40 protein-coding genes, 1 pseudogene and 1 riboswitch (1 of these 42 running past the window's edge) are annotated in these 57,671 nt (G+C 63.1%); of the genes and pseudogenes, 30 read left to right on the top strand and 11 right to left on the bottom strand.

Features of this window, described 5'->3' with window-relative positions; genetic code table 11:
* Positions 1-1,516: the 5' portion of a 1-deoxy-D-xylulose-5-phosphate synthase gene (gene dxs / locus EWM57_RS12510; RefSeq protein WP_129921489.1), read on the bottom strand. The gene continues 419 nt to the left of window position 1, outside the view; the window shows 1,516 of its 1,935 coding nt (coding positions 1-1,516); its start codon is at positions 1,514-1,516; the stop codon falls past the left edge of the window.
* 270 nt (positions 1,517-1,786) lie between these two features.
* Between dxs and EWM57_RS12505 the strand changes: the two genes are divergently transcribed.
* On the top strand, positions 1,787-2,896 hold the full coding sequence (locus EWM57_RS12505) for a lysylphosphatidylglycerol synthase transmembrane domain-containing protein (RefSeq protein ID WP_242510055.1): 1,110 nt from the start codon (positions 1,787-1,789) through the stop codon (positions 2,894-2,896).
* Between the two features lie 89 nt (positions 2,897-2,985).
* Here EWM57_RS12505 and EWM57_RS12500 read toward each other — a convergent pair whose 3' ends face one another.
* Complete coding sequence (locus EWM57_RS12500; RefSeq protein WP_129921488.1) at positions 2,986-3,399, bottom strand: hypothetical protein; 414 nt, start codon at positions 3,397-3,399, stop codon at positions 2,986-2,988.
* Positions 3,400-3,622: 223 nt separating this feature from the next.
* Between EWM57_RS12500 and EWM57_RS12495 the strand changes: the two genes are divergently transcribed.
* From EWM57_RS12495 to EWM57_RS12475, 5 genes are all read left to right on the top strand, one after another.
* A complete protein-coding gene (locus EWM57_RS12495) occupies positions 3,623-3,913 on the top strand; it encodes a LysM peptidoglycan-binding domain-containing protein (protein ID WP_129921487.1) in 291 nt (96 codons plus the stop codon).
* A 177-nt stretch (positions 3,914-4,090) separates the two neighbouring features.
* Positions 4,091-4,204: riboswitch (SAM riboswitch) on the top strand.
* A gap of 373 nt (positions 4,205-4,577) precedes the next feature.
* A complete protein-coding gene (locus EWM57_RS12490) occupies positions 4,578-5,957 on the top strand; it encodes an O-acetylhomoserine aminocarboxypropyltransferase/cysteine synthase family protein (protein WP_129921486.1) in 1,380 nt (459 codons plus the stop codon).
* A 261-nt stretch (positions 5,958-6,218) separates the two neighbouring features.
* Positions 6,219-7,247, top strand: a complete 1,029-nt coding sequence (locus EWM57_RS12485; protein ID WP_129921485.1) for a homoserine O-acetyltransferase family protein — start codon at positions 6,219-6,221, stop codon at positions 7,245-7,247.
* Positions 7,228-8,517, top strand: a complete 1,290-nt coding sequence (locus tag EWM57_RS12480) for a homoserine dehydrogenase (RefSeq protein ID WP_129921484.1) — start codon at positions 7,228-7,230, stop codon at positions 8,515-8,517. The genes EWM57_RS12485 and EWM57_RS12480 overlap by 20 nt, the downstream gene beginning before the upstream one ends.
* Positions 8,518-8,653: 136 nt before the next feature.
* Complete coding sequence (locus tag EWM57_RS12475) at positions 8,654-10,075, top strand: MATE family efflux transporter (protein ID WP_129921483.1); 1,422 nt, start codon at positions 8,654-8,656, stop codon at positions 10,073-10,075.
* A gap of 46 nt (positions 10,076-10,121) precedes the next feature.
* On the opposite strand, the gene EWM57_RS12470 is transcribed toward EWM57_RS12475, so the two are convergent.
* Positions 10,122-11,360, bottom strand: a complete 1,239-nt coding sequence (locus tag EWM57_RS12470; RefSeq protein WP_129921482.1) for an alpha/beta hydrolase — start codon at positions 11,358-11,360, stop codon at positions 10,122-10,124.
* 103 nt (positions 11,361-11,463) lie between these two features.
* Here EWM57_RS12470 and EWM57_RS12465 point away from each other — a divergent pair, with 103 nt between their 5' ends.
* Positions 11,464-12,369 carry a S66 peptidase family protein gene (locus tag EWM57_RS12465; RefSeq protein ID WP_129921481.1) on the top strand — a complete coding sequence of 302 codons (906 nt, stop codon included), beginning with the start codon at positions 11,464-11,466 and terminating at the stop codon, positions 12,367-12,369.
* Here the strand turns inward: EWM57_RS12465 and msrB are convergent.
* The 4 genes from msrB to EWM57_RS12445 form a co-directional block, all read right to left on the bottom strand.
* Positions 12,366-12,830, bottom strand: a complete 465-nt coding sequence (gene msrB / locus EWM57_RS12460; RefSeq protein ID WP_129921480.1) for a peptide-methionine (R)-S-oxide reductase MsrB — start codon at positions 12,828-12,830, stop codon at positions 12,366-12,368. The genes EWM57_RS12465 and msrB overlap by 4 nt on opposite strands.
* A gap of 29 nt (positions 12,831-12,859) precedes the next feature.
* A complete protein-coding gene (locus EWM57_RS12455) occupies positions 12,860-13,891 on the bottom strand; it encodes a M28 family peptidase (RefSeq protein WP_129921479.1) in 1,032 nt (343 codons plus the stop codon).
* Positions 13,881-15,383, bottom strand: a complete 1,503-nt coding sequence (cysS, locus tag EWM57_RS12450; protein WP_129921478.1) for a cysteine--tRNA ligase — start codon at positions 15,381-15,383, stop codon at positions 13,881-13,883. The genes EWM57_RS12455 and cysS overlap by 11 nt, the downstream gene beginning before the upstream one ends.
* A gap of 280 nt (positions 15,384-15,663) precedes the next feature.
* The gene (locus EWM57_RS12445; RefSeq protein WP_129921477.1) at positions 15,664-16,776 is read right to left on the bottom strand and encodes an endonuclease/exonuclease/phosphatase family protein; all 1,113 of its coding nucleotides are present in this window, start codon (positions 16,774-16,776) and stop codon (positions 15,664-15,666) included.
* 137 nt (positions 16,777-16,913) lie between these two features.
* Between EWM57_RS12445 and EWM57_RS12440 the strand changes: the two genes are divergently transcribed.
* The 5 genes from EWM57_RS12440 to EWM57_RS12420 all read left to right on the top strand — a co-directional run bounded on the left by EWM57_RS12440 (position 16,914) and on the right by EWM57_RS12420 (position 26,448).
* Complete coding sequence (locus EWM57_RS12440) at positions 16,914-20,381, top strand: DUF7948 domain-containing protein (protein WP_129921476.1); 3,468 nt, start codon at positions 16,914-16,916, stop codon at positions 20,379-20,381.
* Between the two features lie 119 nt (positions 20,382-20,500).
* A complete protein-coding gene (locus tag EWM57_RS12435; RefSeq protein WP_207218310.1) occupies positions 20,501-20,974 on the top strand; it encodes a ribosome maturation factor RimP in 474 nt (157 codons plus the stop codon).
* 129 nt (positions 20,975-21,103) lie between these two features.
* Positions 21,104-22,399 carry a transcription termination factor NusA gene (gene nusA, locus EWM57_RS12430; protein ID WP_129921475.1) on the top strand — a complete coding sequence of 432 codons (1,296 nt, stop codon included), beginning with the start codon at positions 21,104-21,106 and terminating at the stop codon, positions 22,397-22,399.
* 122 nt (positions 22,400-22,521) lie between these two features.
* On the top strand, positions 22,522-25,632 hold the full coding sequence (infB, locus tag EWM57_RS12425) for a translation initiation factor IF-2 (protein WP_129921474.1): 3,111 nt from the start codon (positions 22,522-22,524) through the stop codon (positions 25,630-25,632).
* Between the two features lie 204 nt (positions 25,633-25,836).
* Positions 25,837-26,448: a hypothetical protein gene (locus EWM57_RS12420; protein WP_129921473.1), complete on the top strand. Its 612-nt coding sequence runs from the start codon at positions 25,837-25,839 to the stop codon at positions 26,446-26,448.
* Positions 26,449-26,599: 151 nt separating this feature from the next.
* Here EWM57_RS12420 and EWM57_RS12415 read toward each other — a convergent pair whose 3' ends face one another.
* From EWM57_RS12415 to mscL, 3 genes are all read right to left on the bottom strand, one after another.
* Positions 26,600-27,034, bottom strand: a complete 435-nt coding sequence (locus EWM57_RS12415) for a hypothetical protein (protein WP_129921472.1) — start codon at positions 27,032-27,034, stop codon at positions 26,600-26,602.
* A gap of 109 nt (positions 27,035-27,143) precedes the next feature.
* A complete protein-coding gene (locus EWM57_RS12410) occupies positions 27,144-28,103 on the bottom strand; it encodes a DUF3078 domain-containing protein (protein WP_129921471.1) in 960 nt (319 codons plus the stop codon).
* A gap of 84 nt (positions 28,104-28,187) precedes the next feature.
* Positions 28,188-28,607 (bottom strand): large conductance mechanosensitive channel protein MscL, encoded by a 420-nt coding sequence (gene mscL / locus EWM57_RS12405; protein ID WP_129921470.1) that lies wholly within the window; start codon positions 28,605-28,607, stop codon positions 28,188-28,190.
* A 183-nt stretch (positions 28,608-28,790) separates the two neighbouring features.
* On the opposite strand from mscL, the gene EWM57_RS12400 reads away from it, so the two are divergent.
* From EWM57_RS12400 to EWM57_RS12370, 7 genes are all read left to right on the top strand, one after another.
* Positions 28,791-29,579 (top strand): enoyl-CoA hydratase/isomerase family protein, encoded by a 789-nt coding sequence (locus EWM57_RS12400; RefSeq protein WP_129921469.1) that lies wholly within the window; start codon positions 28,791-28,793, stop codon positions 29,577-29,579.
* Positions 29,580-29,689: 110 nt separating this feature from the next.
* Complete coding sequence (locus EWM57_RS12395; RefSeq protein ID WP_129921468.1) at positions 29,690-31,195, top strand: oligosaccharide flippase family protein; 1,506 nt, start codon at positions 29,690-29,692, stop codon at positions 31,193-31,195.
* A gap of 90 nt (positions 31,196-31,285) precedes the next feature.
* Positions 31,286-31,717 (top strand): dUTP diphosphatase, encoded by a 432-nt coding sequence (gene dut / locus EWM57_RS12390; RefSeq protein ID WP_129921467.1) that lies wholly within the window; start codon positions 31,286-31,288, stop codon positions 31,715-31,717.
* Between the two features lie 156 nt (positions 31,718-31,873).
* Positions 31,874-32,884 carry a sugar phosphate nucleotidyltransferase gene (locus tag EWM57_RS12385; RefSeq protein ID WP_129921466.1) on the top strand — a complete coding sequence of 337 codons (1,011 nt, stop codon included), beginning with the start codon at positions 31,874-31,876 and terminating at the stop codon, positions 32,882-32,884.
* Between the two features lie 111 nt (positions 32,885-32,995).
* Positions 32,996-34,804 (top strand): tetratricopeptide repeat protein, encoded by a 1,809-nt coding sequence (locus tag EWM57_RS12380; RefSeq protein WP_129921465.1) that lies wholly within the window; start codon positions 32,996-32,998, stop codon positions 34,802-34,804.
* Positions 34,797-35,564 carry a DUF4292 domain-containing protein gene (locus tag EWM57_RS12375; RefSeq protein ID WP_129921464.1) on the top strand — a complete coding sequence of 256 codons (768 nt, stop codon included), beginning with the start codon at positions 34,797-34,799 and terminating at the stop codon, positions 35,562-35,564. The genes EWM57_RS12380 and EWM57_RS12375 overlap by 8 nt, the downstream gene beginning before the upstream one ends.
* Positions 35,548-36,972 (top strand): murein hydrolase activator EnvC family protein, encoded by a 1,425-nt coding sequence (locus tag EWM57_RS12370; RefSeq protein WP_129921463.1) that lies wholly within the window; start codon positions 35,548-35,550, stop codon positions 36,970-36,972. Before EWM57_RS12375 ends, EWM57_RS12370 begins: the two co-directional genes overlap by 17 nt.
* A gap of 274 nt (positions 36,973-37,246) precedes the next feature.
* Here the strand turns inward: EWM57_RS12370 and EWM57_RS12365 are convergent, their stop codons facing one another.
* Positions 37,247-38,200, bottom strand: coding sequence for a GAF domain-containing DNA-binding protein (locus EWM57_RS12365; RefSeq protein ID WP_129921462.1), 954 nt, complete (start codon positions 38,198-38,200; stop codon positions 37,247-37,249).
* 480 nt (positions 38,201-38,680) lie between these two features.
* On the opposite strand from EWM57_RS12365, the gene EWM57_RS12360 reads away from it, so the two are divergent.
* The 11 genes and pseudogenes from EWM57_RS12360 to EWM57_RS12310 all read left to right on the top strand — a co-directional run.
* A complete protein-coding gene (locus EWM57_RS12360) occupies positions 38,681-40,801 on the top strand; it encodes a glycoside hydrolase family 97 protein (RefSeq protein ID WP_129921461.1) in 2,121 nt (706 codons plus the stop codon).
* Positions 40,802-41,014: 213 nt separating this feature from the next.
* Positions 41,015-41,236, top strand: a complete 222-nt coding sequence (locus EWM57_RS12355; RefSeq protein ID WP_129921460.1) for a Sec-independent protein translocase subunit TatA/TatB — start codon at positions 41,015-41,017, stop codon at positions 41,234-41,236.
* Positions 41,237-41,247: 11 nt separating this feature from the next.
* On the top strand, positions 41,248-41,643 hold the full coding sequence (tatA, locus tag EWM57_RS21840) for a Sec-independent protein translocase subunit TatA/TatB (protein WP_129921459.1): 396 nt from the start codon (positions 41,248-41,250) through the stop codon (positions 41,641-41,643).
* Between the two features lie 6 nt (positions 41,644-41,649).
* Positions 41,650-43,086: an Asp-tRNA(Asn)/Glu-tRNA(Gln) amidotransferase subunit GatA gene (gene gatA, locus EWM57_RS12345; RefSeq protein ID WP_129921458.1), complete on the top strand. Its 1,437-nt coding sequence runs from the start codon at positions 41,650-41,652 to the stop codon at positions 43,084-43,086.
* Positions 43,087-43,097: 11 nt separating this feature from the next.
* Positions 43,098-45,059, top strand: coding sequence for a LysM peptidoglycan-binding domain-containing protein (locus EWM57_RS12340; RefSeq protein WP_165370503.1), 1,962 nt, complete (start codon positions 43,098-43,100; stop codon positions 45,057-45,059).
* Between the two features lie 166 nt (positions 45,060-45,225).
* Positions 45,226-47,490, top strand: a complete 2,265-nt coding sequence (locus tag EWM57_RS12335; protein ID WP_207218309.1) for an NADP-dependent malic enzyme — start codon at positions 45,226-45,228, stop codon at positions 47,488-47,490.
* Between the two features lie 281 nt (positions 47,491-47,771).
* Complete coding sequence (ruvA, locus tag EWM57_RS12330; protein ID WP_129921456.1) at positions 47,772-48,377, top strand: Holliday junction branch migration protein RuvA; 606 nt, start codon at positions 47,772-47,774, stop codon at positions 48,375-48,377.
* An 86-nt stretch (positions 48,378-48,463) separates the two neighbouring features.
* The gene (sov, locus tag EWM57_RS12325) at positions 48,464-55,888 is read left to right on the top strand and encodes a T9SS outer membrane translocon Sov/SprA (protein ID WP_242510054.1); all 7,425 of its coding nucleotides are present in this window, start codon (positions 48,464-48,466) and stop codon (positions 55,886-55,888) included.
* A 165-nt stretch (positions 55,889-56,053) separates the two neighbouring features.
* Entirely contained in the window at positions 56,054-56,434 is a 381-nt protein-coding gene (gene gcvH, locus EWM57_RS12320) for a glycine cleavage system protein GcvH (protein WP_129921455.1), read from the top strand.
* A gap of 10 nt (positions 56,435-56,444) precedes the next feature.
* On the top strand, positions 56,445-56,849 hold the full coding sequence (locus tag EWM57_RS12315; RefSeq protein ID WP_129921454.1) for a VanZ family protein: 405 nt from the start codon (positions 56,445-56,447) through the stop codon (positions 56,847-56,849).
* 29 nt (positions 56,850-56,878) lie between these two features.
* Positions 56,879-57,671 (top strand): annotated as a pseudogene (locus EWM57_RS12310) (hypothetical protein); the annotation flags it as partial.

Genomic DNA, 57,671 nt, shown 5'->3' with positions numbered 1-57,671 from the left:
GGCCGGTGCCCACAGCAATCTTCTTGAACGGCAGGCGCCACTCCGGCATCACGCCTTCCCCGCGGGGGTAGCGGATGGTGAACGGCCCCATGTCGGGCAGCTGGGCCGTGTACATCAGGTTGCGCAGCTCTTCCTCGTTCATCGGCGCCGACACCACCATATTGGGAATGCAGCGCATGTAGGCCAGGTCGTAGCAGCCGTGGTGGGTGGGGCCGTCGGCGCCGGCAAAACCGGCTCGGTCGAGGCAGAATACCACGTTCAGATTTTGCAGCGCCACGTCGTGCAGGACCTGGTCGTAGGCCCGCTGCATGAAGGACGAGTAGATATTGCAAAACGGTACCAGCCCTTGCGTAGCCATGCCGGCGGAAAACACAACGGCGTGCTGCTCGGCAATGCCCACGTCGAAGGCGCGGTCGGGCATGGCGTCCATCATGATGTTGAGCGAGGAGCCCGACGGCATGGCCGGCGTGACGCCCATCACCTTGCTGTTCTGCTCGGCCAACTCCACCATCGTGTGCCCGAATACGTCCTGGTACTTGGGCGCCTGCGGGGTGTCGTGGTGCTTTTTGTAAATCTCGCCGGTGATTTTGTCGAACAAGCCCGGGGCGTGCCACAGGGTCTGGTCTTTCTCAGCCAGGGCGTAGCCTTTGCCCTTCACCGTCACGCAATGCAGGATCTTGGGGCCCGGAATGCTTTTCAGGTCGTTCAGGATGGTCACCAGGTGCTGCACGTCGTGCCCATCCACGGGGCCGAAATAGCGGAACTTGAGGGCCTCAAACAGATTGCTCTGCTTCATCAGCGTGGCCTTCATGGCCGCTTCCACCTTGCGGGCCACCTGCTGGGGGTTGGGACCAAACTTGCTGAGCTTGCCCAGCACGTTCCAGAGCTCGTCGCGCACCTTGTTGTAGGTGCGGGAGGTGGTGATGTCGGTGAGGTATTCCTTGAGCGCGCCCACGTTGGGGTCGATGCTCATGCAGTTGTCGTTGAGAATGACCAGCAGGTTGGAGTTGGTCACGCCGGCGTGGTTCAGGGCCTCGAAGGCCATGCCGGCCGTCATGGCTCCGTCGCCGATAACGGCAATGTGCTGGCGGTCGAATTCGCCTTTATAGTCGGAAGCCACGGCCATGCCCAGGGCCGCGCCGATGCTGGTGGAGCTGTGGCCCACGCCGAAGGCATCGTACTCGCTTTCCTTGCGCTTGGGGAAGCCCGACATGCCCCCGTAACGGCGGTTGGTCGGAAACCGGTCCCGGCGGCCGGTCAGGATTTTGTGGCCGTACGCTTGGTGGCCCACATCCCACACGAGCTGGTCGTAGGGCGTGTTGAACACGTAGTGCAGCGCCACCGACAGCTCGACCACGCCCAGCGAAGCCCCGAAGTGTCCCCCGTAGATGGACACGGAGTCGATGATGAACTGGCGCAGCTCCTGGCTTAGCTGCACCAACTGCTCCGGGCTGAGCTTCTTGAGGTCGTCGGGCGAGTCAATGGCCGCCAGCAGTTCACCGGGTTCAACAATCATCTTCGAATGGGACAAGGAGGGGATTTTAGCAGGCAACAAGCGGGTAGCTCAAAAGGTTAGTCCGATTCAGGCTGGCGCGCGAGGCTGGCAAAGTTACGATTTTTCCGCGCCGTCGGTTGTGGCCCCCGGCCCCACTGGGCAGCGGCACTGGCGGTCCTGGTTTTGCCCCGCTGCACCGCGCTGCCTCCCCGGCCTCCCGGGTACCGAACCGGCCTGCTATTCTTGTGCTTAACTCGGTTTTAACGCGGCCGGGGGGAATATTGCCTACTTTTGCGTCCTTCCACTTTTCGCCTGCCCATGCCGCTCACCCAGCAGAACAACCAGGAAAAGCAGCTGCTGCACAAGCTGCGGCCCTCGCGCATCGTGCTGCCGGTGCTGCTGGGCCTGAGTGTGGTGGGCTTCATGTTCTGGCGTAGCTATCAGCCCGGCGACCTGGCCCCGCTGGCCCACGCCAAGCTGCACTGGCTGCTGCTGATGCTGGCCGTGCTGGTGGCCCGCGACGCGGGCTACGTGTACCGCATCCGCCACATTGCCGAGCGGGAGCTGACCTGGCGGGCCAGCCTCGACGTGATTATGCTCTGGGAATTTGCTTCCTGCGTGCTGCCCTCGGCCGCCGGCGGTACGTCGGTGGCGCCGTTTATTCTTAACAAGGAAGGCATCAGCCTGGGCAAGTCGTTGGCCTACGTGATGGTCACGGCCCTGCTCGACAACCTCTACTACGTCATCACGGTGCCGCTGGTGGTGTTGCTGGCCGGCAACGCGCTGTACCCCCACGAGGTATTGCAGGGCGGCCTGATTACGACCCTGCGCGTGGCCTTCGTGTTCAGCTACATTTCCGTGACCGTCTATGCCGGCCTGATGCTGTACGCGCTGTTTATCAACCCGCTGGCGGTGAAGCGGCTGCTGGTGCGGCTGTTTTCGCTGCGCGGCCTGCGCCGGTGGCGGGCCAAGGCCTACCAGCACGGCAACGAGATGGTGTGGGCCTCGGCCCAGCTGCGCGGCAACGGCGCCCGGTACTGGCTGCGCGCTGCCCTGTCCACGGCCTTCGTCTGGACGGCCCGCTACGCGGTTATCGGCTGCATCATTGCGGCCTTTATCGACGTCAGTGCTGGCGAGTTTGCCCTCATTTTCGGCCGCAACCTCACCTACAAGGTCATTCTGCTCATTGCCATTACCCCGGGCGGGGCCGGCATTGCCGAGGGCGCCTTCCCCACTTTTTTCGGCAAGTTTATCGGTACGCCCACCATGACCAACTTCATCGTGTTGCTCTACCGCATCGTCACGTACTACCTCTACCTGGTGCTGGGCGCCATCTTTCTGCCCCGCTGGATTACCCGGATTTTCGGGCACCCCGAGCCGGCGGCATCCCAGCCTGCTTAGTCAGGCTGAGCCAGTGCACAACGCAAAAAAAGCCCCGCTGAAGTCATTCAGCGGGGCTTTTTTATGGAGTTAGTCGAATCAGCGGCTGCTTAGTCGGCCTCCAGCATCATGCTCGAGCCGTCGGTGCCTTTGAGGGTCATTTTCTTCTCGGTCAGGTTCGTCACGTCGAAGGCCATGCTGGTGGTACCGCCGTCGGGAGTCAGGGTGATTTTCTTGCCGGGCTGGTCGAAGCTGTACTTGCCCTGCATGGTCTGGTTGGGCGAGGTCATGTTGAAGGTACCGTTGGCGAAGAAGCGCAGCTCGGTGTCCTTGTCGGCGCTGGTCTGGGCCACTTTGTCGCCGCTGGCGGTGGTTTCCTTATCGGTCTTCCACACCTTGCTGTCGGTGCCGTAGAGCATGTTGGTTTCGCCGACTTTGTCGGGCTGGCTGCAGCTGGAGACAAACAGGGCAACGAACATCAGCAGGCTGGCCAGGTAATGCAGGGGAGTGCTTACGCGTTTCATGGAAGTGGTGTAAGGGTTGAAAAGAGAGAGAACACAACTAAATCGACCCAGAGCACAACCCTGGGTCGGCGTTTCTTACGGCAAGGGATTAAAAGAGTTAAGCTCCTATATTCTCTTTCGCCAATGGGCAACCTAATCAGTAAGGCGGCGTAAGAACGCCTGAAACCGTGAGGCTTAGGCCACTACGAAACTTCTCTCCTTTCACCCTAACCGACACACAACCATGGGACTGTTCGATTTCCTCAATAATAAAGGCGAAGAAAAACCAGTTGAGGCCCCTAAGCCCGGCACCACCGGCAACACCGACTTTTTTGGCAACAAAGACGCCGCTGCTCCCGCGGGCACTGGCACTTCTTACACCGTAGTGAGCGGGGATTCCCTGTCGAAAATTGCCAAGCACCACTACGGCGACGCCGCCAAGTGGCACCAGATTTACGACGCCAACAAGGGCATTATCGGCTCCAACCCCGACCACATCGAAGTTGGTCAGGTGCTGAACCTGCCCACGCTGTAAGGCTATTTTGCCTTTGCGCTTTGTTTGAAAAACGCTGCTCCCACCCGGAGCAGCGTTTTTTTGTGGCGCCAAAATATTCGCAGAAACTTTTCCGCGGATTTGCGCTTCTCAATTCCGGGTGTACATTTGCACCTACCAATCCGGTACTCCCCCGCTAGCGGTGGGGCAGTTTTCAAGAATTTATACAGAAGTGGCGAGAGAACAGGCTCCGTGACCCACTGGCAACCATCGGTAGTACGAAAGGTGCCAATTCCTGCCCGTTTCGGCATCTGCCGGCGGGACAGATAAGTTGAGTACCATGAAAAACTCCCTTTTCTCCGCCTTCCTATCCCCATCCGCCCTGGCTGCCTCCCTGCACGCCGGCTTGCTGATGGGTTTTCGCGTTGTGGCTTCCCTGCGGCCGGCTTCGGCCCGTGAGGCCGAGCGAATGTGCTGTTGTTGCGTGTGCTGTTGCTAGCCTGATTCCGGCTTAGCCCCTCCCCATCTTCCTTTTTGGCTCTCTGCGTCCGGCAGCCACTTCGTGTGCGCTTCCGACCGGATTCAGCCGGGCTTTGCGCAGCCTTTGTCGGCTTCGTGGCCCCCGCCGACCGGCCCCTTCAGGCGCCGCGGCTTCCCTCCCGCATCCCGTCATTTCTTCCCGAAAATCTTCTTTTTCTGCCGCCTTATGTCGACGCCAGCCTTGCACTTCGAAACCCTTCAGCTCCACGCCGGCCAGCAGCCCGACCCGACCACGGGTTCCCGCGCCGTGCCCATTCACCAGACGACTTCCTACGTCTTTAAAAGCGCCGAACACGGGGCCAACCTGTTTGCCCTCAAGGAATTCGGCAATATCTACACCCGCCTGATGAATCCCACCACCGACGTGTTTGAGCAGCGCGTGGCAGCCCTCGAAGGCGGCGTGGCGGCCCTGGCTACGGGCTCGGGGCAGGCGGCGCAGTTTATTGCCCTGAACAACATTCTGCAGGCCGGCGACAACTTCGTGAGTACGGCTTTTCTCTACGGGGGCACCTACAACCAGTTCAAGGTGGCCTTCAAGCGCCTGGGCATCGAGGTGCGCTTCGCCGACGGCGACAACCCGGCCTCGTTTGAGCCCCTGATTGACGAGCGCACCAAGGCCATCTACCTCGAAACCATCGGCAACCCGAGCTTCAGCATCCCCGACTTCGAGCGGATTGCGGCTCTCGCCAATAAGCACGATTTGCCCCTGATTGTGGACAACACCTTCGGGGCGGGCGGCTACCTGTTTCGGCCCCTGGAGCACGGTGCCCACATCGTGGTGGAGTCGGCCACGAAGTGGATCGGCGGGCACGGCACCAGCGTGGGCGGCGTCATTGTCGACGGCGGCACCTACGACTTCGGCAACGGCAAGTTTCCGCAGTTCACCGAGCCTTCCGAGGGCTACCACGGCCTTGTGTTCAACGACGTGTTCGGCAAGGGCGGGCCGTTCGGCAACATTGCCTTCATCATCCGGGCCCGGGTCGAGGGCCTGCGCGACTTCGGCCCCGCCATCAGCCCGTTCAACTCCTTCCAGCTGCTTATCGGGCTTGAAACGCTGAGCTTGCGGGTGGAGCGCACGGTGGAAAACGCCCTGCGCCTGGCTACCTGGCTCGAGCAGCACCCGCAGGTGGAAAGCGTCAACTACCCCGGCCTGAAAAGCAGCCCCTACCACACCTTGGCTCAGAAATACCTCAAGCGCGGATTCGGCGGCGTGCTGAGCTTCCAGATCAAGGGCAGCAAGGAAACCGCCATCCGCTTTATCGACAACCTGAAGCTGGTCAGCCACCTGGCCAACGTGGGCGACGCCAAGACCCTTATCATTCAGCCCTCGGCCACCACCCACCAGCAGCTCAGCGACGCCGAGCAACTGGCGGCCGGCGTCACGCCGACCTCGCTGCGGCTGTCGGTGGGCATCGAGCATTTCGACGACATCCGGGCCGATTTGGCCCAGGCATTTGAGGCCGTGCGCACTGCCGCCGCGCCTACCGACTCGGGCAGCACCCTGCTGCAGCCTGAGCCTGAGCATGCTGCTCCGCTGGAAGTATAGAGAGAGGAACCGGCGGCGGTTCGTTTGAGGGAATGAGAACCGTCGCTTATCCAGCCGGAGCAGTTTGGGGCCGGGCGGGTCGTTTCGTTGTGAGAGAGGAAACGACCTTCCCCCGGCCCCGCAATAGCCCGGGCTGAGTCGGCCGCGGCGAGAAAACTATTCCATGGGTGGGAGAACAACTCGCTGCGCGCCCGGCTCGGCCCGCGCGCTATTGCTCGAATTTGCTGCCGCCGCGCGCGGCAGCCAGAATGGATTGCACTTATGACCCACGACGAGGTATTTACGCTGCCCGCGCCGCTGTCCCTGGAAAGCGGCGCCGTGCTGCCCCAGGTGCGGGTGGCCTACCGCACGGTGGGCACGCTCCGGCCCGACGGCGCCAACGTCGTCTGGGTGTGCCACGCCCTGACGGCCAATGCCGACGTGCTGAGCTGGTGGCCCGGCCTGTTCGGGCCCGGCTGCCACTTCGACCCGGCCGACTGGTTTATCGTCTGCGCCAACGTGCTGGGTTCCTGCTACGGCAGCACTGGTCCGCTGACGCCGGTTGCCGCCGGCGCGGCGCCCCTGTACCAGGAGTTTCCGCTCGTGACGGTGCGCGACATGGTGGTGGCCCACGAGCAGTTGCGCCACCACCTGGGCCTGCATCGGATTCACACCCTGATTGGCGGCTCCTTGGGCGGGCAGCAGGCTCTGGAATGGGCCGTGCAGCGGCCGGCCGTGTTTGAGCACCTAGTGGTATTGGCTACCAACGCCCAGCACTCACCTTGGGGGGTGGCTTTCAACGAGGCCCAGCGCCTGGCCATTTTCGCCGACCCCACCTACCACGCCGCTACGCCCCAGGGCGGGCAGGCCGGTTTGCAGGCGGCCCGGGCCGTGGCTTTGCTCAGCTACCGCAGCTACGCAGCCTACGGGCTCAGCCAGGCCGAAACCGACGACGCCAAGCTCACCGACTACCGGGCCAGCTCCTACCAGCGCTATCAGGGCGCCAAGCTCGGGGCCCGCTTCGACGCCTACAGCTACGTGGTGCTGAGCCGGGCCATGGACTCCCACCACCTGGGCCGGGGCCGGGGTGGCGTGCCGGCCGCTCTATCCCAGATCCGGGCCCGCGTCCTGGTTATCGGCATCAGCTCCGACGTGCTGTTTCCGCCCGAAGAGCAGCTGCTGCTGGTCCGCCACATCCCCGGGGCCCACTACGCCGAAATGGCTTCCGACTACGGTCACGACGGTTTTTTGATTGAAACCGCCCCCATCACTCACCTTCTCGAACGATTCTATGTCCAGTCTTTCGCCTAATAGCTCCCGTTTTGCCCAACCCAGCCCGGCCCCTTCGCCGGCGGCCCCGCTGCGCGTGGGGTTGATCGGGTTTGGCTGCGTGGGGCAGGGAGTGTACGACATTCTGCGGCGGCAGCCCAACGCCGGGGCCGAGGTGCGGCGCATTGCCGTTAAGAACCCCGACAAGGTCCGTTCCCTGCCCGCTGAAAGCTTCACTTATCACGCCGATGAACTGCTCGCCGACCCTGACCTGGACGTACTGGTGGAGGTTATCGACGACGCAGCAGAGGCCTTTCGGCTGGTGAGCACGGCCCTGCGCCACGGGCGGCGCGTCGTGACGGCCAACAAGGCCATGGTGGCCGAGCACTTGGCCGAACTAGTGGCGTTGCAGCAAACCCACGGCGGCACGCTGCTCTACGAGGCGGCAGTTTGCGGCAGCATCCCGGTTATCCGCACCCTGGACGCCTACTTCGGACAGGAGCCTTTGCGCAGCGTGAGCGGCATTGTCAACGGCTCCTCGAACTACGTGCTGACCCGCATGGGCCTCGACGGGGCCGACTACGCCCCGGCCCTGGCCGAAGCCCAGGCCAAAGGCTTTGCCGAAACCGACCCCACCCTCGACATGGCCGCCTTCGATCCGCGGGCCAAGGCCGTAATTCTGGCGGCCCACGCCTACGGAGTGCTGCTGAGTCCGGCGCAGGTGCTCAACCTGGGCATCGAAAACATCAGCGCCACCGACATTGCCTACGCCGGGCTGGCAGACCAGAAAGTGAAAGTTGTGGCCGGCCTCTACCTACTGCCCGACGGCCAGCTCACGGTGCTCGTGACGCCCCAATTCGTGAGTTCTGACTCCCCACTGTACGCCGTGGATGAAGAATTCAACGGGGTGGTTATCGAAGCTGAGTTTGCCGGTTCGCAGTTTCTGCGCGGGCGGGGCGCGGGCGGGCACCCCACCGGCTCGGCCGTGCTGGCCGACTTGGCCGCCCTGCGCGGCGACTTCCGCTACGCCTACGCCAAGCTCGGCGCGCCCTTGTCTTACACCACCGACCTGGAGCTGAAAATCTACCTCCGCACCGACCACGAGGTGCTGCTCGACCAGCTGGGTTTCACCGACATCAGCGAGGAAGCCGACGAGGACGGCTACGTGGTGGGTTACGTGCCGCTCGATGCCCTGCTCCAGCACCGCGACGCGCTGCGCAAAGCCGGCGCCTTCGTGGCCCGCACCGGCAACGTACGCCCCGGCACAGTGCACTCCGAGGAAAATCCGGCGCTGGAAGAAGTAAGCTGCTAGCCGCTGGCAGGAAGCCCCGTTGAACGCCTTTCTCCGGCTCGGAGAAAGGCGTTTGGCGTATTACCCCCGCAGACTAAGTGGTGGCTTCCTCAGTGCCCATTCCGACTTTCCGGGCCTGGGCGCGTATGCGAAGTCTATGCCCGCTCCTACCACGCTCCGCCCCAGCCTCACCCAGGGCTCCATACTCAAAGCCCTGCTGACCCTGGCCGGCCCCATTGTGCTGGGCAACCTGCTGCAAACCGGCTACCAGCTCGTCGACGCCTTCTGGGTGGGCCGCCTGGGTGCCGACGCCGTGGCGGCCGTGGCCGTGAGCTTCCCGGTCAATTTTCTGCTCATTGCCCTGGGTTCGGGCTTTTCGGTGGCCGGCTCGGTGCTGGTAGCCCAAAATTTCGGGGCCCGCAACTTGGCGCTGGTCAACCACATTGCGGCCCAGTCCCTGGTCCTGATTCTGAGTCTGGCGCTACTGCTGACCGTGGGCGCTTACTTCGGCTCCCCGGCCATTCTGCACCTGATTGGCGTGGGACCCGACATCTTCGCCGAGGCCAACGCCTTCCAGCGGGTGCTGTTTCTGGGGCTGGTCTTCAACTTCGGCTTTCTGATGTTTCAGGCCCTGATGCGGGGCGTGGGCGAGGTGCGGATTCCGCTCTACATCAACATCGTGACGCTGGGGCTGAATTTCCTGCTCGACCCGCTCTTTATCTACGGCTGGGGGCCGGTGCCGGCAATGGGCGTGGCGGGGGCGGCTCTGGCCACCGTGAGCACCCAGATTCTGTCGGTGCTGGTGGGGATGGTGGTGCTGCTGCGGGGCAAGTCGGGCATTGCGCTCAGCTTCCGCGGCTTCCGCCCCGACTTTGCCCTGATGAAGCGCGCCTTCACCCTGGGCGTGCCGTCGTCCATCGACCTGTCGGCCCGGGCCTTGGGCATGTCCATGATGACGGTGCTGGCTACGGGTTTCGGCACCACGGTACTGGCAACCTACGGCATTGGCTCCCGCATTTTGGCCCTGGGCATTATTCCGGCCCTGGGCGTGAGTCTGGCCTGCTCCACATTGGTAGCCCAGAACCTCGGGGCCCGCAACCCCGACCGGGCCCTGCGCACGGCTTATTACGCCATCGGGCTGAGCTTTACCTTGCTCTTAGTGGTGGGCGCGGCCGTGTACGCGGCAGCGGACCCGCTGGTGCGCTTTTTTCTATCCGGCGACGAGGCCGTAACCCGCGACGCGGTGGAGTTTGTGCGCATCACTTCCTTTAGCCTGTGCTTCACGGGGGTACAGCAGTCGGTGTCGGGGGCGCTGCGCGGGGCCGGCAACACGCTGGCGGCCATGCTGCTGACCATCATCGGGGCCTGGGTGCTGCAATTTCCGGTGGCCTGGTACCTATCGAGCCACACCAGCTTGGGCTTCCGGGGGCTGTGGTGGTCGTTTGTGGTGGCCAACGTGGTAATGGCCATACTAGCGGGCCTGTGGTTTTGGCGCGGCGGCTGGCACCGCCCCGAGTTGGCCGACCCGCTTCAAAGCGAGGCCGACGCCACCGGCCCGCTGGCCGACAAAGCCGGGTAGCAAGCTGGTGGCGTCGGTCAAGCAGGCCGCGCGCTTATCGGCCGGTTTATTCAAATACAATTCGCTGCTCAACGCCGGTTTCCCCGCGCAGCAGGTACAGCCCGGCCCGTAGCGCCCCGCGGGACACCACCTGCTCGGGCTGCTCCCAGCGGAAGCGCCGCACCACCCGGCCCGTAGCATCCAACAACTCCAGCGGCTGGGGCCGGAAAACCATGCCCGCGGCGGCAACGAGGCGCACGGCCTCAGTAGCCGGCACCGGATACACCTGCATCAGGCTCAGGCTGACCGGGGCCCGGCGGGCCGTAACGGTGCCCGGCTCCCGCAGGATGGGCCGCAGAAAGTCGCGCAAGACGCGGAACGTGGTGTCCATGTAGGCCACGCCGGTGGCGCTGGTACCATTATAGGGCACGTGGCCGGCTCCTTTGAAAGGCTTAAGCGTGTTAGACACGCCCACCGCGTCGGCCCGGGGCTTGATGGCACCGCTGCCGTAGAGACGCTGGGGCGGCAGACCCAGGCCGGGCGTACCCACGCCATAGGGCACGGTGGCGTCGGCAGTGCCGTGCAGGCTTACCAGCGGCACGCTGCCTGCCTCCAGCCACTCCCGCCGGCCCAGGGCCCCGCACAGGTTGATGCAGCCGCGCACGGCACTCACGTAGCCCGGGTTGCCGCTGTTGCCTTCCAGCCCGCCGAGCTGGGAAATGTTGTAGTAGGCGGGCACTTCGCTGTCCTTATCAAGGTAGGCGGTTTGTAAGGCCACGAAGGCCCCGGCCGAGGAACCACCGGCGAAAATGTAGCCCGAGTGCACCCGGTACTGCCGGGCGGTAGCCGCATCCTGGCGGAAAAAGCGCACCGCAGCCCGCATGTCCTGGGTGGCCACAATGGCCTCGCGGCCCAGGGTGATGGTGTCAGCGGGGGTGAGCAGCTGCAGCGGGCTGATGAGGCGATAGTCGATGCTGGCCGTCACGTAGCCGAGCCGGGCAAAGCGGGTGCAGATTTCGGTCATGGGCTGGTCGCTCTTGGAGCCCGTGACAAACGCACCCTCGTGGGCAAAAATCAGCACCGGCCGCTGCGGATTCGTGTCGCCGGTGGGCTGGTAAATATCCATGCGCAGCGTCTGGGTGGCGCCCTGCAAGGTCACGGCCGAGCCGAAAACCACGTTCTGGGTGACGGTCACGTTGGCAAAGAGCGGCTTGTAATAGCGGCCGCCGGTGGTGTCAATCTGGGCCGAGGCCCGGGTGGCCAGCAGCAGGGCCAGCAGGGTCAGAAAAGCGGAAAGGTGTTTCATAGCGGGCAACGGAAAAGGTCTACCTGTCAGGACGAGTAGCGGGCGGGTTAGGTTCGGCCGATTTGCAGCCGGTGCGTAAGTTCGGAGCTTCTACCTTTGTCGCATGCCCATCACCCCTCCCGCTCTCCGCCCCGGCGACCAGGTCGCCATCGTCGGCACCGCCCGCAAAGTTTCGTTTGAGGAAATGGCCGCGGCCGTGGAAATCCTGACCGGCTGGGGCCTGCGCGTGGTGCTGGGCGAGTCCATCACAGCCGAGCACCACCAGTTTGCCGGCCCCGACGAGCTCCGGGCCCGCGACTTGCAGCAACAGCTCGACAACCCCGACATCCGGGCCGTTATCTGCGCCCGCGGGGGCTACGGCACCACCCGCATCATCGACCAGCTCGACTTTTCGGGCTTTGCCCGCCACCCGAAATGGATTGCCGGCTTCAGCGACATCACGGCCCTAAACTGCCACCTGCTACGGTTGGGCTACGAAAGCATCCACGGGGTCATGGCCTTTATCTTCAACCAGACCGGCGGGGACGAATCATTGGAAAGCCTGCGCCGGGCCCTGTTTGGGGAGTCGGTGTCCTATTCCGCCCCGGCCCACCCGCTGAACCGCTTTGGCACGGCCGTCGGTGAGCTGGTGGGCGGCAACCTGAGCTTGCTCCAGAACCTGACCGGCACCGCCTCCGACTGCCCCACGGCCGGCCGCATTCTGTTCTTGGAAGACATTGCCGAGTACCTGATGAACGTGGACCGCATGCTGGTGCACCTCGACCGCACCGGCAAGCTCCGCGACCTGGCCGGCCTGCTGGTGGGCCACTTCACCGACCCGCAGGACAACGCCATTCCCTTCGGCCAGACCGCCTACGAAATCATCGACACCTACGCCCGCAAGTACAACTTCCCGGTGGCCTATAGCTTTCCCGTCGGCCACGAGCCCCAGAACATGGCCCTGATCTGCGGGCGCCGGGCCCGGCTGGTGGTGGGGGCGCAAGGCACGCGGCTGGAGTACGCCGACTAGCCCGGCGGCGCCGGCTGAGCCGGCCGGTGCTCCAGGCTCACCGAATTCAGGCAGTAGCGCAGGCCAGCCGGCGCTGGCCCGTCGGGAAAAACGTGACCCAGGTGCCCGTCGCAGACGTTGCAGAGCACTTCGATTCGCTCCATGTTCAGGCTGTCGTCGAAGGCGTAGCGCACCGCGTTTTTGGTGGCCGGCTGGGTGAAGCTGGGCCAGCCCGAAATGGCGTGGTACTTCTCCGTGGCCGCAAACAGCAAGCTGCCGCACCCCACGCAGTGATAGTGCCCCGGCGCGTAGGTGCGGCAGTATGCGTTGCGGTACGGCGACTCCGTGCCCTTGTGTCGCAGCACCGCCAGCTGGGCCGGGGTAAGCTGGGCGGCCCACGCCGCGGCCGGGCGCTCCACCCGCCGGGAGGGTTCGGGGTTGCCGTATTTGGCAAACCGGAGCACGTCGATCCAGCGCAGCACGACCTGGTTTTCTGCCAACTGCCGCCGCTCTACTCGCCGTACAGGGTTTGAATCACCGTCTGGCCCACCGCCTTGAGCGTGCGCTTGTCGATGATGCTCATGTTGTCCTGGGTGGTATGGTGGTAGGCGGGAAACTCGCCGGCCGGCGAAAAGTCGATGATGTCGATGGTGCGCACGCCGGCCCGGTTGGTGTACACGTGGTCGTCGTCGATGCCGGGGCTGTCCTGAAACAGGAAGTAGTCGGAGTAGCCGATCTGGGAAGCCGTGTTCCAGACTTTGTCCACGATGTCGCGGGCACTTTCGCGCGACTGGCCTTCGCGGCTAAACCGGCCGCCCTTGGCGCCGACCATGTCGAGCAAAATGCCGTAGCTGGGCTTGTAATTGGCGGGCAGCATGTGCTGGCCCCAGTATTGGGAGCCCAGGCACCAGCTTTCTTTGCCCTGGGCCTCAAGCTGGTTTTTCAGCTCGCCCTGGGTGGAGGAATCGTAGCCGTAGTCCTCGGAATCAAACAAGATGAAGTCGACGCCGACGCTGGGCTGGAGGCTGTCGGGCTGGGCAGCCAGCAGGCGGGCCATTTCCAGGGCAATACCCACGCCGCTGGCCCCGTCGCAGGCCCCGTCGATGGGCGCGTTCTTTTTCACGGGGTCTTTGTCGCCAAACGGCCGGGTATCCCAGTGGGTGAAGATGGCAATGCGGCGGGCCGCGGTGGGCGCAAACTGGGCCACGATGTTGCGGGAGCGCAGCATCTTACCGTCGAAAGCCATGGCCTCGAAAGGCTGTTCCCGTACGCTCAGCCCGAAGCTCTTGAATTTCTGCACCACCCAGTCGCCGGTGGCCACGTGGGCTTTGGTGTTGGGCACGCGGGGACCAAACGCCACCTGCTTGGCGGTGTAGGCGTAGGCCGAGTCGGCGTTGAAGGCCGGGGCTGCGGGCAGCTTGGGCTCATCCGCGGCAGTGGTATCGGCGGGCGTATCGGCGTTTTTGGGTTTGTCGTCGCCGCAGCCGGTGGCCAGCAGCAGGGCTGCCAGCGCGGGGGCCAGCCAGATCCGGTTATTCTTCATATGCCCAGTCGATGCCGGTTTTGAGGTCTTTGATAATAATGCCCTGGCCTTTCAGGGCGGCCCGAATCTGGTCGACCTTGCCGTAGTCCTTGCTGGTTTTGGCTTCCTGGTAAAACCCGAGCGTGAGAGCCAGCAGATCCTCGGCGTTGGCCCGGGGCTCATCCACGAGGCCTAGCACGTCGACAACCAGCGTGCGGTAAGCCGTAGTAGCCTCGTCCAAGGCAGCCTTGCTCACCGCGGCCAGCGTGGCGAGGTTGGCGAAGAAGCCGTTGAACTTGCGCACCAAGTTAAACAAGTTGGCCAAGGCCTTGGCCGTGTTCAGGTCGTCGTTGAGGCCTACGAACACATCGGCCACGAGCTTGCGCAGCTCGGCGTCGCCTTTTTCAGTATCGGCGTCGGGCGCAACGCCCTCGGGTAGTTGGAGCTTGTCGAGCAGGCGCAGGCCGTTCATGAGCTTGCGGTAGCCCTTACGCGAGGCCTGCAGTGCGTCGTCGGAAATGTCAACGGGGCTGCGGTAGTGAGCCTGGAGCAGGAAGAAGCGCGCCACCATCGGCGAGTACGCCTGCGACAGGGTGTTGTTGGTGCCCTCAAACAGCTCGGAGATGGTCACGAAGTTGCCCGCCGACTTGCTCATCTTGGTTCCGTTCACCGTAATCATGTTGTGGTGCATCCAGATCCGGGCCTCGTCGGAGTGGGAGTGGCTGCCCTGGCTCTGGGCTATTTCGCACTCGTGGTGGGGGAACATCAGATCCAGCCCGCCGCCGTGGATGTCGGAGAGCTGGCCCAGGTACTTGCGGCTCATGGCCGAGCACTCCAGGTGCCAGCCCGGGAATCCCTCGCCCCAGGGCGAAGGCCAGTGCATCAGGTGTTCGGGCGCGGCCTTTTTCCAGAGCGCAAAGTCTGCGGCGGAGCGTTTCTCGTCCTGCCCGGCGAGGTTGTCGCGGGAGCCGGCCAGCAGCTCCTCCACCACGCGGTTGGAGAGCTTGCCGTAGGCGCGGCCGGCGGCGTTGTAGGCGGGCACATCGAAGTACACCGAGCCATTGACTTCGTAAGCGAAGCCGTTGGCCAGGATTTCCTCAATCAGCTGAATCTGCTCGGTGATGTGGCCGGTGGCCCGGGGCTGAATGTCGGGCGGTAAGCAGCCCAGCACCTCAATGTGGCGCTGGTAGAGGTTGGCGTACTGCTCGGCAATCTGCATGGGCTCGATGTGGCGGGCCCGGGCGGCCTTGGCCATCTTGTCCTCGCCCTCGTCGGCGTCGCTTTCTAAGTGGCCCACGTCGGTGATGTTGCGCACGTAGCGCACGGTGTAGCCGAGGTGGCGCAGGTAGCGCGTCAGCACGTCGAACACTACCGGCCCGCGGGCGTTGCCGATGTGAGCCTCACTGTAGACGGTCGGGCCGCACAGGTACACGCCGGCAAACGGCGCGTGGACGGGCGTGAAAAGCTCTTTTTTGCGGGTAAGGGTATTGTAAAGCGAAAGCGGGTGCTGCATGGAGCAAAAGTAGCAAGATTTGGCGGGCGGCGGCATGCAAAAACCAGGCAGTAGCCTGATCGTTTTCGGCACTATATACTCCCGCTGAGCGCTGACCGCCGCTCCTATATAGCGCCAGCCGGCCCGAATTCAGTCAAAGACGGCATTCTGAGAGTACAAAAACTCTTTTGGCCAGTATAAAAAGTTCATTTGCCAGTACACCCCGCCGCGGCTTTACTCGATAACGCCTCGCGCAACTGGCTGACGCAGCCGAATATTTTCTCCACTCTGAGCACAACTGCTATTTCAGCCGGTACTCGGCCGTGGTCGGGAAGTGGTCGGAGTAGGGAACTTCGTAGTGCACCCGAAAGTCGTCGACCACCCACTGTGGGCCCACAAACTGGTTGTCGATGCGCACGAAGGGCAGGGCCCCGTTGTAGGTGCTGCCCACGCCGGTGCCCACGGTGGCCCAGGCGTTCTGAAAGTGGTCGGCCAGCTGGTCGTAGCTGTAGCTGTAGGGCAGGTCGTTGAGGTCGGCGCAGAGCAGCAGCGGGTAGGGCGACTTTTCGAAGCGGCGCATCAGCGTGTCCATCTGCACGCTGCGGGCCACCATGCCGCGCTTGAAGCGCCGCAGCAGCCCGAGCCCCTTGGCCTTGAGCCCGGCCTTGCTGGAGTAGCTGTCCACGATATCCTTCTCGTCCATGCTCATGCTCTGCAAGTGGAAGTTGAAGACCCGAATTGTGTCGCCGGAGGGCAGGCGCAGGTCGGCGAACATGGCGTGGTTCTGGGTGAGCTTGTCGAAGGTGATGGTGCCCCGCCGCACGATGGGAAAGCGCGAGAAAATAGCCATGCCGAACTCAGCGCCAATGGAGTTGGTCAGCGTCCGGGACAAGAACACCTGCCGGCCGGTCTGCTCCCCGATGCGGTCCACGCTCTGAAACAGGCGGCCGTCGTGGCGGGAAGGGCGGGGCTCGTTATAGAACTCCTGCAGGCAAATCACGTCGGCCGGGTTCGAGGCCACCCACCGGATCATCTTGTCGGGCGAGGCCGGGTCTTTTTCGCGCAGCTGCGGATACACGTTGAAGATGCGCACGTTGGCGCTCAGCACCCGCACCCGCTGCCCGGCCGTCGCCTTGGGGGCGGCCCCGGCCAGGTGCAGCGGGTGCACGGCCAGGCCGCGCTGAAAGTGGGGCCAGGTGAGCACGGCCACCAGCGCGGGCAACGCAGCCACCCGCCAGTTGCGCAGCAGCCAGTACAGGGCGGCGGCCAGGTTCAGCCCCAGGGCCACGGGCAGCGTCAGGGCCACAAAGGCCGCGGGCCAGAACGTGCGCGCCGGAATCTGCACGGCGGCAATGGCCACCAGCAGCCACCCGATGACGAGCAGGGTACACTTAAAGGCAAAGGAGCGACGCACAGCGAAAAAGCCGGTTGGGAAGGGCGCAAAGGTAGCCTTTACGGCCGGAATGGCCCGCGCACGAGTCCGGAAAGACGACGAAACGCCCGGCTTTTCCTCGTATCTTTCCTGCCCTCCCGCTACCTTATTTTATCCGAATGATTTTCGCTGCAATTCGCCCTTACTTACTGCTCCTCCTGACGCTCGCGGCCCAAGCCGCGGCCGCCCAGACCGGCTACGGCCATTCCGCCGAGCGCAGCCTGGAGTTTGTCGAAAACAAGGGCCAGTGGGACGCCCGGGCCCGCTACGCGGCGGCGCTGCCCGCCGGCCGGCTGTTTGTGGCACCCGGCGGCTTCACCTATTCCTTCGTGAACCCTGCGGCACTGCGGGCCACCCACGACCACCAAGCCGGGGCCGCCAAGCTCACCGGCCACGCCTACTCCGTGACTTTTGAGGGCGCCAATGCCCGCCCCGGCCTGAGCGCCGTCGAGCCCACGGCCGAAAAGCGCAACTACTTTCTGGGCAACGACCCCGAGCATTGGGCCAGCAATGTGCGCGGCTTCCGCCAGCTCCGCTACGCCGATATTTACCCCGGCATCGGGGCTCAGCTCTACGAAAACGCCAGCCAGGAGCTGGAATACGACTTTTTGGTGGCGCCCGGCGCCCAACCCGGCCGGATCCGGCTGCGCTACTCCGGCGCCGACCGGCTGGAGCTGCAAAACGGCAACCTGCTCGTGCATACCTCGGTGGGGTTCGTGACCGAGCAGGCGCCCCGGGCCTGGCAGCAGCGCGGCACCGAGCGGGTACCGGTGGCCTGCGCCTTCGAGCTTCAGGGCAATACCGTCTCGTTTCGGCTGGGCCGCTACAACCACCGTCAGCCGTTGGTGATTGATCCGACGGTAATTTTCTCGTCCTTCACCGGCTCCACGGCCGACAACTGGGGCTTCACGGCCACTTACGACCAGCAGGGCAACCTGTACTCGGGCGGCATTGCCTTCGCGCCCGGCTACCCGGCCACCACGGGTGCCTTCGACGCGAGCTACAACGGCATGTGCGACATGGCCATCATCAAGTATAACACCAGCGTCAGCGGCCCCGCGGCCCGGCTGTACGCCACCTACCTCGGCGGCCCCGACGCCGACGCCCCCCACAGCATGGTCGTCAACACCCAGGGGGAGCTGGTAGTGCTGGGCTCCACCAGCTCCCCGCTCTACCCCGTGACGGCCGCCGCCTACGACCGGAGCTTCAACGGCGGCACCCGGTTTTTGCCCACCGGCGTTTCTGGTGGCACCAACTACGATAATGGCAGCGACCTGGTGATTTCCAAGCTCAGCGCCGACGGCAGCCGGCTGGTGGCCTCCACCTTTCTGGGCGGCAGCGGCAACGACGGCCTGCTCCAAGGCAACGAAGCCACCCCGCGCGGACTGGTGCAGAACTACGGCGACCAGTTTCGGGGCGACATCACCACCGACGGCAGCGGCGACATCTACCTGGCTTCCTCCTCGGGCAGCGCCAACTTTCCGGTGCCCAACGGCTTTCAGAGCACGTTTCGGGGTGGCGGCACCGACGGGGTAGTATGTAAGCTTTCGGCCAACCTGAGCAGCTTGCTCTGGAGCACGTTTTTGGGCAGCAGCAGCGCCGACGCAGCCTACTCGATTCAGGTGGATGCGGCCCGGACGGTGTACGTGAGCGGGGGCACGGAGGGCAACAACTTCCCGGCTACGGCGGGCAGCTACCAGCCCACGGCCAGCGGCGGCCTCGATGGCTTCGTGGCCCACCTGAGCGCCGATGGTACCAAACTGCTGCAGGCCTCCTACGTGGGCACCGGCGCCAACGACCAGGCCTACTTCGTTCAGCTCGACGCGGGCAGCAACGTGTATCTGCTCGGGCAAACTACCAGCGCCAATTACCCCGTCACGACCGGGCTCTACAACGTGCGCGGGGCCCAGCAGTTTATTCATAAGCTCAACGGTACGCTGTCGAGCAGCCTGTATTCCACCACGTTTGGGGCCCCGCCCACCGGCACCGGCACCCCGCACATTTCGCCCACAGCTTTTCTGGTCGACGACTGTGAGCGGATCTACGTGGGCGGCTGGGGCGGCCGAACCAACTACGACAAGCTCAGCATGGCCACTTTCCCCGTGACGGCCAACGCCCTGCAACGCACCTCCGACGGCTCCGACTTTTACCTGGCCCAGTTCACCCCGGGCATGCTGGGCCTGGAATACGCCACCTTCTTCGGCGAAAACGGGGGCCAGGCCGGGGAGCACGTCGACGGCGGCACCTCCCGCTTCGACAAGCGGGGCGTGGTCTACCAGGCCGTGTGCGGGGGTTGCGGGGGCAGTTCCCGCTTCCCGGTACCACCCGGCGCCAATACCTTCTCCACGGCCAACAACAGCTCGAACTGCAACAACGCCGCCTTCAAGATTGACTTCGGCAAAACCTACGCCGACCCCGGCCCCAACCGCTTTGTGTGCCCCTCAGCTGCGCCCATCGTGCTGGGCGGCACGCCGGCCGGCGGCACCTGGAGCGGCCCCGGCGTGACGGTGCTGCCCGGCGGAGGATACCAGTTTACTCCCTCGCCGGCCCTGGTGGGCGTCAACCTGCTGACTTACACCGTGGCTTCCACCGGCACCTGCCTCAGCAGCCGCAGCCTGCGCATGACCGTGACGCCGGACGTGGTAGCCACTTTCACCAGCCTGCCCGCGGTCTGCGTCGATGGCACGCCGGTTACGCTGGCGGCCACGCCGCCGGGCGGCACCTTCAGCGGCCCGGGCGTGGTGGGCAACAGCTTCAATCCGACCGTGGCCGGCGTGGGCACCTTCACACTGCGCTACGCCCTTGCCGATACCGTGAGCTGCGCCGCGGCCACCCAGACTATCGTCGTCAAGAAGCTGCCCGACGTGGCGGCCGGCCCCGACTCCACGCTCTGCGCCGACCAGCTGCGGGCCTTCCAGCTGCGTGGCTTACCAGCGGGCGGCGTCTGGAGCGGCCCCGGCGTCACGCCCGACGGACTATTCACGCCCCCCAACACCAATAATAAGGGGGCCAACCTAAGCCTGCGCTACACCATCGTGGCCAATGGCTGCACCAACTCCGCCGTGCGGCGCATCACGCTGGCCCCGTCCTCGCTGGCCAACGTGCTGCTGAACGTGCCCGAATGCCAGTCGGCGCCCCAGTACACGGGCCTGGCACCCTTTACCTGCACCTTCGAGCCGGTGCTGGCGGGCGGCACATACCTGTGGACCTTCGGCGACGGCGGCACCAGTACCGAGGCCGGCCCCACCCACACCTACGCCGACCCTGGCGTCTATCAGGTGCGCCTGACGGCCCGCTACGCCAACTGCGAGGTCGTGACCCAGTTTGCCCCGGTGCTGGTGGGAGAGGTTTTCGTCCCCAACATCATCACGCCCAACGGCGACGAGCTCAACGAGGCCTTCCAGCCCCGCTTCAGCTGCCGGCCCGCCAAGCTGCAGGTCTTCAACCGCTGGGGCACCAAGGTCTTCGAGACGGCCGACTACCACAACACCTGGCGGGGCGAGAACCTGCCCGACGGCACCTATTACTACTACCTACTCGACGCCGACGGCCGCAAGGCCCGGGGCTGGGTGGAGGTGAAACGGTAGGCCCCCGGCCGGGCCGGGCTTGCATTCGGCAATTTCCTGCCGTATATTTGCGCAGTAATCTGATTGTGAAGAGGGGACGTAGCGTCCCCTCTTTCTTTTATCACCCGGTTCAACTCCGAATGAAATTCGACCATTCCCGCCTTGCCGAAATGCTTCAGGACAGTATCTCTGACCTGAACGTGTTCGTCATCGACCTCACCATCTCCGATTCCGCCGTACGGCCCAAAGTCACGGCTATTCTGGACGGCGAGGAAGGCCTGGGCATTGATCTGTGCGTGAAAGTCAGCCGCCGGCTGGCCCACCGCATCGACGAGGCCTACGGCGAGGACGCCAGCTACACCCTGGAAGTGACTTCCCCCGGCGCCGACCAGCCCCTGAGCGACCCGCGGCAGTACACCCGCCACGTGGGCCGCACGCTCAAGCTGAACCTGACCGACGGCACCGAGAAAACCGGCGTCATGGAAGCCGTGGAAGCTGAGGGCATTCAGCTGGCCGAAGAAGTGAAGGTCAAAACCAAGAAAAGTATCCTGCCCGCCGTCCTAGTGCCATTTGCAAGCATCAAGGAAGCCCGGGTGGTTATTTCCTTTAAGTAAAGTGCCAGCCGGCAGCTTTTCGCCGCTGGCCTTCGTTTGAAATTCAATCTACCTCCCCGGCGGCGGCGCCGATGGTCTGGCTAACGTTAAGCCACCGACCACTGAACCGCAGCTAACAGCTTAACTACTATGAACAGCAACGTCTTAATCGAATCGTTCGCCGAGTTCGCCCGATCCAAGAACATCGACCGCCCCACGATGATGAGCATCCTGGAGGACGTGTTTCGTACGATGATCCGGAAGAAGTACACGACGGATGAGAACTTTGACGTCATCCTCAACGTGGACAAAGGCGACCTGGAAATCTGGCGCAACCGCGAAATCGTGGACGACGACTCCGAGGACATCTGGGATTTCGACAAGATTCCGCTGGCCGAAGCCCAGAAGATCGAAGCCGACTTTGAAGTAGGCGAGCAGGTGGCCGAGGAAGTGAAGCTCGAGGATTTCGGCCGCCGCGCCGTGCTCATGGCCCGCCAGACGCTGATTCAGCGCGTGAAGGACCTGGAGCGCGACAACCTCTACCAGCAGTACAAAGACCAGGTCGGCGAAATCGTGACCGGGGAAGTGTATCAGGTGTGGAGCCGCGAAGCCCTGATTCTGGACAAAGAAGAAAACGAGCTGGTGTTGCCGAAAGGTGAGCAGATTCCGAAGGACCGTTACCGTAAGGGCGACACCGTGCGCGCCGTGGTGCACCGGGTCGAAATCATCAACGGCACGCCCAAAATCATCCTCTCGCGCGCTGCGCCGGCTTTCCTGGAGCGGCTGTTCGAGCTGGAAGTGCCCGAAATCTACGATGGCCTGATCACCATCAAGAACATCGTGCGCGAGCCGGGCGAGCGGGCCAAGGTGGCCGTGGAAAGCTACGACGACCGGATTGACCCCGTGGGTGCCTGCGTGGGCATGAAAGGCTCGCGGATTCACGCCGTGGTGCGGGAGCTCGAAAACGAGAACATCGACGTCATCAACTACACCGACAACCTCGAGCTCTACATCCAGCGCGCCTTGTCGCCGGCCAAAATCGGCTCGATGCGCATTAATGAACAAACCGGGCGGGTTTCGGTGTTCTTGAAACCCGACCAGGTAAGCCTGGCCATCGGCCGCGGCGGCGCCAACATTAAGCTGGCCTCCCGCCTTGTGGGCATGGAAATCGACGTGTTCCGCGAAGCCGGCGACTACGACGAGGACATTGCCCTCGACGAATTCCAGGACGAAATCGAACCCTGGGTTCTCGATGAGCTCAAGAAAATCGGCCTTGACACCGGCCGCGCCGTATTGGCCGTGAGCAAGGAAGATATCGTGCGCCGGACGGAGCTCGAAGACGTCACGGTTGAAGACGTGTTCCGCATCATCCGCAACGAATTCGACGAGTCCGACTCCGAGGCTGAAACTGAAGAAGAAGCACCAAACTCCGGCGACGCGCAATGAATGCGCGGCGGCCGGTACGGCAAGGGCGCTGAATCATGCTAACCGGCGTGATTTAGCCCCGGCTGGCAAGATTTAATGTAGTACCTTTGCATCTGGATAAGAGTATCGTTCGCGAGCATAGAATGGCGGAAGCAGCACCTAAACGGCTCCAGCAGGCAGCCAAAGACCTGAATATTGGAATGGCTACGGTTGTTGAAACCTTGGCTAAGAAAGGACATCAGGTAGAAAATAAACCTACCACGAAGCTGACTGCCGAACAGGTGGGCATGCTGGAGAAGGAGTTTGCCTCCTCGGCACAGGACAAGATGGAAGCTACCAAGCTCACCCAGGCCAAGCGCCTGACCGAGCAGGAAGCGGCCCCGGCTCCCCGTGTCGAGCCGGTAGCGTCCAAGCCAGCCGCCGCTGCGCCCGCGCCGGCTCCCAAGCCCGTGGAAGAGCCCAAAGCGGCTCCCGCGCCGCCGCCGGCCGCTCCGGCTCCCGTCGCCGCCCAGCCGGCGGCGCCCGCCCCAGCTCCGGCTGCCGCCGAGGAAGCGCCCAAAGTACCGGGCCTGAAAGTGCTGGGCAAAATCGAGCTGGACGCCAAGGGTCGCCCAGTGCCGCCCAAGCCCGCTCTCGCCCCGGCGGCCGCAGCGCCGACTCCGGTGGCCGCCCCGGCTCCCGAAGAGAAACCAGCTCCGGCCCCGACTCCCGCCGTGGAAGCCAAGCCGGCCGCGCCAGCTCCAACTCCTGCTCCAGTAGCGGAAGTGAAGCCAGCGGCTCCGGCTCCCGAGCCTACTCCGGCCCCTGCGGCTCCCGCCGCAGCCGCTCAGCCCGCTGCTCCCGCTCCGACTCCAGCTCCCGCTGCTGAGCCAGTGGCAGCGGCTCCGGCCACGCCCGCCGCTGATGCTCCCGCTGCAGACGCTTCGGCAGCTCCAGCGGGTGAGGCCGGTGCAGAAGATACCAGCACCATTATTGCCAAAGCTGATCAGCTCAAAGGCCTCACGGTACTCGGCAAAATCGAGCTGCCCCTGGATTCCTCGCGCCGCGGGGGTCGGGGTGCCCGCCCGGTAGCCTCGTCCGATGTGCGCAAGAGCGGTCTGGGTCCTGATAAGAAGAAACGGCAGCGCATTCCCGGCGCCGCTGGCACGCCCACGACGCCCGGCCAGGGTGGCACGGGCACCCAGCAGGGTCAGGGTGGCTACCAGGGCAACCGTCCCGGTGGTCCCGGCCAACGCCCGGGTGGTCCCGGCCAGGGTCCGCGCACCGGGGCTCCCGGCCAGCGCCCCCCGTCCACGCTCCGGCCCACGATTGGTCCCGGCTCGCCCGGCGCCAACACGCCCGAGCAGAACGACAAGCAGATTCAGGAGCAGATCAAGGCTACGCTGGCTAAACTCAGCGGCGGCCGTGGTGGCAACCAGAACAACCGCGCCAAGTACCGCCGCGACAAGCGCGCCGGTGGGGCGGAAGACCGCGAAGCCCAGCGTGCTCAAAACGAGCTGGATGCCAAGACCCTCAAGGTAACCGAGTTCATCTCGGCCAACGACCTGGCCTCGCTGATGGACGTGTCGGTGAACGAGGTCATCAAGGTGTGTCTGAACATGGGCATGTTCGTTTCCATCAACCAGCGCCTCGACGCGGAAGCCATTACCGTTGTTGCTGATGAATTCGGCTACGACGTGGAGTTCCTGTCGGCGGAGGAAGAGGAAAGCGACGTAGTGGTGGAGGAGAACGAGGAAGACCTGGAGCCCCGCGCTCCGATTGTGACCATCATGGGTCACGTCGACCACGGCAAAACCTCGCTCCTGGACTACATCCGTAATGCCACGGTGGCCAAAGGCGAAGCCGGCGGTATCACCCAGCACATCGGGGCCTACGACGTGATGACGGCTTCCAACAAGCGCGTCACCTTCCTCGATACTCCGGGTCACGAAGCCTTTACGGCCATGCGGGCCCGGGGTGCCAAAATCACCGACATTGCCATCATCGTCATTGCGGCCGACGACTCCGTGATGCCGCAGACCCGGGAAGCCATCAACCACGCGCAAGCGGCGGGGGTGCCCATCGTTATTGCGATGAACAAGATTGATAAGCCGGGCGCCAACTCCGACAAGATCCGCGAGGAGCTGTCGGCGATGAACATCCTGGTGGAAGAGTGGGGCGGCAAGTACCAGTCGCAGGAAGTGTCGGCCAAGTCCGGTCTGGGCGTGGAAGACCTCCTCGAAAAGGTGCTGCTTGAAGCCGAACTGCTCGAGCTCAAAGCCAACCCGAACCGCAACGCCGTGGGCGCCGTCATCGAAGCCATGCTCGACAAGGGCCGCGGCTACGTGACGACGGTACTGGTGCAGACCGGCACGCTGAAAGTGGGCGACGTGGTCTTGGCAGGGCCGCACTACGGCCGCGTGAAAGCCATGACCGACCACCGCGGCAAGAAGATGAAGCAGGCTGGTCCGGCCACGCCGGTACAGGTGCTGGGTCTGACCGGCGCTCCGCAGGCCGGCGACAAGCTGCAGGTGATGGAAACCGAGCGCGAAGCCCGGGAACTGGCCACCCAGCGTCAGCAGCTCTCGCGTGAGCAGAGCATGCGCACCAAGAAGCACATTACCCTGGACGAAATTGGTCGCCGTCTGGCTATCGGTTCGTTCAAGGAGCTCAACGTCATCGTGAAAGGCGACGTGGACGGCTCGGTAGAAGCTCTTTCCGACTCCCTGCTCAAGCTGAGCACGCCGGAAGTGAAGGTAAACATCCTGTCCAAGGGCGTGGGTGCCATCTCCGAATCCGACGTGTTGCTGGCCTCGGCTTCCGACGCCATCATCATCGGCTTCCAGGTGCGGCCCTCGCAGAGTGCCCGCAAGCTGGCCGAGCAGGAGCAGATCGACATCCGCCTCTACTCGATTATCTACAATGCCATCAACGAGGTGAAGGATGCCATGGAAGGCATGCTGGCCCCGACGGTGCAGGAAATTGTAGTAGCCAACGCCGAGGTGCGGCAGGTGTTCAATATCACCAAGGTCGGTACCATTGCCGGCTGTATGGTGACGGAAGGCACGTTCACCCGCCGGACCCGCGTACGGGTTGTCCGCGACGGTATCGTGGTGTACTCAGGCGAAATTCAGGACCTGAAGCGTTACAAAGACGACGTGTCGGAAGTACGCCAGGGCTATGAGTGCGGTATTTCGGTGAAAGGCTTCAATGAGCTGCGCGAAGGCGACAACATCGAAGGCTTCGAAGAAAAAGAAGTGAAGCGGACGCTGTAAGCAGCCCCAGTTTCATACGTGAACAGAAAGCCCCGAACAGTAATGTTCGGGGCTTTTTGCGTTTGAAACACGCGCTACGGGCCCGCAGCAGCGTTGTCACATCATCATGCTATTGACCTCACCTCGCGGCTACTGTATTTTTGTATCGGTTCAGGAAATAATTGAACTCCTGGCCGACAGTGCCCGCTCTGCCCACCACCGCTTATGAAAACGCGCGTTTTTTTGGTTTTGCTGGCGGCCGTATCGGGTACGCCGGCCCTGGCCCAGACGGCCTCCCCATCCCCTACTCCGGCCGAGGGTGGGGAGCTATTTCGCCAAGGCACGCTCATGGCCAATCTGGGGCTGGGCCTTGGTACGGGGCTGGGTTACGGAAGCTTCTACGGTACGCTGAGCAGTGGCCCGGCGCTGAGTTTGTCGGTGGAGCGGGGTGTAGCGGAAGGCATCGGGCCGGGCACAATCGGCATCGGGGGGCTGGTAGGCTACAAATCCTACTACTACAAGTACCCAGGCACAAGCTACAAGTCGACTTGGCGCAACGCGCTGGTGGCTGTGCGCGGCACCTACCACTATAACATTCTGGCCCAGCCCAACCTCGACACTTACGCCGGCGCCAGCTTAGGCGTGCGCCTGCAACGCCACCAAGACACCTACTTCGATAGCGCGCCGGAGCTGAAGGACTACCCGGCCGGCTCAGCCCGCTTCACCACCGGCGTGTTTGTGGGTGCGCGTTACTTCCTCACCGACAAGCTCGGAGCCTTCACCGAAATCGGCTTTGACATGAACTACCTCAAGCTGGGCCTCACGGCCCGCTTCTAGCCCCTATTCCCGGCGCCAGCATTCCATTTGCAACCCGCCGGCACCCCTCTTCTCTAGTACCGCCAAGGGCGAACGGTGGCCTTGGAGTACTGGAGACGCAAAAAGCCCCGAAGTTTTGCTTCGGGGCTTTTTTTAGGAACTGACTACCTGCTTAGAAAAACAGGAAGTGCTTCTTCTTTTTGTGGGTCAGCGGCTTGCCCTTGGGGTCGATGCCACCGGCGGCGCGGCTCATGCCGCGCTTCTGCTGGGCCGTGCCGCGCTTGTCCTTGAACTTGATAACGGAGAAGCCGCCGCTGCCTTTTTCCACTTGCCGGGCTGGGCCGGCTGAGCGGCCGAAGCTGGTGTTGGCAGTGCCCCCACCGGCGCGGGCCTCCAGGATTTCCAGCTGCTGGTCGCGCTTCACCTCGTTGGGGTTCATGCTCATGCGCTGCTGCATGCGGGCAATGTCCTCCCCAGAAGCCTTGCGCGACCGGCGAGCGGCTTTCTGGGCCTGCTCAGAATCAGGGCGCAGGGCCGTCTGGGCGTGCGCGGCGTGGGCAAACAAACCGGTGGCAGCCAGCAGCGTAGCGGCAATCAGCTTTTTCATGCGAAAACGGGAAGGTGTAGGCAGAAGGTGGGATTCCGAAAAGCGCGGCCGTAAACAAGCCGGGGGAGTCGGCCGGAAAACCGAGGTCGGACAAAGATAGTTCAAATCCTTAGAACTTGTAGGTCAGCCCGATACCGAGGGTTTCCTTGAACTGAATACGGCGGCCGCGGCCGTCGGGCACTCCGTCGCCGTTGCCATCAAGGGGCACGAGCACGTCGTCGTCGTACACCAGCGTGGTGGCAATGCTGCTGCTGATGAACTTGTTGACTTTGAAGCTAATCAGGTTTTCCCAGTTCACGTCGATGTTCTGGGGGTGGTGCAGGTAGTTGCTGAACAGGTCGAGCTTGGTTTGGAATACCACGTTTTCCCAGAGCGGCTTGCGGTACTTCACGTTCAGGTAGGCCCCCAACTCCTTGCGAAACTGCTGGCCCGTGCCCGCCACCGGGCGGCCGTCGGGGCCGCGGCGGGCGGCTTTCACCCCGAAGGCCCCCGCGTCGGCCAGCCCCTGGTTGGCCACGACGGTAAACTTGCCGGTGATGGGCGACAGAAACACCGACAGCTGGTCATTGGGTTTGTAGTCGATACCGATGGAGGCCAGAATAAAGGCCGGCGAGAAAAAGCCCGACAGCAGGGAGTCGGGCCGGTTGATGGCCTTGGTGGGCGTGAGCTGGGTTTTGACGTTGACCTGGGCCGCGTAGTAGAGCACCTTGGTAAACTGGTGACCATACTTGGCATTGAACTCCAGCTTGTCGTCGTTTTTGCGCATGCGGGCCTTGCCCGACTTGAGCGTGCCGTAGAGCAGATCCAGGGACGTGTCGAAGGTGTTGTCGCCGCGGCGGTGGTGGGCAAAGGCGTTGCCGATGGCCAGCACCGACACCGAGCTTTGCCCACCCGGGGCCCAGTTAGTGAGGCTGACCTGGCTCAGGTTGAGCGTGCCCACGCCCCCGCGGCGCCAGCCCTGCACGGTATCGGGGGCGGCGGCGGTGGTTTCGGAGGTTTGGGCCCGGCCCGGCAGTGGCAGGATCAGCAGGATCAGCAGAGCCAGCAGAAGTAAGTAAAGTTGTTTCATAGCCGTAGGCGGTAAGGGAAAAAGAAAGCCGGCCCAGACTCCGGTCGGGAGCCGGGGCCGGCAGTGAAAAGTGGGCAGGCGTGACTAGCGGCTGCGTAGCGCGTCGCGGATTTCCATCAGCAGGGCTTGGTCCTTGGTCGGGCCCGGGTCTACGACTACCACCGGCGCCGGCTTCTTGAAGCGGTTGGCAAACTTGACAATCAGGAACACGCAGAAAGCAATGATGAAGAAATAGATAACGGCATTCAGGAACAGCCCGAAGTTGAGCGTGGCCGCCCCGGCGGCTTTGGCCTTCTCAATCGTGTCGTAGCTCTGGCCGTCGAGGGCGTAAAACCAGTTCTTGAAGTCCAGTCCGCCCGTGGCCAGGCCGATGATGGGCATCAGAATGTCTTCCGTCAGGGAAGTCACGATTTTGCCGAAGGCAGCGCCGATGATAACGCCGACGGCCAGATCCAGCACGTTTCCCTTGGAAACGAACTCTTTGAACTCGGAGACAAATCCCATGTGCGGATAAGGGTTATAGGGTGAAAAAGAAAGTACTGCGGCGGTAAATATATAAATTTACCAATACCAAGGCCGAGCCAAGGCAAAAAGTAAAAGCCGGCTCAGGAGCTCTCATCGGAGGCCGCCGCCCAGGCCCCGGTTTTGCTCTATCTTTGCCGCCGTTCGTTTCCACATCCGCTGCTCATGGCCTCCTTCGAAAACCTGCTCTACGCCCCCGATGCCGAATCCGGCATTCTGACCATCACCCTGAACCGCCCCGCCAAGCTCAACGCCCTGAACGCGGCCACCATCGAGGAAATCCGGCAGGCCATGCAGCTGGCCCTCGACGACCGGCTGGTGCGCGGCATCATCCTCACGGGCAGCGGGGAAAAGGCCTTCGTGGCCGGCGCCGACATCTCCGAGCTGGCGGCCCTGAACGACATCAGCGGACGGCGGGCGGCCGAGCGGGGGCAGGAAGCCTTCTGCATGATTGAGGAAAGCACCAAGCCCGTCATTGCGGCCGTCAATGGCTTCGCCCTGGGCGGGGGCTGCGAGCTGGCCATGGCCTGCCACCTGCGCGTGGCTTCCGACAACGCCCGCTTCGGCCAGCCCGAGGTGAACCTGGGCCTGATTCCGGGCTACGGCGGCACCCAGCGCCTGACCCAGCTCGTGGGCAAAGCCAAGGCCCTGGAGCTGATGATGACGGCCGACCTGATCAAGGCCGATGAGGCCCTGGGCCTGGGCCTGGTTAACCACGTGGTGCCCCAGGCCGAACTGCTCGACTTCTGCCGGCAGCTGCTGGCCCGCATCCTGACCAAGGCCCCGCTGGCCGTGGGCATGATTATCGACTCGGTCAACGCCTACTACGACAAGGAGCGCCAGGGCTTCCAGACGGAAGCCAACCTGTTTGGCCGCGCCTTCGGCACCGAGGACTTCCGCGAAGGCACGGCCGCCTTCCTGGAAAAGCGCCCGGCGGCCTTTAAAGGCAATTAATAAGTGGTAATTGATAATTAAGAAGTGGACCAGCTGCCGGAAACCAGACCAGTGCCAGCACGGGCTAGGGACCATTCTTCATTACTGATTCCGAAGGACTAATTGACTGAATGAGTATCGTCAAAAAACTGGTTAGCCAGACCGCCGTCTATGGCGTGAGCAGTATTCTGGGCCGGGTGCTGACCTTCCTGCTGGTCCCGCTCTACACCCGCAAGTTTGCCGCCGCCGAGTACGGCATTGTCACGGAGCTGTTTTCGTACGTGGCCTTTTTCAACATCCTGTTTACCTACGGGATGGAAACCACTTACTTCCGCTTTGCCCACCAGCCCGGCGCCGACCGGCCAGCTCTCTACGGCAAGGTGTTCAGCCTGCTGCTGGTTACCAGCACGCTCTTCAGCGGCCTGCTGGTGGTGCTGGCCACGCCCATTGCCAACGCCCTGCACTACCCGGGCCAGGATAAGTACATCATCTGGCTGGCTCTGATTTTGGGCGTGGATGCCGTTACGGCCATCCCATTTGCCCGCCTGCGCCTCGAAAACAAGGCCCGCAAGGTGGCCACGGTGCGCTTTCTCAACATCCTGGTGAACGTGGGCCTGAACCTGTTCTTCATCGTGCTCTGCCGCGACGTCTACGCCGGCAAGTACCTGCCCGGGCTACGGCCGTTAGTAGCGGCCATCTACAACCCGGCGCTGGGCGTGGGCTACGTGTTTTTGGCCAACCTGGTCGCCAATGCCCTCTACGTGCCCCTGCTGTGGCGGGAGCTCAGCGACTTTCGCTTCAAGCTCGACCTGGCCGTGCTGCGGCCCATGCTGAAGTATGCCTACCCGCTGATGCTGATGGGCCTGGCCGGCATGGTAAATGAAACGCTGGACCGGCCCCTGCTCAAGTACTGGCTACCCGAGGGCTTCTACCCGGGCCAGTCCAACATGACGGCGGTGGGCATCTACGGGGCCTGCTACAAGTTCGCCATGTTCATGCAGCTCGTCATTCAGGCGTTCCGCTACGCGGCCGAGCCGTTCTTCTTTTCCCAGAGCACCGAAAAGAACTCCCCGGCCACGTTTGCCCTGATTCTGAAGTGGTTCACGCTCTGCTGCGCGTTTATCTTCGTCTTTATCAGCCTCAACGCCGAAGACTTCGCCCGGTTCCTGCTCGGTCGCCCCGAGTACCGCGCCGGGCTGGGCATCGTGCCCGTGCTACTGCTGGCCAACCTGTTTCTGGGCATGTACTACAACCTGTCGGTGTGGTTTAAGCTCACCGACAAAACCTACTTCGGCACCTACATCAGCTTCGGGGGCGCGGCCCTCACCATCCTGCTCAACTTCTTTCTGATTCCGCTCATCGGCTACATGGGCAGCGCCCTCACCACCCTGGCCTGCTACTTCATGATGGCCATGGTCTGTTGGTATCTGGGCAACCAGCACTATCCCATCCCCTACCCCATGCAGCGCCTGGGCCTGTGGCTGCTGTTGGCTATTGGCTTGGTAGCCGTGGGCTGGTACGTGCCCGTGGCCGACTACTGGCTGCGTCACGCCTTCCACCTGGGTCTCAGCGCGGGCTTTGCCGGGCTGGTTTTCCTCGTGGAGCGCCCCCGCCCAGCGGCCGTTTCGGTCGGCTGACCAGCGCGGGAACACCGGGTTCCCGTGTCAAAAATCATATTCATCCGCGGTCTATCTTTACGGTCAGAACCGCCCGCTGCTTTGTTGCCGATGCAAATCCCCGTTATCAACCGTTCCCACCACCCCTTGCCCGAGTACCAGACGGCCCTCGCCGCCGGCCTCGACGTGCGGGCCAACCTCACGGAGCCCGTTACGTTGAAGCCCTTGCAGCGCGCCCTGATTCCGACCGGCCTGTTTCTGGAACTTCCCGTGGGCTATGAGATGCAGGTGCGGCCCCGCAGCGGGCTGGCCTACAAGCACGGCATCGGCATCGTCAACAGCCCCGGCACCATCGACGCCGACTACCGGGGGGAGCTGAAGGTGCTGCTGGTCAACCTGTCGGACGCGGAGTTCGTGGTGCAGGACGGGGAGCGGATTGCTCAGCTCGTCGTGGCCCGCCACGAGGTGGTGCAGTGGCAGCCCGTGGCCGAGCTCACCGAAACCCAGCGCGGCGCCGGCGGTTACGGCAGCACCGGCGTATAGTAACCGGCGGTACGCGAAGGACTGACTGCTGCTTGGCACCGTAATTCGTACCAGCTAATGCGGCGCTTCGGCGCTTGTTTTCTGGCCTGCCGTTACCCCGCTTTCGTATTCGCCCTTCTCCCCGCATTAACCTCTTAACATCTAACCTCTACTTTCATGAAGATTATCGTTCCGATGGCCGGCATGGGCAAGCGCATGCGCCCTCATACGCTTACCGTACCCAAGCCCCTGATTCCGATTGCCGGCAAACCCATCGTGCAGCGGCTCGTGGAAGACATTGCCAAGGTCTGCGGCGAGCAGGTGGAGGAAGTGGCGTTCATCATTGGCCGCTTCGGTGAGGCCGTGGAGAAGAGCCTGATCCAGATTGCTGAGTCGGTGGGCGCCAAGGGCACCATCGTGTACCAAGATGAGCCTCTGGGCACGGCCCACGCCATCATGTGCGCCAAGGACTCGCTGAGCGGTCCGCTGGTGGTAGCCTTTGCCGACACTTTGTTTAAGGCCGACTTCACCCTCGACAGCTCGGCTGCGGCCACCATCTGGGTGCAGCGCGTCGATGACCCCAAGCCCTTCGGCGTGGTGAAGCTCAACGAGGCCGGCCAAATCACGGACTTCGTGGAAAAGCCTCAGGAGTTTGTGTCCGACCTGGCCATTATCGGCATCTACTACTTCCAGGATGGCGAGTACCTGCGCAGTGAGCTGCAGTACCTGCTCGACCACGACATCAAGGACAAAGGCGAGTACCAACTCACCAACGCCCTGGAAAATATGAAAAACAAGGGCACCAAGTTCGTACCCGGCCGCGTGACCGAGTGGCTCGACTGCGGCAACAAGGACGCGACGGTGTTCACGAACCAGCGCTACTTGGAGTATCTGCAGGAGCGCGGCGAAGACTTGGTAGCTAAGTCGGCCAAGGTGACCAACAGCGTGATTATTCCGCCGGTCTACATCGGCGAAGGCGCCATCATCACGGATTCCGTGGTGGGCCCGCACGTGTCGCTGGGCGACCAAAGCAACGTGCGCAGCTCGGTGGTGTCTAATTCCATTATTCAGCAGTCGGCCACGGTGCTGCACGCCAATGTGGCCAACTCGATGGTGGGCAACTTCGCCACCGTCACCGGCACTCCCGACGATTTGAGCCTGGGCGACTATAACATGCTGCGCGTGTGATATTTTTCCCGGCCTTGCTGTTCTCAGTAGCGCGGGCTTCTGTCCGCAGATTTGTTTCTTTGGGGTAATTCCTTTTCCAAACGGCGGGCGGCCGTCCGTGCTACTGCGTTCATGAGTCGAGTTCGTATTCCTTTTTTCTTGCTGTTGAGCCTGCTGCTGGCTTTGCCCGGTTACGCCCAGCAACCTGCCGCGCCCGAGGCCGCCCCGCCCGCCAAGCCGCTCAAGCTCACCCGGCGGGAGCGGAAGGAACTGGCGCGCCGGGCCGAGCTGGACATTGCCCGCCAGCAGGTGCGGGTGCTGTCCGAAAAGGACCGGGAGATGAGCGAGTCTTTCTTCGTGGAAGGCGTCAAGTTTGTGCTGCTCGAGGACTACAACAAAGCCCTGGAGCGCCTGCTCAAAGCCTACGCCCTGAACCCGACCAACGCGGCCATCAACTACAAGATTGCCGAAACCAACCTGCTCAGCGGCAACCTCAAGGACGCCACCAACTTTGCGCAGGTGGCCGTGAAGCTCGACCCCAAAAACGCTTACTACTATCTGCTGCTGGCCCAAATCTACGCTTCCCAGAAGCAGTACGACCAGGCCGCCAAGGTCTACACCAGCCTGATCCGGGACGTGCCTGAGTCGGGTTACTACCTGTTTAACCTGGCCGATTTGTACATGGCCCAGGGCAAGCTTAGCGAGGCACTGGCCACGTTTGAGCAGGCCGAAAAGCAGTTTGGCCCTCTCGACGAGGTGTCGTTCAAAAAGCAGCAGATCTACCTCAAGCAAAACAACCTCGACAAGGCGTTGCAGGAAGGCGAGACGCTGATCCGGACCAATCCCGACGAGGTGCGCTACGTTATTGCCCAGGCCGAGCTGTACGCCTCCAACAACCGCCTGCCCGACGCCATCCGGGTGGCCGAGCAGGCCCTGAAGCAGGACCCCGACAATCCCCAGGCCCGCATGATTCTGGCTGACATCTACCGGCAGCAGGCCAAGCCGGCCGAGTCGGAAAAGCAGATCAAGCTGGCCTTCGAAAGCCCCGCTCTCGACATCGACGAGAAAGTGCGCATCCTGCTCGACTACATCAAGCAGCTGCCCAACCCCGCCCTGGGCCAGACGGCGCTGGAGTTGGCCGCCATTACCACCCGCGTGCACTCCCACGAGGCCAAGGCCTTTTCCATTGCCGGCGACATCCAGACCCTGACCGACCACAAGCAGGAAGCCCGGGACTCGTACCTGAAAGCCATCCGGCTCGACAACTCCAAGTTCCAGATCTGGCAGCAGGTGGTGCTTATCGATGCCGAGCTCAACCAGGTGGACTCCCTGCTGCGCCACACCGACCGGGCCCTGGAGTTATTTCCGAATCAGGCCCCGCTGTGGTACTACAACGGCGTGGCGCTGATGCTCAACAAGCAAACCGCCAAGGGTATCAAGGCGCTGGAATACGGCCGCAAACTTTCCCTCGACAACCCCGAGCTGCTGGTTCAGATTGACACCCAGCTCGGCGACGCCTACCACGAGGTGAAGGAGCACGCCAAGTCGGATGCCTCCTACGACGCGGCCCTGGCCTTCGACGCCAACAACGCTCAGGCCCTGAACAACTACAGCTACTTCCTGTCGTTGCGCGGGGAAAAGCTGGACAAGGCCAAGGAAATGTCGGGCAAGCTCGTCAAGCAGTTTCCCGACAACGACACCTACCTCGACACGTATGCCTGGGTGCTCTACAAGCTCAAGGACTACGCCGGAGCCCGGACGAGTCTGGAAAAGGCGCTTAAAACCACCAACGATGCCACCGTCATCGAGCACTACGGCGACGTGCTGTTTCAGCTCGGCGAAAAAGACCGGGCATTGGCGGAATGGCAGCGGGCCAAGAAAATCGGCGGAGCCTCCAACCAGATTGACCGCAAAATCAAAGACAGTAAACTCTATGAATAAGTGCTTTTTGCTGGTGCTGCTGTGCGTGGCCCTGGTACTCGGTGGCTGTAGCCACAAGCTGGTGCCGACCAAATCAGCCAAGACAACGTCAGCCAAAGCGCCCGAGCTGGTGAAAGTCACCAACGTGGACTTCCGCTACCTCAAAGCCAAGGGCAAAGTCAAGATTGACGCCCCCGGCGTGCAGCAGAGCGCCAACCTGAACCTGCGCATGCGCAAGGACAGCGTGATCTGGCTGTCGGTGTCGTTGGGCATCGAGGGCGTGCGCGCCTACATCACCCGCGACTCCATTCAGGTGCTCAACAACCTGCAGCGCGAGTATTATTCCGGCAACTTCGACTACCTCAGCAAGCGGCTCAACGTGCCCATCACCTTCGACCAGGTGCAGGCGGCCCTGCTAGGCAACTACCTCAACGCCCCCGACGGCACCACGCCCACCATCACCACCGATGCGGCCAGCCAGAAAGTGCAGTTCAACCAGGCTAGCGTGCTCGTGACTCAGCTCATTGAGCTGGCCCGGGGCCGCGTCACCCAGCTCTCGGTGGTGGACGCGCAGAGCCAGAACCAGTTTTCGGCCGACTACTCCGACTTCCGCCCGCTCGACAACTCGGCCACCCAGTTTGCCTTCGCCACGCTGGTAAAATCCCAACCCACTAAGGGCGCCGCCTCCACGCTGACCATCAACTACCGCGACGTGGACGTGGACAAGGAGCGGCTGACTTTCCCGTTTTCGGTACCCAAGGGCTATGCGCGGAAAAAGTAACCACGCCGCCGCGGCCCTGCTGCTGGTTTTCGTTTTGATTGCCCAGGGGGCCGCCACCGTGGCCCAGCAGCGCGCCCGCGCCCGGACGGCAGCCGCGCCGGCCAAGAAAAGCAAGGCCCAGCTGGAGCGGGAACGGCGGGCCAACCTGCGCCGCATCCGCGAAACCAGCCGCATTCTGGAGCAGACCCAGAAGCAGAAGCAGGCTTCGCTGGGCCAGCTCAACGCCCTGAAGGAAAAGCTGACGGTGCAGAAAAGCGTTATCAGCTCGATTTCGTCGGAGCTGAAGTACATCGAGTCGGATGTGCGGCAGACGGCCACGCAGGTGCAGCAAACCCAGCAAAGTTTGGCCCAGCTCAAGGCTGAGTACGCCCGGCTGATTTACGCCTCCTCGAAAACGGCCAACAGTTACAACCGCATCATGTTCCTGTTTGCGGCCGACTCGTTCAACCAGCTTATGCTGCGGCTGCGCTACATCCGCCAATACTCGGAAGTGCGCCAGAAGCAGGCCGCCCAGATCAGCAGTACCCAGCAGCACCTGAGTCACCAGCTCACGGGCCTGACGGAGAAGAAGCAGGAAAAAAGTACCCTGCTCACGACCCAAGTAGCCGAAAGCCGCAACCTGCTCACGCTCAAAACCCAGCAGGATCAGGTCGTGACCAAGCTCAGCCAGCAGGAAGAAGGGCTGCGCCAGGAGCTGGCCGAGCGTCAGCAGGCCGTCAGCCGCCTCGATAACCTGATTGCCGAGCGGGTGCGGGAAGAAATTGCCCGGGCCGCCCGCGTGGCCCGCGCCGCCGCCGCCCGAGCTGCCGCAGCCCGCGCGGCCAAAGCCGCGGCGGCCCGTACGGCACCCAGCGCCAACCCAGGCCGCTCGTCGGAGCCGGCCACGGCGCGCACGAATACCAGTTCGGCCGCAGCCGAGGACGCCCCGGCGGAAGAAGCCCCGGCGGAGCGTACGGACCGCGTCACGCTGACTCCGGAGACGGCCGTACTGTCCTCATCCTTTGCCGACAACCGCGGCCGCCTGCTGTGGCCCGTGGGGCGGGGCTTTATTTCCCAGCGCTTCGGCCGACACTCCCACCCGGTATTGAAAAACGTGATTGTCGAAAACCGGGGCGTGGATATTCAAACCAGCGCCGGGGAGCCCGTGCGGGCCATCTTCGACGGCAAGGTGCTGACCGTGGCCAGCATTGCGGGCATGAACAACATCGTCATGATTCAGCATGGCGAGTACTTCACCGTGTATGCTAAGCTGCGCAGCGTGAGCGTGAGCGAAGGCCAGACGGTGCACATGCGCCAGCAGATCGGGACGGTGTACACGAGCCCGGAAGGCACTTCGGAGTTGCAGTTTCAGGTGTGGCGCAACAGTGCCAACCTCAACCCCGAAAACTGGCTGAGCCGGATCCGCTAACCAGAACTACGGCCCAGCTTGCTTCCGTAAGAAATGGCGCAAAAAAAACACCGTACAGCGTACGGTGCCTTTCTGAGCTATGAAAACAAACTTAGTTATCCGAAAACAGCCGGCCCGGCAACTACCGACGGTACTTTTCCCAGGGCCTGGTACTTTCCGATAACATGACGAAAGATAGATGCAGCCCTATCTAAATGCCAGAAAATTCGCTGAACGGCGGTTTTTTCTCGGTAAAGCTCCACAATACTTATGCGGCGGACCGAGCCCAGTATCCTTATACTAAGTTGAGCCGGCTCAGCAACGCGGCCTTGTAGGAGCTACCGATGGGCACCGGCATCAGGGCGCCGGCCCGGCCCGTATCCACTACCACGGCGTCGGCCTCGATGGCCGTAATCCGGTCCAGGCGCACGATGTACTTACGGTGGACGCGGGCAAATTCGCGCACGGGCAGCTTGGTTTCCAGCTCCTTCATGGTGCTGTACACGGTGTGCCGCTCCTGGCCGGCGTAGATGTTCACGTAGTCGCCCAATGCCTCCACGTAGCGGATGTCGGCCGTGTTGACGCGCACCAGCTTGTGGTCCTGCTTAATGAAAATCTCGGTGCGGCTGGCCATGTACAAGGATTCCGCCGTGTCGTTGGCCATGCGCAGCAGGCCGTCGAGCTTGCGCTGCTCCTGCTCCAGCTGCACGCGGGCCCGGCGCAGCTCCAGGTGCGACACCACTTCCCGGGCCAGCACCCGCAGGGCCTCCCGCTGCTCGTCGCTGAGCCGGTGCGGCACCGTATCCAGGGCGCAGAGCGTGCCGATGGGGTAGCCTTCGGGGGTAATGAGGGGCGCTCCGGCGTAAAAGCGGATTTTAGGGTCCTGAGCCACCACCGGGATGTCGCCGAAGAAGCTGCTTTTGCTTAAGTCCTCAACTTCCATCACGTCCTCAGCCAACATGGCGTACTGGCAAATGGTGACGTTGCGGGGCGTGCTTTCCTGGCCCTCGAAGCCCGTGGAAGCCTTGTACCACTGCCGGTCGGCGTCAATCATCGACACCAGGGAAGTGGGCGTGCCGCAGATGTAGGCCGCCAGCTTCACCAAGTCGTCGAAGACGGTTTCCGGGGGAGTATCCAGAATCTGGTAGTTGCGCAGCGCTTCCAGCCGCTCCGTCTCGTCGACGGTTCGCAACGATACGCCGGGAAAAGGCTGGGGAGGCCGGGTGGTGGAGCGCGTTTTGGCAGGCATAAGCAGGCAGAATACAGAACTTAAGGAAGCAACGGCCGGAGCCGTGGCGGAACATTATAGGATACGTCCAAAGTACGATAAGCAAGTGGAAAATTCCCGGTTTTACCCGGTAAAAAGCTGCTATTGCCCGGTCGACGGCGGTGGACGCCCGTTGAGCCAATTTTGACATACGCGTTTAAGCGTCGCTTCGGATTGCGAATCAGAAGCGGAAGCGGGAATTTTTCCACCCGCCTAAGCGCCCCGCCCCACCCCGGCGCGTTCTGCTTATCGCCTGGTGGGTATTGCCGCCGTCGACCGGGCAAAGCTTCAAACTGGTGCGTTACTTTTGCGGCAGCTTCTTTCTCGGTGGCGCGGCCGTTTGCCCCCTTGGCTTGTTACCCAGACACCCTGGTTCCGGCCGGGCCACTCCGACGAATTCTTTTGTATTGCATACTCCCAGCCCGCCCACAGGCGGGGCCGGGTTCCGACCAGCACCTGATCATGAGAAACTCCCTTCCGTTGCTTTTCCTGCTTCTGCTCACTACCCGCCAGTGGGCCGGGGCCCAAACGCAGTCTGCGCTGACGGCTCGCCAGGATAAGGTTAGCCTCACCTTTGCACTGGCCCCCGACGGCCGGCCCAGTTACGCGGTTTCCTACGGCCCAAAGCCCGTGGTGCTGCCCTCCCGCCTGGGGCTGGCCTTCGCCGACGGCCAGGGCTTCGACGGCCCGCTCACGCTCGTCGGCAGCGACGTGAAGGACGTGGACGAAACCTGGCAACCGGTCTGGGGCGAGGTCAAGAGCATCCGCAACCACTACCAGCAGCTCACCGTCCGCCTGCGCCAGTCAGCGCCACCCGGCCGCCTGCTCACCCTCGTGTTTCGGGTGTTTGCCGACGGCGTGGGCTTCCGCTACGAGCTGCCCGCCCAGCCCGCGCTGCAGTACTTCACGGTCCAGGACGAGAAGACCGAGTTTAACCTGCCCGCCAACCACAAGGCCTTCTGGATTCCGGGCGACTACGACTCCAACGAGTACACCTACAGCACCACCCGTTTGAGCGAGGTCAACAGCGCCGGGATTGAGGCCATCCAGCTCAAGTCGGCGCCCCAGCGGGTGCAGACCCCGCTCATGCTGAAGTCCGACGATGGGCTCTACGTCAACATCCACGAGGCCGCGCTGGTGAATTATCCGGCCATGATGCTGGACGTGGATACCAACACGTTTGGCCTCCGCAGCCACCTCGTGCCCGACGCCCTGGGTGCCAAAGCCTACCTGCAGGCTCCCGAGCACACGCCCTGGCGCACCATCGTGGTGGCCGACAACGCCCCGGCCGTGCTGGCCTCCAAGCTGATTCTGAATCTGAATGAGCCCACCAAGCTCACCGAAACCAGCTGGATTCGGCCCCAGAAATTTGTGGGCGTGTGGTGGGAGATGCACGTCAACAAAGCCAGCTGGAACTACTCCGACGTGAGCAACCTCAAGCTCGCCGACACCGACTGGAGCAAACTCACGCCCAACGGCCACCACGGCGCCAACACCCAGAACGTGAAGCGCTACATCGACTTTGCCGCCAAGTACGGCCTGCAGAGCGTGCTGGTGGAAGGCTGGAACGTGGGCTGGGAAGACTGGGCCAACAACTGGAAAGAGGAAGTCTTCGACTTCGTGACGCCCTACCCCGACTTCGCCGTGGCCGAGTTGCAGCAGTACGCTCAGAGCAAGGGCGTGAAGCTGATGATGCACCACGAAACCAGCTCTTCGGTCACGAACTACGAGCGACGCCAGGATGCCGCTTACCGCTTTATGCAGGGCCACAACTACGACGCGGTGAAAACCGGCTACGTGGGCCGCATCATTCCGCGCGGGGAGCACCACGACGGGCAGTGGATGGTGAACCACTACGTGCGCACGGCCCAGAAAACGGCCGACAACCACATCATGGTCGACATGCACGAGAGTGTGCGGCCGACGGGCCTGCACCGCACCTACCCTAACTGGCTGGCCAACGAGGCGGCCCGGGGCAACGAGTTCAACGCCTGGAGCAGCGGCAACCCACCCGAGCACGAAACCATCCTACCCTTCACCCGCCTTATGGGCGGCCCTATGGACTACACCCCCGGCATCTTCCAGATCAAGCTCGACGACTGGAACCCCGAGCGCAACAAGGGCAAGCAGGTGCACACCACCCTGGCCAAGCAGCTGGCTCTCTACGTGACGATGTATTCGCCCCTGCAGATGGCCGCCGACCTGCCCGAGGCCTACGAGCAGCACCTCGACGCCTTCCGCTTTATCCAGGACGTGCCCGTCGACTGGGACGACACCCGCATCCTGCTCGCCGAGCCCGGCGACTACCTCACCACCGTGCGCAAGGCCAAGGGCAAGGAGGAATGGTACCTGGGCGCCATTACGGATGAAAATGCCCGCCGCCAGTCCGTTAAGCTCGATTTTCTGACGCCCGGCCAGCGCTACGAGGCCACCATCTACGCCGACGGCAAAAATGCCAGCTGGAACAACAACCCAATGGCCTACCAGATCCGGCGGGTGAAAGTGGACAGCCGCTCAACCCTGCCGCTTGCGCTGGCTCCCGGCGGTGGGGCCGCGGTGAGCTTCAAGCCAGTCAGCAAGTAGCCCGGGGCGGTAGTTTGGGGCCTGCTCTGCTCTGGCGCCGGGAGCGGCAGCAGCCCCGCTGGGCCGGGGCTTCGGGGGCCTGATTCCGGGGTTGGGTTTGCCTGGCCACGGAACTGTTTTGAAAATTATCGGGTACCTTTACCAATCCTGAATGACGCGCCTCCGCGTATACTAGGCTTTGCACCCCTTCTAACCGGCCCCAGGCCACCACTCATGACACTCGCCTCACTTCTCCTGGTCGGCATGTTCGGTACCACCGAAATTTTGCTGATCCTGTTTGTAATTATTCTGTTGTTCGGTGCTAAGCGGATTCCGGAGTTGGCCAAGGGCCTGGGCAAGGGCATCCGTGAGTTCAAAGACGCCTCTAAGGACGAAAAGCCCGAGTTTCAGGACCGCCCGGTCAACCCGAACGACCCCAACCGCAACCGTCTGTAATTCCTTCAGCTATGCAAACTCCCCTCTTTCTGTTTTTGGGCGACCTGGGTGGCGGCGAAATCATGCTGATCATGGTGGTCATCCTGATTTTCTTTGGCGCCAACAAGATTCCTGAGCTGGCCCGCGGCCTCGGCAAAGGCATCCGCGAGTTCAAGGATGCGTCGAGCGAAATCCGCAACGAATTTGAGAATGCCGGCCGCACCACGCCCCAGCAACCCCAGGCTCCTTACAACCCGACGCCCGCTTACCAGGCTCCGGTGCAGCCCGTAGCCCCGGTTTCCGCCGAAAATTCCGTAGTTTCGGATGCGCAGGTTGTTCCCGCCACTCCCCTTGCCCCGCCCATGGACGGCGGAATTACCCCGCCCGTTACCGAGCGGCCCCGACTAGATCAAACGACTAACGAATAGTACCACTTGAGACGGTTCAATTCTCTTACGGAAGTTCGCAACGAGCTGACGGCAGGCACCACCACCTGTCGTCAGCTCGTGGAGTATTACCTGGATAACATCCAGCAGAAAAGTCACCTGAACGCCTTTCTGGAAGTCTGGCCCGACGAAGCTCTGGCCCAGGCCGACGCCGTGGACGCCAAGCTGGCAGCCGGTACGGCCGGTAAGCTGGCCGGTATGGTTATCGGCTTGAAGGACGTGCTGGCCTACAAGGACCACGCCCTGCAAAGCAGCAGCCACATCCTCGACGGCTTCAAGTCGCTCTACACCGGCTCGGCCGTGCAGCGCCTGCTCGACGAGGATGCTATTTTTATCGGGCGCCAGAACTGCGACGAGTTTGCCATGGGCGCCTCCAACGAGACGTCCTACTTCGGGCCCGTCCGCAACGAAATTGATCCGGAGCGGGTATCGGGCGGTTCTTCCGGGGGCTCGGCCGTGGCCGTGCAGGCCGACTTGTGCCTGGCCTCCATTGGCTCCGACACCGGCGGCTCGGTGCGGCAGCCGGCAGCGTTCTGCGGGATTGTGGGCTTTAAGCCTACCTACTCGCGCATCTCCCGCTACGGTTTGATTGCTTACGCCTCTTCCTTCGACCAGATTGGCACCCTCACCCGCTCGGTGGACGATGCCGCCCTGCTGCTCGAGGTGATGGCCGGCGCCGACGACTTCGACAGCACCGCCAGCCAGCAGCCCGTGCCGCCCTACAGCGAGCTGCTCACCCCCGCGCCCCACTACCGCATCGGCTACATCCGCGACACGATGGAGCGGCCAGGTTTGAACCCGGAAATCAAGCAGGCCGTGGAAGGCGTACTCGACACGCTGCGCGAGCAGGGCCACGTCGTCGACGCCGTCGACTTCCCCTACCTCGACTTCATCGTGCCGTCGTACTACATCCTGACCACGGCCGAGGCCAGCTCCAACTTGAGCCGGTTCGACGGGGTGAAGTATGGCTACCGCGCCCCCGACGCCACCGATCTGGAGTCACTCTACAAGAAAACCCGCGCCCAGGGCTTCGGCCCCGAGGTGCAGCGCCGCATTCTGCTGGGCACCTTCGTGCTGTCGGCCGATTATTACGACGCCTACTATACCAAAGCGCAGAAGGTTCGGCGTTTGATCAAGGAGAAAACCGACGAGCTGCTGCGCCAGTACGACTTCCTGGTGTTGCCGACTACGCCCACCACGGCCTTCCGCATCGGCGAAAACCAGAAAGATCCGCTGGCCATGTACCTGGCCGACATCTTCACGGTGCAGGCTTCGCTGGCCGGCGTACCCGCCATTTCGGTGCCGGCCGGTACCGATTCGGCCGGGTTGCCCATCGGGGTGCAGATGCTGAGCGGAGCCTTCCGCGAGGAGCACCTGCTGGCCTTTGCCAAATCAGTTACGGAAACTCTTACGCCCGCCATGTGATGAAAAGGTCGTTGGGTCGCGTTGCTTTTCTGCTGCTGCTGGCAGCTGGTGTCCGCCCCGCGGCGGCCCAGGTCCAGCGCCCGCTGAATGCTGACCAGCCCACCGACACGGCCCGCGTCCAGCTTCAGGTTCCGCTCGACTCGCTCGTGGCCGAGCCGCTCGAAGCCGGCCCCGACTCTGCCCACCTGGTGTGGCTGCAAACGCCGCCTGAGTTGAAGGACCTGGTGGCCGACCGGGTGAACTGCTTTGAAACCGACGTGCCCCACGTGTTCAACGGCACGGTGATGAGCTTCGTGAACTACTTCACGGTGCGCAACCGGGCCTACACCCAGCGCATTCTGGAGCGGCAGAACCTGTACTTCCCGCTGTTTGAGAAGTACCTGGCCAAGTATAACCTGCCCCAGGACCTGAAGTATCTGGCCGTGGTGGAATCGGCGCTGCTGCCCACGGCCCGCTCCCGGGTGGGCGCCGTAGGGTTGTGGCAGTTTATGGGCCCCACGGCCGGCGACCTGCGCCTGGTGCGCAACGAGTTTATCGACGAGCGGATGAACCCGGAGAAGTCGACCGAGGCGGCCTGCAAGTTCCTGCGGGATTTGTACCGGCAATTTGGCGACTGGGAGCTGGTGCTGGCGGCCTACAACTGGGGCAGCGGCAACGTGCAGCGGGCCATCAAGCGCAACGGCACCCGCAACTTCTGGGCGCTCTACCCGTCGCTGCCCAAGGAAACCCGCAACTACGTGCCCACCTTCACGGCCCTGCTCTACACGATGCAGTACGCCAACGAGCACAACCTGCATTCCGACGAGCTCAACTACCTCTACCCCGAGCGCACCGACACGGTCATGATTTCGGGGCGGAGCCTGGATTTGCGCAAGTTCTCGGCCCAGTTTGGCCTCGACTCCGGTGCTATGGCGCGCTACAACCCGGAAATTCGCAAAACTTACCTGCCCGCTAGCATCCGCAACTACGCCCTGACCGTGCCCCACTGCGTGAGTGTGGAGCTGGCCGCGCTGGACCGCAACACCCTGCTGGATTTCTGCCAGGTTACGCTGCCCCCACCCGCCCCGATTACGCCCGTGGCCCCGGCCCTGGATGGTGCCGACTCAACCCGCACGCTGGTGGCCGCCGCCGACAAGCCCGTGGCCGATAAGCCCAAGTTCCGGCGGGTGCGCCACACGGTGCGCCGCGGGGAAAGCGTGGCCTCGGTGGCGGAGCGCTACGACGTGACGCCGGCCCAAGTGCGCCGCTGGAACGAGCTGCCCCGCAGCAAACAGACGCTGACGCCCAAGCAGCAGTTGGTGGTCTTTCTGCCCGTGGAAACCCCGGAAACCGCCCCGGTCGTAGCTGCCGCGCCCAAGCCGCGCATTCCGGCCAAGCTGCCGCTGCCAACGGAGAAAACGACCGTGGCAGCAGTGGCACCAACCGAAACTGCCGACGCCGATGCCCCGGCGGAAGCCAAGGCAGAGCCCGCGGCTAAAACCGTAGCCGCACGTCCGGCCCGGCCCGTGCGGGAAGTAGCCGCCGCCGCCGAACCCGCCGAACCCGCCGCCCCGGCGCCCGCCGACGACGACAGCCTGCCCGCCACGTACATTGTGCGCCGCGGCGACTACCTGACCAAGATTGCCCGGGAACGGGGCCTGCTGGTTGCGCAGATTGTGGCCTGGAACAAGCTGACCTCCGAAACCGTGGTGCCCGGGCAGAAGCTGGTCTTCACCGCTCCCACCGAAACCGAGCCCGGCACCTTGACCACCGTTGCTACCACGACTCCGGCGGCCAAGACCCGCCGCGCTTCGGCTCCTGCCGTTGCGCCCCAGGCCGAGCTGCCCAAAACTCACCTCGTGCAGCCCGGCGACACGCTCTACAACATTTCCCGCCGCTACCAGGGCGTGACCGTGGACCAGCTGCGCCGCCTCAACCACCTCAAATCCGACGAGGTGAAGCCCGGCCAGAAGCTGGTCATTGTGCAGAGCTGATTCTGAGTCCTTCAGCCAGCCTGTCGAGCCCCGCGCCTGCCCGGCGCGGGGCTCGCGCATTTCTTGCGCAATTAATTAGGCATGCCGCCTAAACTTTGATTCCGGCGGATTTGGCCCCAACTTGCTTACTTGCCCTTTACAGCAACCCATCCATTGCGCCCCCCTCATGCTGAAAATCAACAAGCAGGAAGCCCTCGACTATCATTCCCAGAGTCCCGCCGGCAAGATTGAAGTAGTTCCCACCAAGCCCGTCAGTACCCAGCTCGACCTGGCCCTGGCCTACTCCCCCGGCGTGGCCGAGCCCTGCCTGGCCATTGCCGCCGACCCCGACGACGTATATAAGTACACCGCCAAGGGCAATCTGGTGGGCGTGATTTCCAATGGCACGGCCGTGCTGGGCTTGGGCAACATCGGGCCCGCGGCCTCCAAGCCGGTGATGGAAGGCAAGGGCGTCCTGTTCAAGAAGTTCGCCGGCATCGACTGCTTCGACATCGAAATCGACGCCACCGACCCCGACGAATTTATCAAGATTGTGAAGTCGCTGGAACCTACGTTTGGCGGCATCAACCTGGAAGACATCAAGGCCCCCGAGTGCTTCGTCATCGAGAAGGCCCTGCGCGAGCAGATGAACATTCCACTGATGCACGACGACCAGCACGGCACGGCCATCATCTCGTCGGCGGCCCTGCTCAACGCCCTGGAAATCGTGGGCAAGCGCATCGACGAAATCCGGCTGGTAGTAAGTGGCGCCGGTGCGGCGGCCATCAGCTGCCTGCGCCTGTACCGGGAGCTGGGCCTCAAAAACGTCATCGTCTTCGACAAAGACGGCGTCATTAATAAGCAGCGCACCGACCTGGCCGAGCTACAGATGCAGTTTGCCACCGACTCGCCCATCACCACCCTGGCCGAGGCCATGAAAGGCGCCGACGTGTTTCTGGGCCTCTCGGCCGCCAACGTGCTGCCCGCCGAGCTGCTGCTGCTGATGGCCGAAAACCCCATCGTGTTTGCCCTGGCTAACCCCAACCCCGAAATTGCCTACGACGTGGCCATGGCCACCCGCCCGGACCTAATCATGGCCACCGGCCGCTCCGACCATCCCAACCAGGTCAACAACGTGCTGGGCTTTCCCTACATCTTCCGCGGGGCCCTGGACGTGCGGGCTACTGAAATCAACGAGGCCATGAAGCTGGCGGCCGTGCAGGCCCTGGCCGAGCTGGCCAAGGAGCCGGTGCCCGAAATGGTCAACAAAGCCTACGGCGACAACACCCTGGCTTTCGGCCGCACCTACCTGATTCCGAAGCCCCTCGACCCGCGCCTGATTATCACCGTCAGCACCGCCGTGGCCAAGGCCGCCATTGAAAGCGGCTCGGCCCGCCGGGTAATTACCGACTGGTTTGCCTACGAGGACGAACTGCGCAGCCGCCTGGGCGTCAACCAGAAGCTAATGAACCGCATCACCTCGGCCGCCAAGGCCAACCCCAAGCGGGTGGTGTTCCCGGAAGCCGACAACTACAAAATCCTCAAGGCTGCCCAGATCCTGTTCGACGAGGGCATTGCCACGCCCGTGCTGCTGGGCAACCGGGAGAAAATCGACGCCATTGCCCGCGCCAACTCCCTGGACCTGGAAGGCTGCGAAATCATCGACATTCTCAAGGAAGACGCCAAGCGCGAGGAGTACGCCCAGCTGCTGTTTGAAAAGCGGCAGCGCCGGGGCATCACGCTCTACGAAGGCAAACGCCTGCTGCGGGAGCGAAATTACTACGGCTCGATGATGCTCGAAACCGGCGAGGTCGACGCCTTTATTACCGGTCTGACCAAGGACTACGGCAAATCCATCGTGCCCTCGCTCCAGGTGATTGGGGTGAAGGACGGCGTGCAGCGGGTGGCCGGTATGTACATCATCCAGCACAAGAAAGGGCCCTATTTCTTCGCCGACACCACCGTCAACATCGACCCCACGGCCGAGGAAATGGTGGACATCATCGGCCTCACGGCCCAGGCCGTGCGCTTCTTCGACGCCGAGCCCCGCATTGCGGTGCTGAGCTACTCCAACTTCGGCTCCAACGCCGGGGAGTTGCCCAGCAAGGCCCGCAAGGCCACCGAGCTGGCCAAGAAGCGCTACCCCGACCTGATCCTGGACGGCGAGATGCAGGCCAACACGGCCCTGAGCCCCCAGCTGCTGCGGGAGCACTACCCGTTCAGCGAATTGGCCGAAAAGGGCGCCAACACCCTGATTTTCCCCAACGTGGTATCGGGCAACATTGCCTACAAAGTGCTCCAGGAAATTGGGGGCGCCGAGGTAATCGGGCCCGTGCTGATGGGCATGCGCAAGCCGGTGCACATTCTGCAGCTCGGCGCCACCGTGCGCGACATCGTCAACATGACTGCCATCGCCGTCGTGGATGCCCAGACCTACGGACAGACGCTGTAACCGCGTTGGCGACGGCACCGAGCAGCTTGTCGGCTGTCGGTGGTGCAAAAGAAAAAACCTGCGGACGACCTCCGCAGGTTTTTTCTTTTCTGCGGCAGCGTGGCCGGGAACCGTTTATTTCGATTTGCTGCTTATCTCAAACCAGCGCCAAAAATCCGTAGATTTGGGTTGGCTCATGCTGGCTTCATTTTCGACCCTTATCGGCCGATGAAACTTGGCCAGTCAACCCCGGCTCCCACCCCTGACCCGAACTGCCGACCCGCGTCGGCCCGACCACACGTATGATTGCCTACATAGACGGAACCCTGGCCCATAAAGACCCCACCATGGCTATCATGGACGTAAGCGGGGTCGGCTACGAAATCAAGATTTCCCTGGCCACCTACTCCAAGCTGCCCGCTGAGGGCGAGAAGGCCAAACTCTTCACGTTTCAGCACATCAAGGAAGACGCCCAAACCCTGTACGGCTTCCTGGACCCGAACGAAAAAGCGCTGTTTATGCAGCTGATTTCGGTGTCGGGCATCGGGCCGGGCACCGGCATTATGATGGTGAGCAGCATGAGCGTGGGCGAAATCCGCCACGCCATCGTGCAGGAAGACGTGCGCGCCATTCAGAGCATCAAAGGGGTTGGGCCCAAAACCGCCCAGCGCGTGATTCTGGAGCTGCGCGACAAAATGCGCAAGGACGAGCTGCTGGCTAAGGCCGGGGTGGACACCGTGCCGATGGCCAAGGCGCACAATACCAACCGCTCGGAAGCGTTAGCGGCATTGGTGACCTTGGGCTTTGCTCGGGCCGCAGCCGAGAAGACGCTGGACCAGATCCAGAACAAACACGGCAACGACCTCAGCGTGGAAGGCCTGATCAAGTTTGCTCTCAAGTCTCATTAGATTTTACGCGGCCTGCCGCTTGATTGTTGCCTTTGAACTCTGGTAAGAAGTTACTCACTGCCTCTGTAGTTGTATTTGCGTCGCTGGTGACTTGGTGGTCGCAGGCGTCCCCGACTGGAGTCAACCGCTTTGCGTTGCGGCAGCTCTGGTCGTGGCTGCCGGCCGGCCGGCAGCCCGCGGCCTTTACGCTGGCCCCGGACACGCCCCGCGTCATCCGCCCCGACACCAGCCGCTACCGCTCCAGCCGCCGCCCCAAAGTGGCCCCTGAAGACCGGGCGGGCACGCCGTTTTCGCCCCAGCGCCGCCGCTCGCCCCTGATTCTGGGCTTGCCGGGCAACGTGAACCTGGACGTGACGCCCGACGACAGCCTGCAGTACTTCGACATCCGCGAGCGGGTGGGACAGGAAATTGACTACCGCGACCCGAGCCGCATGAGCTTCGAGGAGTACTCGGAGTGGCAGCAGCGCGAGGCCATTCGCAGCTACTTCCGCGCCAAGTCGGCCGGGGGCGTGGCCGGCGACCCGGAGTCGCCGACGGCCAAGCGCCTGATTCCCAAGATTTACCTAGGCCCGATGGCCGACCGGATCTTCGGGGGCAGCTACGTCGACATTCGCCCCAACGGGGCCGTGACGCTGCGCATGGGCGCGCGCTTCAACCGCAACCAGAACCCCACGCTCACCCTGCGTCAGCAGCGCGTCGGCGACTTCCAGTACGACCAGACGATGAACCTGAACCTCACCGGCCAGATCGGGGAGAAGCTCAAGCTCACGTTCAACTACGACACCAAGGCGGCTTTCGACTTCGAGAACAACATGAAGCTCGACTACACGGGCTACGAAACCGAAATCATCCGCAAGGTGGAGCTGGGCAACGTGAGTCTGCCCATTACCAACTCCCTGATTCAGGGCGGGCAGAACCTGTTCGGCGTCAAGACCCAGCTGCAGTTCGGCAAGCTGGCCGTGACGGCCGTGGCCAGCACCCTGCGCGGCACCGCCGACGAGGTGCGGGTGCAAAACGGCGCCCAGAGCCGCAACTTCGAGCTCAAGGCCAGCCAGTACGAGCGGGACCGGCACTTCTTCCTCTCCCACTTCTTCCGGGAGCGGTACGACGCGGCCCTGCGCAACCTGCCTACGATTCAGTCGGGGGTGGAAATCCGGCGCCTGGAGGTGTACGTGACCAACGACAACCGCTCGGCCGAAAACCTGCGCAACGTGGTGACGCTCATGGACCTGGCCGAGCCCAACCGGGTGTACCGGCCCCAGTTCAGCGCCAACCAGCGCCGCGCCGCCGCCGACAACGGCATCAACTCCGAGTTTGCCCAGGTGTTGCAGGGCGGCGAACAGGCCCGCGGCAACACCTTGGTCGACACCTACCTGCAAACCAGCCTGGGCCTGGCCAAGAGCGTGGACTACGAGCGGGTACGGGCCCGTAAGCTCGACCCGCGCGAGTTCACCTTCAACGCCCAGCTCGGCTACCTGTCGCTGAACACGCCCCTGCTGCCCGAGCAGGTGCTGGGCGTGTCGTATGAGTACCTCTACAACGGCAAAACCTACAAGGTGGGGGAGCTGCAGGGCGACTACAACAACGTGACGGCCGACCAAGTCATCTTCCTCAAGATGCTCAAGGCCACCAACCCCGGCGTGGGCCTGGCCGACCCCAGCATCAACCCGAGCAACCCGAATCTGCAGACCAAGAACCTGCCGACCTGGGACCTGATGATGAAGAACGTGTACCCGCTCAACGCCAACCAGCTCAACCGGGACAACTTCCAGCTCCAGATTGTCTACAAGGATGACCAGACCGGCGTCGACCTGATTTCGCTCAAGGAAGGGCAGCGCATCCAGAACCGCCCGCTGATTGAGGTGCTCAACCTCGACAACGTGAATCCCAACAACGACCGGAACCCCGACGGCAACTTCGACTTCTTCCCCGGCACCACCATCGACCCCGACTTGGGCAAGATCATCTTCCCGGTAATTGAGCCCTTCGGCAGCTACCTAGCCGCTCAGTTCGACACGGCTACCTCCACCAACGAGCTGGCCCTGGCCCGCAAGTACGCCTACCGGGAGCTCTACAACCAGACCCAGAGCGACGCCCAGCAGCGCCAGGAAAAAGACAAGTTCTTCCTGCGCGGCCGCTTCCAGGCCACCGCCACCGACGAAATCAACCTGCCCGGCATCGGCATTGCCGAGGGCTCGGTGCGGGTCCGCTCGGGCAGCACCCTACTGGAAGAAGGCCGCGACTACCAGGTGTTCTACGACCAGTCGAAGGTGAAAATCCTGAACCCGAGCTACCTGAACTCGGCCAACGAACTGCGCATCGAGTTTGAGAAGAACGCCCTGGTGCAGGTGCAGCCCCGCAAGCTGCTCGGCGCCCGCTTCGACTACCGCCTCAACCAGGACGTCAACTTCGGGGCCACGGTGCTCCACCTGCTCGAAAACCAGGCCCCGGGCGTGAACCGCGTCAACATCGGCGACGAGCCCGGCAACAACACCATCTACGGCTTCGACGTGAATGCGCGCCGGGAGTCGCGGGCCCTGACCAAGTACCTGGACCTGCTGCCTTTGATTTCAACCAAGGAACCGTCGTCGGTGGCCTTCAGCGGCGAAATTGCCCAGCTCGTGCCGGGCAAGTCGAAGCTGGGCCGGGGTGAGAATGGCGTATCCTACATCGATGACTTCGAGAATGCGCGCACGCCTTACTCCCTGGGCGGGCTGAGCTCGGCCACCGTGTGGCGCCTGGCCTCGACCCCGCTGACCGTGCCCGGCGGCACCAAGACCGACCTGTCGTATGCCTACAACCGCGCCAAGCTGGCCTGGTACACCGTCGACCAGACCTACTACACCGGCGGCTCGAGCAAGCCCGGCAACATCACCGACGCCGACCTGCGCAACCACTACACCCGGGGCATCAAGCGCACCGAAATTTTCCCCAACCGCGACGTGGGCGCCACCGGCAATGGCTTCGAGTACACGCTCGACCTGGCTTACTTCCCCAACGAGCGGGGCCAGTACAACTACAACCCGAACGTGTCGGCCGACGGGCGGTTTCTGAACCCGGGCAACCCGGTGCTCAACTTCGACAACTACGCCGGCATCAGCCGCGAAATCACCTTCGACACCGACTTCGACAACGCCAACGTCGAGTACATGGAGTTCTGGCTGATGGACCCGTTCATCAAGGGGGCAAACGGCCGCATCATCGACTCCGAAAACCCGGACTTCGACAACACCACCCGCAAAAGCGGCGGGGAGCTGTACCTGAACCTGGGCTCGATTTCGGAGGATGTGCTGCGCGACGGCAACCAGCACGAGTTTGAAAACGGCCTGCCCGACGGAGCCAGCATCACGGCCCAGGACGTGCGCCAGAGCGTGTGGGGCAACGTGACCCGCCAGCAGTTCCTGACCGACGCTTTCAGCGCCTCGCCCGGGGGCCGCAGCCGCCAGGACATTGGCCTCGACGGCCTCAACGACGACGACGAAAAAGCCTTCTTCGCCCAGACAAACCCCCAGTACGCCAGCATCAACGACCCCTCGGCCGATAACTTCCGCCACCACCTCGACGCCAGCTACGACCAGGCCAACACCAAGATCCTGGGCCGCTACAAGCAGTACAACGGCATGGAGGGCAACTCCCAGGAAAACAGCCAGCAGAGCTCCACGGCCTTCCCCGACAAGGAAGACCTGAACCGGGACAACGTCATTTCCGACACGGAGCGCTACTACGAGTACAAAATCACCCTCAACGAGTCGGCGCTGGTCGTGGGCCAGCAGAACATTGTCGACAAGGTCACCAACAACATCAACGGGGACCAGGTGTCGTGGTACCAGTTCCGCATTCCGATTCGTCAGCCTTCGGCCGTGCGCGGCACGCCCAACGGGCAGAGCTTCGGCTTCAAGTCGATTCGGTTCGTGCGCATGTACCTGTCGCACTTCGAGGAGCCGGTGGTGCTGCGCATGGCCCAGCCGCAGTTTGTGGCCAACCAGTGGCGCCGCCTGCTGAGCCCGATTGCCGAAGGCGGCCGCCCGATTACGAACCCCGGCGCCGACCAGACGCCCTTCACCATTTCGACGGTGAGCATCGAGGAAAACGGCCTGGCTGCCGTGGCCGGCAAGGGTGCTATTCCCTACGTGCTGCCGCCCAACATCCAGCGCGACCGGGAATACGGCTCGAGCACGGTGAACCGCCAGCAGAACGAGCAGTCCTTGCGCCTGTGCGCCGACCAGCTCCTCGACGGCTTCGGCAAGGCCGCTTACAAGAACGTGAACATCAACATGCTGCGCTACAAGCAGCTGCGGCTGTTTTTGCACGCCGAAAGTGACGACCCCAACAGCCGCAACGGGGTGCAGGCCTTCATCCGCATCGGCACCGACTACACCCAGAACTACTACGAGTACGCGCTGCCGCTGCGCTTCACCCTGCCCGGCGCCACGACCCAGGCTGAAATCTGGCCGGCCGAAAACGAAATCCGGGTTGCCTTCCAGGACTTCATCGATGCCAAGTCGGAGCGCAACAAGGCCGCCCAGCCCAACTACCTGCTGCCCTACATCAAAACCCTGCCCAACGGGGCCACGATCAAGGTGGTAGGCAACCCCGACTTCAGCGCCGTGCAGGGCGTGCTGATCGGGGTGCTGAACCCCGGCGACGACGGGGCCGACAAGTCCTTGTGCCTGTGGGCCGACGAGTTCCGGGTGTTTGACTTCGACCGGGAAAACGGCTGGGCGGCCACGGCCCGCTTCAACACCAAGCTGGCCGATTTGGCCAACATCACCGCCACCGGCAGCTTCGTGTCGGTGGGCTTCGGCGGGCTGCAGGACAAGCTGGCCGCCCGCTCCCTCGACAACGTGCTGCGCGGCGACCTGAACGCCACCGTAGCCGCTGACAAGGTGCTGCCCGAGCGTCTGGGCGTGAAGGTGCCCGTGCTGCTGCAAACCGGCCACGAAAGCCGCGCCCCCCGCTACGACCCCCTCGACCCCGACACGGAGCTCACCCAGTCGCTGGAGAAGTTTAAATCGGCGGAGGCGAGGTCGGCCTACAAAAAGGCCGTTATCGACCAGACCACCAGCCGCAGCATCAGCCTGCTCAACGTGCGCAAGGAGCGCACCAACGTGGAGAAGAAGCCCAAGCCCTACGACGTTGAGAACCTGGCGCTGAGCTACACGCTCACCGAGCGGGAGCACTCCGACATCCGGACCCGCAGCGACTACACCAAGACCTACAACGGGGCCCTGGCCTACCTCTACCAGACCACGCCGAAAAGCTACTCCCCGCTGGCCAAGATCAAGGCCCTGGACTCGCCCTACCTGAAAATCATTCAGGACCTGAACTTCACGCCCCTGCCCAGCCGCTTCTCCTTCCGGGCCGACGTGGACCGGCGCTACAACGAGCGGTTTTTGCAGCGCACCGTGACGCCCGGTGAAGTGCCAACCTCGGCCGGCATTCCGGGCATCTTCCAGAAGGTGTTCTACTTCAACCGCATCTACGACCTGAAGTGGGACCTGACCAAGAGCCTGATCTTCGACTACACGGCCAACAACCGGGCGGTGGTAGACGAAGGCGAAGGCTCAACCCGCGGCGACGACCCCATTGCCAAAGCCAACCGGGCCATGCTGCGCGAAAACCTGTTCCGCAACGGGGGCCGCACCACCAACTTCAACCAGACCGTAGCCCTCACCTACCGGCTGCCCCTGGACAAGTTCCCGCTCACCGACTGGCTGTCGGCCGACACGCGCTACGCGGCCAACTACACCTGGCAGGCGGCCTCCACGGCCCTGACTGCGCCGCTCTACCCCAACCGACCCGACAGCACCCAGACCATTCCGGTGAACCTGGGCAACACGATTCAGAACAACGCCGAAATCAGCGCCAATGGCAAGATTGACCTGGTGAAGCTCTACAACAAGGTGCGCTTCCTCAACATCATCAATAACGCCCCGCCGCCCGGCGAGGAAAGCAAGGAAAGCCGGGCCCGCTCCGACCGCAAAGGTCTGCTGCCCACCATGGGCCAGGTGCGGGCCGAGGGTGCCAAGGAAGAAGTAGCCAAGGACTCGACCAAGGGCCCCGAGCTGCGCTTTGTCAAGGCCGTGCTCCGGTCGTTGATGACGGCCCGTGCGCTGAACTTCACGTACACCCGCAGCTCGGGTACGCTGCTGCCGGGCTATCTGCCGCGCACCAAGTTCTTCGGCCTCGACGGCAACTTCGACGCGCCGGGCGTACCGTTCGTGCTCGGCCAGCAGCCCGACCTGAATGGCCTCTTCGACCGGGTCTACAACCGCGGCTGGTACACCGACCGCAGCGACCTGCTCAACACCCCGCTCAGCTCCCTGCTCACCGAAGCCCTCACGCTGCGCACCTCGCTCGAGCCCTTCCGCGACTTCAACATCCAGCTCGACGCCCGCCGCAACCTGGCCCGCAACCGGGAGGTGTTTTACCGTGCCCTGGTTGATACGGCCACGCTGGCCCCGGTTATCGGCAGCATCCCGACGGCCAGCCAGCCCCTGGGCAACGGCTCGTTTACCACCTCCATCATCACCATCCAGACTTTCTTCGGGGACCGGAGTGCCAACGGCGAAATCTCGAAGGCCTTCAACCGGTTCATCCAGAACCGGCAGACGGTACGGGACCGGCTGCGCGATGCCAACATGGCCGGCAGCGGCTACGGCTACGGCTACAACTCCCAGGACGTGCTGCTGCCCGCCTTCCTCGATGCCTACCGCGGCCAGAGCTCCGACGGCTACAAGGCCAAGCGCTTCAACCCGTTTGCCCTGCTGCCGATTCCAAACTGGAATATTTCCTACAATGGCCTGGCTGAACTACCCTTCGTGAAGCGTTACTTCCGCTCCATCTCCCTGACCCACGCCTACTCCTCGCTCTACAACGTGGCCAGCTACACCACCTCCACCCAGTACGCGGCCGAGCCCAAAGGACTGTCGAGCGTTATCAACCTACAGTCCGGCCAGCTGATTCCGTATTACGTGATTGGGCAGGTCAGCATCGTGGAGCGCCTCACCCCGCTGATTGGCGTCAACTTCCAGACCCTGCAGAAGGTAACGGGCCGGGTGGAGCTGCGCACTGAGCGGGCCGTAAGCCTGAACACAACCAACGCCCAGGTAACCGAAATTCACGCCCAGGAACTGGTTATCGGCTTCGGTTACGCCACCAACCGCCTCAAGCTGCCCTTCCGTATCGGTGGGGAGCAGAAGATCCTGCGCAACGAACTGACAGCCCGCCTCGACCTCTCGATTCGGGACAACTCCACCATTCAGCGGACCATTGAGGATTCCGTGGACCCGTCTACAACCACAGAGGGCAGCATTGGCCGGGCCCGCAGCCTGACCACCAACGGCACCCGCCAGATGCAGCTCCGTCCCACCATTGACTACACCCTGAACCAGCGCCTAAACCTGCAGTTCTTCTTTACCCGCACCGTCACCGACCCGCGGGTGCAGAACTCGTTTAAGAACTCGGCCACCGAAGGTGGCATTCAGCTGCGCTACAGCCTCTCGCAGTAGCCTGGTGCCGGGACCTAACCAGAAACCGCCGGCCAACTTTTTGCCGGCGGTTTCTGGTTAGGTCCCGGCAATTGCCGGCCCGGGCGTTTAGCCATTTACCGCGCCAAGCCGTACTTTTGAAACCAGTACCCCTGGCTCATCTTTCTTCTTCCCAAAATCATCCCCATGAATCTTCCCGCCAACCTGAAGTACACCAAAGAGCACGAGTGGATCCGCATTGAAGGCGACGCCGCGTACATTGGCATCACCGACCACGCTCAGAAAGAGCTGGGCGACATCGTGTACGTCGACATCGACACGCTCGACAAAGAGGTGGCGCAGAACGAGGTGTTCGGCACGGTAGAAGCCGTCAAAACGGTTTCGGACCTGTTCAGCCCCATCACGGGCACGGTGCTCGAAATCAACGACAAGCTCGACGGCAGCCCCGAAACCGTGAACTCGGACCCCTACGGCGACGGCTGGATGATCAAAATGTCGATTGCCAACCCTTCGGAGCTGGAAGCCCTGCTGTCGGCCGAAGCTTACGGCGGGCTGGTTGGTGCCTAAGCACCGCTCTGTGCCCCTTACCGCGCCGCCCCCGCCCCGCCGCCGTGCCCTCGTGGCCCTGCCGCTGGCGTGGGCGGCGCTGGTATTGGTGCTCACCCTCACTCCCGCGGCCGACATGCCCGCCACGCCGCCCTGGGAGCTGATTTCCTTCGACACGGCTGCCCATGCCTTCGTCTTCTTGGTGCTAGCCGTGCTGAGCTACTTTTCGGCCCGCCGGCAGACGCGCTTTCCCGCACTGCGCCGCCACGCCTTCGGGCTGATGCTGGGCGCCGGCGTTGCCTTTGGCGCTCTTATTGAAGTGCTGCAAATGACCATGGACCTGGGTCGGCACGGTGAATGGTCGGACCTTATCGGCGACTCGCTCGGCACGGCCGCGGGCCTGTTGGGCATGTGGGTCACCCGCCGCTGGTGGTAGTAATGCGGCCGTCTTCTTCTGGTTTCGCTATGGCTTTTCCGCTTTCCGCATCGTGGTTTCGACCTTTGGCGCCGCTCAGTCTGGGTACGGCCCTGCTAACGCTGACGCCAGCCGTAGCCCAGGATATGGGCCAGGTGCGCGCCACCATCACCACCCTGGCCTCCCCTGATTTTCACGGCCGCGGTTACGTGCGCCAAGGCAGCCAGCGCGCGGCCACCTTCCTGCGCCGCCGGTTCCAGCAGCTGGGCCTACGCACCTTCACTCCCCGCTACGCCCAGCCCTTTACCCTTACGGTCAACACGTTTCCCGGCGACTTCAGCCTGCGCCTCGATGGCCGGGAACTGCTGCCAGGTGTTGAGTTCATTGCCGAGCCGGCCTCGGGTGCTGGCCGCGTCAGTGGTCCGCTGCTGCCCCTCGACAGCCTGATTTTCACCAGCGAGGAGGCCGGTCAGCGGTTTTTGGCCCAGTCCCTGCACGGGCAGATTGTGGTCCTGCGCCAGCGCGACGCCGAGCGGCTGCGCACCCTGCCTGATTCTTTCGCCGAGCACCTCAACCAAGCCGCGGCCCTCATCACGCTGGTGCCCGACAAGCTCACGGCCTCCCTCGCCGATGCGCAGTTTCCGCAGCCCCGCCTGCAGGTGCTGGCCAGCCGCTGGACCGGCCCCCGTCAGCAGGCTACGCTGGCCGTCGAGGCCAAGCTGGAACGCGACTACCCCGCCCAAAACCTGATTGGTTACGTCCAAGGCCGCGTGCAGCCCGATTCCTTCCTGGTTGTCACGGCCCACTACGACCACCTGGGGCATATGGGCAAGAAAACGTTTT

It is taken from the genome of Hymenobacter persicinus, from assembly GCF_004167665.1.
GTDB lineage: Bacteria > Bacteroidota > Bacteroidia > Cytophagales > Hymenobacteraceae > Hymenobacter > Hymenobacter persicinus.
The sequence above is the reverse complement of the archived record's forward strand: the minus strand, read 5'-3'. Positions and strand labels throughout refer to the sequence as shown.

What these genes read in the sequence shown, in the direction of transcription:
- EWM57_RS12500 (WP_129921488.1), bottom strand. Translation starts at nt 3,399, where the DNA reads ATGAAACGCGTAAGCACTCCCCTGCATTACCTGGCCAGCCTGCTGATG.
- EWM57_RS12495 (WP_129921487.1), top strand. Translation starts at nt 3,623, where the DNA reads ATGGGACTGTTCGATTTCCTCAATAATAAAGGCGAAGAAAAACCAGTT.
- EWM57_RS12490 (WP_129921486.1), top strand. Translation starts at nt 4,578, where the DNA reads ATGTCGACGCCAGCCTTGCACTTCGAAACCCTTCAGCTCCACGCCGGC.
- EWM57_RS12485 (WP_129921485.1), top strand. Translation starts at nt 6,219, where the DNA reads ATGACCCACGACGAGGTATTTACGCTGCCCGCGCCGCTGTCCCTGGAA.
- EWM57_RS12480 (WP_129921484.1), top strand. Translation starts at nt 7,228, where the DNA reads ATGTCCAGTCTTTCGCCTAATAGCTCCCGTTTTGCCCAACCCAGCCCG.
- EWM57_RS12475 (WP_129921483.1), top strand. Translation starts at nt 8,654, where the DNA reads ATGCCCGCTCCTACCACGCTCCGCCCCAGCCTCACCCAGGGCTCCATA.
- EWM57_RS12470 (WP_129921482.1), bottom strand. Translation starts at nt 11,360, where the DNA reads ATGAAACACCTTTCCGCTTTTCTGACCCTGCTGGCCCTGCTGCTGGCC.
- EWM57_RS12465 (WP_129921481.1), top strand. Translation starts at nt 11,464, where the DNA reads ATGCCCATCACCCCTCCCGCTCTCCGCCCCGGCGACCAGGTCGCCATC.
- EWM57_RS12455 (WP_129921479.1), bottom strand. Translation starts at nt 13,891, where the DNA reads ATGAAGAATAACCGGATCTGGCTGGCCCCCGCGCTGGCAGCCCTGCTG.
- cysS (WP_129921478.1), bottom strand. Translation starts at nt 15,383, where the DNA reads ATGCAGCACCCGCTTTCGCTTTACAATACCCTTACCCGCAAAAAAGAG.
- EWM57_RS12440 (WP_129921476.1), top strand. Translation starts at nt 16,914, where the DNA reads ATGATTTTCGCTGCAATTCGCCCTTACTTACTGCTCCTCCTGACGCTC.
- EWM57_RS12435 (WP_207218310.1), top strand. Translation starts at nt 20,501, where the DNA reads ATGAAATTCGACCATTCCCGCCTTGCCGAAATGCTTCAGGACAGTATC.
- nusA (WP_129921475.1), top strand. Translation starts at nt 21,104, where the DNA reads ATGAACAGCAACGTCTTAATCGAATCGTTCGCCGAGTTCGCCCGATCC.
- infB (WP_129921474.1), top strand. Translation starts at nt 22,522, where the DNA reads ATGGCGGAAGCAGCACCTAAACGGCTCCAGCAGGCAGCCAAAGACCTG.
- EWM57_RS12420 (WP_129921473.1), top strand. Translation starts at nt 25,837, where the DNA reads ATGAAAACGCGCGTTTTTTTGGTTTTGCTGGCGGCCGTATCGGGTACG.
- EWM57_RS12415 (WP_129921472.1), bottom strand. Translation starts at nt 27,034, where the DNA reads ATGAAAAAGCTGATTGCCGCTACGCTGCTGGCTGCCACCGGTTTGTTT.
- EWM57_RS12410 (WP_129921471.1), bottom strand. Translation starts at nt 28,103, where the DNA reads ATGAAACAACTTTACTTACTTCTGCTGGCTCTGCTGATCCTGCTGATC.
- mscL (WP_129921470.1), bottom strand. Translation starts at nt 28,607, where the DNA reads ATGGGATTTGTCTCCGAGTTCAAAGAGTTCGTTTCCAAGGGAAACGTG.
- EWM57_RS12400 (WP_129921469.1), top strand. Translation starts at nt 28,791, where the DNA reads ATGGCCTCCTTCGAAAACCTGCTCTACGCCCCCGATGCCGAATCCGGC.
- EWM57_RS12395 (WP_129921468.1), top strand. Translation starts at nt 29,690, where the DNA reads ATGAGTATCGTCAAAAAACTGGTTAGCCAGACCGCCGTCTATGGCGTG.
- dut (WP_129921467.1), top strand. Translation starts at nt 31,286, where the DNA reads ATGCAAATCCCCGTTATCAACCGTTCCCACCACCCCTTGCCCGAGTAC.
- EWM57_RS12385 (WP_129921466.1), top strand. Translation starts at nt 31,874, where the DNA reads ATGAAGATTATCGTTCCGATGGCCGGCATGGGCAAGCGCATGCGCCCT.
- EWM57_RS12380 (WP_129921465.1), top strand. Translation starts at nt 32,996, where the DNA reads ATGAGTCGAGTTCGTATTCCTTTTTTCTTGCTGTTGAGCCTGCTGCTG.
- EWM57_RS12375 (WP_129921464.1), top strand. Translation starts at nt 34,797, where the DNA reads ATGAATAAGTGCTTTTTGCTGGTGCTGCTGTGCGTGGCCCTGGTACTC.
- EWM57_RS12370 (WP_129921463.1), top strand. Translation starts at nt 35,548, where the DNA reads ATGCGCGGAAAAAGTAACCACGCCGCCGCGGCCCTGCTGCTGGTTTTC.
- EWM57_RS12365 (WP_129921462.1), bottom strand. Translation starts at nt 38,200, where the DNA reads ATGCCTGCCAAAACGCGCTCCACCACCCGGCCTCCCCAGCCTTTTCCC.
- EWM57_RS12360 (WP_129921461.1), top strand. Translation starts at nt 38,681, where the DNA reads ATGAGAAACTCCCTTCCGTTGCTTTTCCTGCTTCTGCTCACTACCCGC.
- EWM57_RS12355 (WP_129921460.1), top strand. Translation starts at nt 41,015, where the DNA reads ATGACACTCGCCTCACTTCTCCTGGTCGGCATGTTCGGTACCACCGAA.
- tatA (WP_129921459.1), top strand. Translation starts at nt 41,248, where the DNA reads ATGCAAACTCCCCTCTTTCTGTTTTTGGGCGACCTGGGTGGCGGCGAA.
- EWM57_RS12335 (WP_207218309.1), top strand. Translation starts at nt 45,226, where the DNA reads ATGCTGAAAATCAACAAGCAGGAAGCCCTCGACTATCATTCCCAGAGT.
- ruvA (WP_129921456.1), top strand. Translation starts at nt 47,772, where the DNA reads ATGATTGCCTACATAGACGGAACCCTGGCCCATAAAGACCCCACCATG.
- gcvH (WP_129921455.1), top strand. Translation starts at nt 56,054, where the DNA reads ATGAATCTTCCCGCCAACCTGAAGTACACCAAAGAGCACGAGTGGATC.